Genomic DNA, 45707 nt, shown 5'->3' on the forward strand with positions numbered 1-45707 from the left:
ATCGACCGCGCTCACCGCGTCGGTACGCACGGCAACACCGCGTTCGCGCTCGCCGGCGTGCTCGACTACGCGCGGGTCGTCGGCGACGCCGACCTCGAACGCGAGGCCGCGGCTGCGGCGCGCCGCCCCTACGCGGACGACCCCGCCGCGGTCGTCGGCGCGCGGGTCGTCCCACAGGTCGAGTTCGGCGGCGAGCCGGAGCAGCCACGCCCAGCCGTACGGCTCCTCGAAGCCGGGGTTCTCGTCGAGGTACGCGACCTCGCTCGCGACGCTCTCGGGAGCCAGTCGCTCGTCGATCCCGGCAGCGATATCGGCCTCGTCCGGGTGGTGCGGAACGAGCCGCAGCGCGCGGACGAGCGCCCAGTGGCTGTGGACCGCCGAGTGCCAGTCGAAGCAGCCGTAGAAGACGGGGTGGTCCTCCGACGGGGGCGGCGGCGCCTCCGGCCCCTCGACGGCGCCCCGATAGTGGGGGTACTCGGTCTCGACACCGTCGAGCGGGTGGGCGGCGAGCGCGGTCGCGACCGCGTCGTCGAGCGCGTCCGCCCGCCCGGATCGGAGCGCGTCCGGCGACAACTCCTCGAAGGCGTTCATGCCGGTCGGTCGGCGGGGCGCCTGTTCAATCGGTCGGTCGGGTGCGGACCGGTCGCACGCGGCTCGGGAGCGGGAGGGAACGACTCGCGCCGCGGCGCTCCGGCGGCCCGGTCACGCGGGGTTCTTCCGCGTCAGGTCGCTGCCGCAGATCGGACACCGCTCCTTGTTCTCGTCGAAGGTGCGGTTGCAGCCGACGCACTGGAAGCGCCACTCGCGCTCCTCGGTGATCCCATCGCGCTCGATGGGCTCGACCGGGAGGTCGAGCCGCTCGGCGACGTTCTGCATCGCGTAGTCGTCGGTGACGAGCGTCCCGTGAAGCTCCAGCGCGGTCGCGATGAGCCGGATGTCGGTGTCGGACAGCTCAGCGGCGTCGCCCGACCCCTTCGCGGCCCGGCGGACTCGGTCGACCGCCTCGGGCGCCGGGACGTGAACGGTCATCCCGGAGCCCTCCATCGCGTCGAACCGGAGCGCGACCTCGCCTGTCAGTTCGTCGTGGACCGCCGGGATGGAGACCACGTCCTCGTCGGTCGTGTACTCGTGGATGAACGCGGACGAGTCGAGGACCTGCATCAGCGGGCGACGACGATGTAGTCTTTCACCGCCTGTACGTTCGCGACCGGGACCCGGAGCCGCCCCATCTCGTCGACGTCGAAGTCGACGCGCTCGCTCCTGAGCTGCTCGTGCGGGCTGACGAGCAGGTGGTTCAGCTCGCCGGACTCAAGGTTCATCGTGATGTTGTACAGGTCCCCGAGCTCCGTGCCGTCGGCGCTCATCACCGCCTTCCCGGAGAGGTTCTCCGCGAGGATGTCGACCATACCCGCACGGTCCCGGGCGACGGTCTTAAACGCCACGGGCCGTCCGACGGGCGACCGACGCGGACGGGCTCGGCGCCGGGCGCTCGGTGACTGGGCACCGGTTTCGCCGCCGCGGATCACCGCGGCGTTTTGAAAGGCTTAACTGACGGCCGGAACGAATGGTGGCTATAACCTTCTCGGGGCGATCACATATGACCGACCACACACACGCGGACACCCTGCGAACCCCCATCGTCGCCGTGCTGGGTCACGTCGACCACGGCAAGACGAGCCTGCTCGACACGATCCGCGGCTCCGCCGTCAGCGAGGGCGAGGCCGGCGCGATCACCCAACACATCGGGGCGACGGACATCCCGCTCGACACCATCTCCGGCATGGCGGGCGAGCTGATCGACCCGTCCGACTTCGACCTCCCCGGCCTGCTGTTCATCGACACGCCGGGCCACCACTCCTTCTCGACGCTGCGCGCCCGCGGCGGCGCGCTCGCCGACATCGCGGTGCTCGTCGTCGACGTCAACGACGGCTTCCAGCCGCAGACGGAGGAGGCGATAGACATCCTCCGGCGGACGGGGACGCCGTTCGTCGTCGCGGCCAACAAGGCCGACACGACGCCGGGGTGGAACCCGCAGGACGGCGAACCGATCCAGAAGAGCATGGAGGAGCAGTCGGAGCGCGCGAAGTCCATGCTCGACGAGAACCTCTACGAGATTATCGGCCAGCTGTCCGACGCCGGCTTCTCCGCCGACCTCTACTGGCGCGTCCAGGACTTCCAGAAGAACATCGGCGTCGTCCCGCTCTCGGCGCTCACCGGCGAGGGCGTCCCGGACCTCCTGACGGTCCTCATGGGTCTCTCCCAGCGGTTCATGAAAGAGGAGATGGCGATCGACGTCACGGGGCCCGGCGAGGGGACGGTCCTCGAAGTGAAAGACGAGCGGGGGTTCGGCGCGACCGTCGACACCGTCGTCTACGACGGCGTGATCCGGAACGGCGACACCATCGTGGTCGGCGGACAGAACGAGCCGATCGTCACCGAGATCCGCGCGCTGCTCCGTCCGCGGCCGCTCGCGGAGATCCGCACCGAGAAGGAGTTCGAGAAGGTCGGCGAGATCGGCGCCGCGGCCGGCGTGAAGATCGCCGCGCCCGACCTCGACCAGGCGATGGCGGGCGCGCCGGTCCGGGTCGTCCGCGACCGCACCGCCGATCAGGTCATCGAGGAAGTGAAGGCCGAACTCGCCGAGATAGAGGTCGAGACCGCCGACAACGGCGTCGTCGTCAAGGCGGACACGCTCGGCTCGCTGGAGGCGATGGCGAACGCCCTCCGCGAGGCGGAGGTCCCGATCCTGCGCGCCGAGGTCGGCGACATCGCGCCGCGCGACATCGCGGTCGCCGAGACGGCGAACCAAGACGAACACAAGGCGATCCTCGGGTTCAACGTCGACCTCCTCAAGAACGCGGAGTCGGACTTAGAGAACGCGGACGTGAAGCTGTTCAAAAACGAGGTCATCTACCAGCTGGTCGAAGACTACGAGCGCTACGTCGAGGAAAAGCAGCGCGCGCAACAGGAGACGGTGCTGGACAAAGTGGTCCGTCCGGCCCGCTTCCGCATCCTCCCCGACCACACGTTCCGGCAGAACGACCCCGCGGTCGTCGGCGTCGAGATCATCTCCGGCACGCTCCAGAACAACCGCAACGTCGGCTACTTCGAGGGCAACGAGTTCGAGCGCGTCGGCGACCTCTCCGGGATCCAGAAACAGGGCGACGACGTCGACGAGGCTCGCGCCGGCGAGCGCGTCAGCATCGCTATCGACGGCCCGACCGTCGGCCGCGGCATCGAGGAGGGCGACACCCTCTGGACCGAGGTGCCAGAGAAGCACGCGAAGATCCTCGAACAGGAATTAAAAGAGGAGATCACCGCAGACGAGCGCGAGGCCCTCCAAGGCTACTTGGAGACGCGCCGGAAGCGCGACCCCTTCTGGGGGAAGTGACTCCGACAAGACTCTTGTAATCGGCGTCGCCACGTCTGCCTATGGTCTCCCGAGAGAACGCGGTCATCCTCCTGTTCATGGCGGCCGGCTTGGCGCTGGCGTACGGCGGTCGCGTCGCGACGGGCCTGAGCGACACCGTCCTGATCGGCGTGCTGATACTGGTCGGCGTCGTGGCGCCGCAGGCGGTGATTGGCTACCTCGACGCCGAGAACTCGGGGTGACGCGGCCCCGTCCCCTCCGAGCGCACCCGTCGATCGCGTGTCGCCGTTATGTGCGTCGAGCCCGTAACGGGGGTATGGAGACGACCGTGATCGAACACGACGGCGCGATGCTCGCGCGGCTGGAGGGCGACGACCGGGTGTTCGAGGTGCGCTTCGACGCGCTCGAACCGACCGACGTGACGCTGCGGTTCCGCCGCGGCGGCGAGCGCGTCGGGAGCGTCTACAACGACGACGGCACGAAGCGAACGATGGCGCGCCTCACGACCGCTCGCGAGGGGACCGACTTCATCGGCGTCGAGGTGCCGAAGGAGTTCGTCGCCGAGGTCCTGGACACGGCGCTTGAAACGGGCCGCGTCACCGACGAGACCGCAGCCGAGGGGTATCGACTCCGGGTGCTCTGAGCCGACGCGCCGCGCCCCCGGAGTCAGGCGTACAACAGGATGATCACCGCGACGAACGCCAACTCGCCGCCGACGAGCAGCGCGGCCAACAGCCAGGCCTTGTAGGTCCACAGCCACTCGCGGGCGTCCGCGAACCGGCTCCCGCCGTCCGCCTCCGAAGCGGCGCGGTACGCGGCGTCGACCCGCCAGCCCGTCTCCGAGTCGTACGTCGCTGGCACGCGGGTGCCGACGAGCTCGTCGACGTCGAGCGGCGAAACGCCCGCGGCGTCCAGAAATCCGAGGAATTCCTCGGACTCCTGAAGCGATCCGTCGCGGGGCGCGTCGAACCGCTCGGTGTGCGTGGCGTCGCCGTGCGGCGGACGCATCTCGACGACCACTCGGTCGCCGACCGAGCGTACCCGAGTGACGATCAGCGCGTTCTCCTCGTCGTTGAGGTACGCCTCGCGGAGCCGGCGCTTCACCTCCTCGTTGACGCCGGCGTCGTCGAGGTCGTCGGGGAGGGTCTCGGAGTCGGGGAACGCGTCGGCGTCCGCGTTGTCAGCGCCTTCGCGGTCGGCGGTCGTCGAGACGCTCTCGTCACCGCCGGATCGGTCCGCCATCGACCCGTGATTGGCGACGCGCTCTGATAAGGTCACGGCCGCTCCCCGAACGCGATACGTGACTGTCGTCGCTACGAGCGACCCCCTGACCGAGCATAGCGAAGCCCCGGCCGCTCGGCGATGCGCGGTCACCGACCCGAGCACGACCGCCGAAGCCCCGGCCGCGCGCCTCACGCCTCCCCAGCCTCGTCGCTGGCGCCGGCGGCGCCAGCGACTCCCTCGCGCGTGCGGCTCGGCCGCGAGGCGGCCTCGCAGGCACGCGCCACCGCACCTCGACTGTCAGCCGCTCACTGGAGCCGGTAGCGTAAGATCGCGGCGATACCGCCGAGGTTGGCGAGCTGCTCGCCCGGCGCGAACTCCGAAGAGAAGACGACCACGTCGCCGCCCTGCTGCTCGACCGACTCGATCACCGCGTTCACGTCGATCTCCCAGTCGCCGTCCCCCTGCCGCTCCGTGCGGAGGCGCTCGTCGACGACGAGCAGCGTCTCGACCGCGCCGAACTCGGCGGCCTCGGCGGTGTCGTCCGGGCCGTACGTCGCCTTCTCGCCCGTCGCGATGTTCTCGGTCAGCTCGTCGATGAGGCTCGCCTCCTTCGAGATGCGGGTCTCCTTCTGGACCTCGTCGACCGCGCCGCGCTTGAGCACCTCGTGGACGCCGCGGTCGCCGGCCGCGGAGGTGTCGACGGTGGTGATCCGGTCGGAGAGGTCGCGGAACTCCTCGTCGACGTAGTCGCGGGCGTCGTTCTTCGTGAAGCCGGGCCCGGCCAAGATTACGGCGTCGGCGTCGAGGTGCGCGAGCGCCTCGCCGAGTTCCGCGAACAGCTCCTCGCGGGGGCGAGAGAACTCGCCTTTGCCGGTCGGCTTCGTGAACGAGGCGTACTCCTCCGTGCCGTACTGCTGGACCGTGTGGACGTACGCCGCGCCCTCTTCCACGGTCGCGATGGCCACGTCGGGGTTCTCCGCGGCCTCGGTGGCCTCCTCCAACCGCTCCGTCTGGTCGGGCTTGAAGTGCTTCTCGACGGTTATCTCGTCGTGCTCCTCGACGTTGAGCGTGTGGTGGGCGTTGAGCTGGTCCTCCCGCGAGCAGCCGACGATGACGCCCGAGACGCGGAGGCGGTTGGCGAACCGCGCGAACTCCACGTCCTCCACCTGAAGGGTGACGAAGATGTGTTCGCGTTGCCCGCCGGTGTCCCGCATCTGGTCGTCGTTCCGCTGGATACGTCTGGTGGTGTCGCCCTCGACGAGGTCCCCGGGTTCGAGGACGTGCGCGAGGTGCCAGAGGTCGTCCACGTTCTCGGGGACCAGCGTGAGCCGTTCCCGGCCCTCTTCGCCGTACCCCCGCTCGGAGATGCGCATGTCCGAGCGTTCGCTCGGGACCGTATCAACTCTTGTCTTCCGCGTCGGAGAGCCGCGGCCCCCACACGAAGCCGCCGTCCGGGCCGGCGGCGTCTGGCTCGTCGGCGTCCGTCCCGTCCGGTTCGGCGGCGTCCGCGTTGACCTCCGCGGTCGCGTCGGCCGGGTCATCTCCGCCCTCGATCGGCACGGTTCGACCGGTCTGGACCGCGGCCGGCGGCTCGCTCCGCATCGGCCGCCCGCCGTCGCCGGACACGGCGGGAACCGACGGGGCGTCGCGTCCGCGGCCGACCTCGGCAGCCGCTGTGCCGCCCCGAGCCGCCACCTTGCCGCGAGTCTCCGTGCCGCCCCGAGCCGTCGCGTTGCCGCGAGTTATCGCGTCGCCGCGGGTCGCCGCGTCACCACGAGCCGTCACATCACCGTGCGTCGCACCCGTTTCGCGGAGCGCTCGGCCACCGGCGTCCGTGGCGATGTGAGCCTCCGTAACGCCCGGCTCCGTCCGGCTGTCGGGGCCACCCGCCATGGCGGCGGCCGCGCCCCGCCCGTAGAGTCCGTGTGCGACGACGCGGACGAGGAAGGCGAGCGCGACGCCGACGACCAGCGGCGCCGTCGGCGCCGCGACGGCGTACCCGACGGCGAGCGCCCCGGCGGCGAGCGTCCACCCGGTGGCGTACGGGCCCGTCGCGGCGATGTCGGCCACCGTCTGCGGACTCAACCCGTCCCTGAGCCGGCCGGAGGCGGCGAACGCGGCGAGCGCCGCCGGGCGGACGTACGCGAACGCGAGGAGGTACGCCCCGACGAGGGCGGCGACGACGCCGACGGCCGCGACCGCGACGACCGCCGGCCCGCCCGGCCCGAGCGCCGACTCGACCGCCGTCGCCGTCGCCGCCGGGTCGACCGGCCCCTCGATGAGGGCCGCGACGACGCCTCCGGCGACCGCGAGCCCCCCCGCGAGCGGCGCGAGCAGCGCCGCGGACAGCAGCACCGACTTGACGCCGTCTCTGACCAACTCCCCCCACGCGACCAGCGAGGGCGTGCCCGTCGCCTCACCGGTCTGGATCGCGCTTCGAGTCACCCGGACGAAGTACCCCCGCGCGACGAGCCACGGCGCGAGCGCGACCGGCGCCGCCGCGGCGACCGCCGGGCTGACGAAGAGGACGCCGACGAGCCACGCCGGCGTCAGCACCCACGCCAGCAGGGTCACGGCGCCGCCGACGAGGACGACGCCCGCGGTGTCGTCGGTTCGGGTCAGCGCCGTCGCGGCCGCGGTGAGCATGTGACTACACACAGGAGCGGGAGCAGCATAAATGGTCTCCGGCCCGAGCGTTTATACCACTCCACGGGTTACACCAAGTTGGCCGCGCGGGACAATCGTGTGCCTCTGACAACCTATCTGCGGCCGCCACTCGGCGGTCGTCCCCCGCCCGCGGCTTTCGTCTGACCGTACCATCCCAGCGGCGGCGCCGCCGGCGTGTGCCGGTACCGATTTATCCCGTCCCGCCGACGGATCGGGTATGACCGGCGACGAGCGGACGGCCGACGTGGAGCCGGCGCTCCGCAGCTACGGCGTCAGCGTCGAATCGATCGACGGGGGCGACCCGCTGGAGCTGACGTACATGACCGCCTTCCCCGGCCGCGAGGTCCACCGCGGCGAGATCGGGCGCGCGCTCAACGCGCTCATCGACCGCGCGGAGGCCGACGAGTGGGACCCCGTCCGCGTCGAGGGCACGGTCGTGCGGTCCCCCGGCGATGTCCTCGGGACGTGGCACGCCGAGGCGGAGTGGTTCGAGGCGCTCGCGCGCTACGAGATCTCCGAGACGGAGTTCTCGGCCCGTGTGCTCGACACGCTGAACGAGACCGAGGCGGAGGGCGAACCCCCGGGCGCGTCCGGCGGACCGGACGCGTCCGAGGCGGATCCGGAGGGCGACCGGTGACCCGCCGACACCCTGTCAACCGAGCGCAGCGCCGCCTCGCGCGCCCGGCCCGAGAGCGGTTCGCCACCCGGGCGGTCGCGTTCGACGCCGACGGCGCGACCTGTCGCGGGACGCTGTACCTGCCCGGCGGCGACGCCGACGACCCGCCGATCGTCGTGATGGCGCCCGGGCTCGGCGCGGAGCGCACCTTCGGTTACCCGGCCGTCGCGGAGCGGTTCGCCGACGCGGGCTACGCCGCCCTCCTCTTCGATCACCCGGAGTTCGGCGAGTCGGACGGCGACTCGCAGACGGTCGACCTCGCCCGCCAGCGCGCGGCGTACGAGGCCGCGATCGACCGCGCGGGCCGCCTCGACGACGCGGGCGACGACCTCGTGTTGTGGGGCGCGTCGCTGTCGGCCGCGCACGTCCTGACGCTCGCCGCGGAGCGCCGGGACGTCGACGCGGTCGTGGGCCTCGTCCCGATGCTCGACGGGCGCGCGATCGCCCGCCGACGCGGCGGGCGGTACCTGCTCCGCTCCGGCATCGCAGGGCTCCGCGACCTCGTCGGGCACCGGGTCGGTCGCGGTCGCACCGTCCCCATCGTCGGCGGGACGGACGAGCGCGCGGCGATCACGGAGCCGGGGACGAAGCGGAAGTACCTCGACCTCGTCGACCGCGAGTCGGCGTGGCGCAACGAGACCCCCGCCCGGTCGCTGCTCGGGCTCGTCGGCTACCGCCCCGTGACGCGACTCGACGAGGTCGACGCGCCGACGCTGCTGCTCGCGGGGACCGACGACAACATCGTTGACGCCGAGTCGGTCGCGGACGCCGGCGAGCGGCTCTCGCGCGGGACCGTCGTCACCATGCCCGCCGACCACTTCTCGGTGCTCGGCGACGACTTCGAGGGCGCGATCGGACACCAGCTCTCCTTCCTGCGCGACGCGCTGGAGTAGGTCGCCGCGGGAGAGGCGAACTCGGGCGTCGTCGCCCGCGCGACCGCTTAAGTGAGTCCGCGGCGCATCCCCGCCCATGACAGCCATCGCGATGCTGAGCGTCGCCCCGGTGGTCGAGGAGAGCATGGCCGAGGAGGTGGCGGCCGCCGTCGCCGCGCTCGACGACTTCGACGTGAGCTACGAGACGAACCCGATGGGGACCGTGATCGAGGCCGACGACGCCGAGACGCTGTTCGCGGCCGCGGCGGCGGCCCACGACGCGGTCGACGGCGACCGCGTCTCGACGGTCCTGAAGATCGACGACAAACGGGCGAGCGACGGGACCGCGGACGAGAAGGTCGAGGCCGTCGAGGAACAGCTCGGTCGGGAGGCGAAGCGGGAGCGCTGATTCTGCGCTGGGGGCGGGCGGGCGACCGGGCCCGTCGTCACCCCTTGATGTTACAGACCGGGAACGTGCGGGCGACCTTGTCGCCGATGCCGAGCTCGTCGCTCACGCGGATCACCTCGTCGATGTCCTTGTAGACGCCGGGGGCCTCCTCGGCGATGGTGGCACCGGACTGCGCCTTCACGTAGATCTGTTGGCCGTCTTCGAGGTCGTCCTGTACGTCGCCGCCCCAGAACTCCTGTTTCGCCTGCGTGCGGCTCATCAGCCGCCCCGCGCCGTGGGCGGTCGAGCCGAACGAGACGCCCATCGACTCCTCGCCGCCGCGGAGGACGTACGAGCCCGCGCCCATGCTGCCGGGGATGATGACGGGCTGGCCGACCCCGCGGTACGCCTCGGGCACGTCCCCGTTGCCGGCGGGGAATGCCCGCGTCGCGCCCTTGCGGTGGACGTACAGCTCGCGCTCCGCGCGGTCGACGGCCGCGTCGCCGACGGCCGGGCGCCCCTCGGCGTCGACGCCGACCTCGTGGGTCTCCTTCTTGGCGATGTTGTGCGCCACGTCGTACAGCAGCTCCATCCCGAGGTCCTCGATCGGGCCGGCGCCGAACACCTGGCCGAACGTCTCGCGCGCCTGATGCGTGATCAGCTGGCGGTTCACCCACGCGAAGTTGATACACGCGCCCATCGCGCCGTAGTACTCGTCGGCCAGGTCGGAGCCGGCCGGCGCGGCCGCGAGCTCCTTGTCGGGGAGCTCGGCGAGCAGGTCGTCGTGCTCCTGCTCGATCCGCCGGAGGTAGTCGTTACAGGTCTGGTGGCCCAGCCCGCGGCTCCCGCAGTGGATTAAGACGACGATGCCGTCCGCTTCGAGGCCGTACGCCTCGGCCACGTCCCCGCGGAACACGTCGGTGACGCGCTGGACCTCCAGGAAGTGGTTGCCCGAACCGAGCGACCCCATCTGGTTCCGGCCGCGGTCCATCGCCTTCTGGGAGACGTACTCCGGCCGGGCGTCGGGGCGACGCCCCTCGTCCTCGCAGCGCGCGAGGTCGCTCTCGATCCCGTACCCCTCCTCGACCGCCCACTCGACGCCCCGTTCGAGCGCGCCCTCGATCGCGTCGGCGTCGCCGTCTATCACGCCGCCGCCGCCCAGTCCCGACGGGACGGCCTCGAACAGCGCGTCGACCAGCTCCTCCTCCCGGCCGCGCACGTCGTCGTAGGTGAGATTCGTTCGCACCATTCTGACGCCGCAGTTGATGTCATAGCCGACCGCTCCCGGCGAAATACAGCCGGTTCGGGCGTCGATAGCGCCCACGCCGCCGACCGGGAAGCCGTACCCCTGGTGCCCGTCGGGCATACAGAGCGCGGGCTCGACGATGCCGGGAAGGTGAGTGGCGTTTTTCAACTGCTGGAGCGAGTCGTCATCGCCAATCTCCTCGAGCAGCGACTCGCTGGCGAGGACCCGGGCGGGGACGTTCATGTCGCCCTCGCGGGGGATCTCCCAGACGTGCTCGCGCACTTTCTCCAGTCGGATCCCATCGAACTCGCGCGTTGTCATACCCGGCGTTCGACGCGGGGAGGCAAGGGCGTTGCGTCAGCGGGCGGCGACGCGAGCGAGTCCGTCGAGATCGACGCCCGTCGCCCGACCGCGACCGCCTACTGGTCGAGCGGGTCGATCGGGAGCCAGCCGATCGCGCCCTCGGCGAGCGTGAACGCGGCGAAGACTCGGCCGAGGACGAGCCCGTACAGCAGGTGCGCGACCGCGATGACCGCGCCGAACTCGAAGCTGGCCGTCAGTCCCGGCACCGGGAGCGTCGGCACCGGCAGCGCGGTCGCGCCCTCGATCGCGATCGCGGCCGGCAACAGCAGGCCGCCGGTGAGCACGCCCAGCAGCGCGGAGTGGACGACGCCGAGCGAGAGGCACCCGCCGACATCTCCCCGGAGCTCCGCGAAGAAGGGGCGGTCGAAGACGGCGACGAACAGCGCACCGAACAGCGCGCTGTTGAACAGGTGGACGGCCCACCCGACGAGGACCGTCTCTACCCCGACCAGCGCGCCGATCGTCGGCATGAGCCCGAGACCGAAGTGTAACACGGCGCCCATCGCGGCGCCGGCCACGAGCCCGCCGCTCGCCCCCGCGCGCCACCGCCGCTCCGCCACCGTCGATCCGATCCCGTCGCTCCGCTCTGAGTGTGACATACGTTACCAATGTACTCGATAACTATAATGGTTCCTCACGGCCGGCTCCGAGGCGGGGGGCACGGCCTCACACGTCGAACACGACGTACGCGTACCACTCGTCGCCGCGGCGTTCGAGAGCCATCTCGGAGTAGGTGACGGCCTTGATCTCTCGGGCGGCCACCGCGCCGAGCGGGACGCCGCGCGCGCTGGCCGCGAGCCGCCACTCGCCCGGCTCCGCGGGGTCGTCCTCGCCGTTCCCGTCGTCCGGTTCGGCGACCGTACAGCGGTGATCGGCCGGGAGCACGAGCCGCACGTCGCGCTCGTATATCAGCCGGTCGAGGTAGTCGAACAGCAGCGCCTCGCGGCTCTCGGCGGTGACCGTTAGCTCGAACCGCTCGCCGCCCGTCGCCGGAACGGACTCCGCGCTCGCGGCCGTAAGTCCGTCGGCGACCGCGGCGAACAGCGCCGAAGGGGTCTCGGCGGTCGCCTCGACGGCGACGTCGGCGGTGTGGTCGCGGAGCTCGTAGGTCATCGCTCGTCCACGCTTCGGCCGCCCTCGCGGCTCTCTCCACCGCCCTTTCGACCCTCTCCGCGGCTCTCGTCGCGGGGCTCCTCCGCGTTCTCCGGTCGCCCGTCCGCCGGGAACCGGGCGTCGATGGTCCGCTCCGGCGCGCCGGGGCGGAGGTCATCCGGGTCGACGTCGTCGAGGTCGGCCGCGACCTCCTCAAGCGCGACCCCGCTCGTGACCAGCGCGCGGATCCCCTCGTCGACGGTCAGTTCGACGTCGACGACCCGGCGGTCGGGGACGAAGACGACGTGGCCGCCCATCACCGGGTTCGGGGCCATCGGCATGAACAGCGTTCGCATCCCGTCGCCATCGCCGTCCGCGTGGTCCGCGATGACGTCGGGGGTCTCGCTCGTGACGAACGCGAGCGTGTACGTCCCCTCGGTCGGGAACTCGACGAGGACGACCTCGCGGAAGTTCCCGCCCTCCGAGTCGAGCATCGCGTCGCTCATCTGTCGGAACCCCTGGTAGACGGAGCCGACGCCCGGGACCCGCTCGACCGCGTCGTCGACGTAGTCGACCGCGCGCTCGCCGTACCGCGAGGACTCGACGCCGGCGCCCACGAGGAGGATCGCGGCCACGAACACGACCGGCGTCGCGACCTCGATCGCGGTCTCGCGGGAGACCGCGCCGATCACCGGGAGTCCGGCTCCCGGCGTCACGGCCACGACCGCCGAGGAGAACGCGTCGAGGTAGTCGTACACCGCGTTGAACGCGAACGCGAGCACGGCCAGCGTGATGACGGCGGGGACGATGACGGCGACGCCGGTGAGGAAGGCCCGTCGGAGCAGCTCGACCCCCGACGACTCGTCGGTCATTGATCGCGACCACGCGCGACCGCGACAAAACGTTTCCGTCGAGCGCTCGGCCCGCGCCGGCGTCCGCAGGCGGTCCGGGTACCGACCCGCCTCGGACCCGGCCTTCGATACGGTCCCGACCCGTTGAGAGCGGAGCTACCGCCCGCAACGGTCCCCGCTGGCGGTGGAGTTATATTCCGCCCGCGTGTTAGGTCATCGCAGTGAGCGTCAACGTCGAGAAACGGACCGACCCGCCCGGCGAGTCCGACTACGCGACCGCCGCGTGGGAGCTCAAAGAGCAGATTCGGTCCGCTGAGGGCGTCCTCCGACAGCGACGCGGTTTCTTCGTCGACGCGTACCGCCGGTCGACCGCCCACCTCCTCGTCGAGAACGACCGGCTCGTCGCGTTCGCCTCCGTCCGGCGCGACGGCTACATCCTCTTTCTCGCCGTTCACCCCGATCACCGCGGCCGCGGCCACGCCGAGCGCCTGATCGCCGACGTCGCGGAGAACCACCGGTCCGTCACCTGTCACGCCCGCACGACCAACCGGCAGGCGCTCGGCTTCTACGAGCACCTCGGCTTCGAGGTGATCCGCCGCATCGACGACTACTACGAGGACGGGGGCGACGCCTACTACCTCAAGCTCGGCGGCGAGTCGCTCCGCGAGCGGCTCTCGGGGTTCGTCGGCCGGTAGCTCGCCCCGTCGGTCCGCTCCGCTCGCCCCGGGAGGCCCGCCGAACCGACAGTAATTAGCGCCCGCCGCGAGGAGAGGGCGGCATGTCGCAACCGACTCCCGCGGACCTCGCGGCCCGGGTCCGCGACGGCGACCTCCGCTTCCACGAGCTGGAAGACCACGCCGACGCCGACGCCGCGGCCGCCGCGCGCCGGCTGCTCGTCGCGGAGGCGACCGACGCCGACCTCGACCCGCTCGGCGAGTACGCGTTCGACGCCGCGGCGGTCCACGGCTCGAACATCGAGAACACCCTCGGCGGGGTCCAGGTCCCCGTCGGCGTCGCCGGTCCGGTGACCGTCGACGGCGGCGCGGGGACGGCCGAGCGCTACCTGCCGCTGGCGACCACCGAGGGCGCGCTGGTCGCGTCGATCAACCGCGGCTGCTCCGTCGTCGAGGACGCCGGCGGCGCGACCGCGCGCGTGACGAAGAGCGGGATGACGCGCGCGCCCGTCTTCCAGGTCGCTGGCGTCGCCGAGGCCGAGGCGCTCGTCGCGTGGCTGCGCGACAACGTCCCCGCGCTGCGCGAGGCCGCGGAGTCGACGACGAGCCACGGCGAACTGCTCGACGTGACGCCGTACGTCGTCGGCAACAACGTGTTCTGCCGGTTCCGCTACGACACGAAAGACGCGATGGGGATGAACATGGCAACCATCGCGACCCGAGAGGCCTGCGACGTTATCGAGGCGGAGACGGACGCCTCGCTGGTCGCGCTGTCGGGGAACCTCTGTTCGGACAAGAAGCCGGCCGCGATCAACGCCGTCGAGGGGCGCGGGCGCTCGGTCGTCGCCGACGCGACGGTCCCACGCGAGACCGTCGAGGAGCGCCTCCACACGACCCCGGAGGCGATCGCTGAGATCAACACCCGGAAGAACCTCGTCGGCTCCGCGAAGGCGGGCGCGCTCGGCTTCAACGCCCACGTCGCCAACGCGGTCGCGGCGATGTTCCTCGCCACCGGGCAGGACGAGGCGCAGGTCGTCGAGGGGGCGAACGCGATCACGACCGCCGAGACGACCGCCGACGGCGACCTCTACGTCTCCGTCTCGCTGGCAAGTCTCGAAGTGGGGACGGTCGGCGGCGGGACGAAGCTCCCGACCCAGCAGGCGAGCCTGGAAATCCTCGGCGTCGCCGGCGGCGGCGACCCCGCCGGCAGCAACGCCGACGCGCTCGCGGAGTCGATCGCGGTCTGCGCGCTCGCCGGCGAACTGTCGCTGCTCGCGGCGCTCGGCTCCCGCCACCTCTCGTCGGCGCACGCGGAACTCGGGCGGTAGTCGGGCGCCGCGGCCCGCAGAGCGCCCTCCGCCTCAGTCCGACCAGCGCGGGCAGTCGTCGCGGAGCGCCGCCCGCCCCGCGTCGGTGAGACGGTAGACGGTCTCTCCGGTCACGCGCTCGACGAGCCCTGCGGCCGCGAGCGCCTCCAGCCGCGACTCGACGTGGTCGGCGTACAGTCCCGTGTTGCTCGCGACGAAGGCCGGGTAGTCCGTCCCCACGTCGTCGAGGTACGCCAACAGCCGCTCGTCGGAGCGCGTCAGCGAGGGCGCGTCGAGGCTCTCTCCGCGGCCGTCGCCGTTGCTCTCTCCCGAGCGGCCGACCGGCTGTGCGTCGGGTGCGGTCATCTCACACGTGGTGACGTGTGACATAACAAAGGGCGTACCGGGGGTTCCCACTCGATGAGAGTCGTCAGGGGTCCGGCGGAACGTGTTCGGCCGCTAACCGATCCGTCGGAGCCGGTTCAGTCGTCGGCGTCGGCCGGCGGCGTTCCGACCGCGCCGCCGCCGCGTCCGCCGTCGGACGAGCGGTTCGCGAGCAGTGGAGTCCCGTCGGCGCGGGGGCCGAGACGCGGGCCGTGCGGCCCGTCGTCGGGGTCGATCCGGCGCCGGGTCCGGTAGTCGGTCGAGCGCTCGACCGGGGTCCGGCCGATCGCCGTGATCATCTCGACGTAGTCGTCGAACGAGCGGTACTCGCCGTACTCGCCGCCCGCGCGGCTGGTGATCTCCTCCGAGAGGATGGTGCCCATGAAGTCGTCCGCGCCGCAGTTGAGGAGTTTGAGCCCGTGGGCGTCGCCCGACTTCACCCACGACGCCTGGACGTGATCGACGTTGTCTAAGAAGAGCCGCGCGACCGCGACCACGAGCTCGTCCTCGGCGTGCGAGGGGCCGGAGTCGACGACGCCGCGCCGGTAGAGCGGGGTGTTCTGGTGGATGAAGGAGAGCGGAACGAACTCCGTGATCGCGCCCGTCCGGTCTTGGAGGTCCCGGATCACCTTCAGGTGTTGCGCGCGGTGCGCGACCGTCTCGACGTGGCCGTACATCATCGTCGAGGTGACGTCGAGGCCGGCGGCGGCCGCGCCCTCCATCGCCGCCACCCAGTCGTCGGTGCGGATCTTCCCCGGACAGATCACGTCGCGGACCTCGTCGACGAGGATCTCGGCGGCGGTGCCCGGTGCGGAGTCGAGCCCGGCGGCCGCCAGCTCGCGGTACACAGACTCGTACTCCCAATCGGTGCCCCGAGAGGCGTGATACGCTTCCTCTGGGGTCATCGAGTGGAGGTGGACGCCGCCGACCGACATCGCGTCCAACTGCTCGACGTAGGTGCCCGGGTCGGTCGCGTACCGCTCGGGCGGCTTGTAGTTCACCTCGCTCGCGGGGTCGTCGTGCGCGGCGAGGATCTCGTGATGTTCCTCGTTCAGCGCGAACGCGGGGTGGAGCCCCGAGACGGAGCATACCTCGTAGATCCCCATGTCGAGGGCGTCTTCGACGACCGCGCGCGACTCGGCGGGCGGCTTGGTGAACCCCGCGTGCTCGACGTCGCTGTCTGCCTCGAACGCGTGCGCGGAGTCCTTGAAGTTACAGAACAGGCAGCCGGTGTTACACGCGGTGGTGACGTTGTTGTTCAGGTTGGCGACGAAGGTGACCTCGTCGCCCACCTCCTCGCGCCGGCGCCGGTCGGCGGCCTCTAACACCGCCTCCTTGCGGACGGGGTCGATCCCGGCCGCCCCCGTGCCGGTGGCGAGCAGTTCGGTGGCGTCGTCGACCGTCAGCCGAGCGCCGTCGCGGGCCTTCGCGAGCGCGTTCTCGAACGACTGGTCGGTCGCGGGCGCGGCGAAGTCGAACTCCTCCGCGCCGCTCACGGTCCCGCCCTCTCCGCCTCCGCTCGATCCGCTCGCGCCGGAACTGCCCCCCGAACTCATCCCCTAACGTTCCCGGTTCCACCGTGATAAACGGGAGGGTCGCGACAGCCGATGCGTCCCCGGCGGGTCGTTCGGACGCGTCGGCTACCGCCGAGCGAAGGGGTGACACGAGCGGCACAGACTGTCCGCGTTCGCACCGAATCGCCGTACCCTGACGCTCCGAGCGGAACGCGACCGGTCACGGAAGCCAACCTTTTATCCGCTGGACGCTAACCACACGTTAATGGACTCCGCGGTACTGCTCGATCTCCTCGGCAACGAGAACCGGCGGCGCATCCTCCGGCTTCTCGCCACCAAGCCGTGTTACGTCACGGAGATCTCGGAGTACCTGGACGTGAGCCCGAAGGCGGTGATCGACCACCTGCGGAAGCTGGAGGAGGCCGGGCTCGTCGAGTCGACGACGGACGACCAGCGGCGGAAGTACTTCCGGATCGCGCGCAGCCTCCGGCTGGAGGTGAGCGTCTCGCCGTACGGCTTCGGTGCGAAGAGCGCGTACCCGGCGAAGAACAGCCTCGACATGTCCGGTCGCTGTCCGCACCTCTCGATCGAGGGCCCCGACGGGTCGGGCACGACCGGCGACCTCGCGGAGCTCGCGGAGGAGTTCACCCGCCTCCAAGACCTCGACCGGGAGCTCTCGCTCGCCCAGCGGTGGGTCCAGGGCCGCGTCGAGGACACGCTCGCCGAGATCGACGAGCGGCTCGGCGGGCAGGCCGACAGCCGCTTCTTCGCGACCGTCATCGCCGCGGTGGTCGAGACCGACGGCACGCCCGCGGCGGTCGCCGACGAGGTCGGCGCGCGCGAGTCGACGGTCGCGGACGCCCTGCGGCGGCTCTCCGACGTGGGCGTGGTCGCCCGCGACGCAGACGGGTACCGGGTCCGCTGACGGCCCCCTCCCGTCGACCGGATCCGGCGACCGCGACCGTTTCCGGAACCTTTTGGCTCGCCGCCCGGAGACGACGACCGTGAGCCGTCTCAGAAACCTCTCGCTGTTCCTCGTCCTCGCCGCCGCGTGGGGCTCCGCGTTCGTCGCGATCAACGCGGGATTGGCGTACTTCCCGCCCGTGCTGTTCGCGGCGTTCCGGTTCGACGTCGCCGGCGTCGTCATGCTCGCGTACGCGGCGTACGCGGTCGACGACCCGGTCCCGCGCGGCCGGGACCAGTGGCTCGAGGTCGTCTCCGGCGCCGTGTTCATCATCGCCGCCTACCACGCCTTCCTGTTCGTCGGGGAGAGCGACCCGGCGGTGACGAGCGCCGTCGCGGCCGTTATCGTCAGCCTCTCGCCGGTGTTGACCACGGTGTTCGCCCGCGCCCTCCTGCCGGCGGAGCGGCTGACCGCGGTCGGCGCGCTCGGCCTCGGGATCGGCCTCGCCGGGGCGGTCGTCCTCGCGAACCCCGACCCCGCCAACCTGACCGGCGGCGGCACCGTCGCGAAGCTGCTCGTGCTGCTCGCGGCGACCTCGTTCGCGCTCGGCTCCGTCCTCTCGCGGGCCTCGGAGGCCGACATCGCCATCGAGACGATGGAGGCGTGGTCGATGCTCCTCGGCGCGGGGCTCACCCATCTGCTCGCGCTCGCGCTCGGCGAGTCGGTCGCCGACGCGACCTGGACGACGGAGTCGCTGCTCGCCTTGGGTTACCTCTCGGTCGTCGCCAGCGGGATCGGCTTCCTCATCTACTTCGACCTGCTCGACCGGCTCGGCCCGATCGAGATCAACCTCGTCTCCTACGTCGCGCCGGTGTTCGCGGCCGCCGTCGGCTGGCTCGTCCTCGACGAGGGGATCACCCCGACGACGGTCGCGGGCTTCCTCACCATCTGTGTCGGCTTCGCGCTGGTGAAACGCGACGCGATCCGCGAGGAGCTGCGGGCGGTCGGCGTCGCGGGCTGAGTCGGGACCCCGACGGCCCCACCGACCGCCCGACAGCCGACCCCGCCGCAACCGTCTTGTCGGCGGGGCGACGACTTCCGGACCGTGAGCGCCGAACAGATCGACCCCCAGGCGGAGCGCGTCGCCGCCCGACAGTCGCGGGTCCCGCTCCCGCACGGTCGCTACCGGCTGAAGCTCCTCCGTCGCCTGACCGACCCGCTGATGCGGATCCGGAACCGCGACCCGCCGAGCGTGGGCGCAACCGAGTCGCTGACCCTTCCCGGACCCGAAGACGACGACGCGCGGCGCGCCCTCGGCGACCGGGCGACGGTCGGCGACCTCGACGCGCGGCTCTACCTCCCCGCCGCCGAGCCCCCCTACCCGACGGTCGTCTTCTTCCACGGCGGGGGGTTCGTCCTCGGCAGCGTCGAGACCCACGACTGGCTCTGTCGGCACCTGACCCGGGAGAGCGGGTGCGCCGTCCTCTCGGTCGAGTACCGGCTCGCGCCTGAACACCCCTTCCCGGCCGCGGTCGCGGACGCGTACGCCGCCGTCGAGCGGGCCGCGGACGCGACCGAGCGGCTCCGCGGGACCGGCGACCTCGCGGTCGCGGGCGACTCCGCCGGCGGCACCCTCGCCGCGGTGACCGCCCTCATGGCCGCCGAGCGGGACGGCCCCGACATCGCCCGACAGGCGCTCCTGTACCCGGGGATCGGCGTCGACCCCGACCAGGAGTCGATGCGGGAACACGCCGGGACCGTCCTCTCCCGGGCGGACATCGAGTGGTTCTCGGCGGCCTACTACCGGAGCGACATCCACCGTCGGAACCCGTACGCCGACCCGATCAACGCCGGCGACCTCTCCGGCGTCGCGCCCGCGACGGTCGTCACAGCGGGCTTCGACCCGCTCCGGGACGGCGGGAGGGCGTACGCGGAGCAGCTCGTCGCCGACGGCGTGGCGACCCGATACGAGAACTACCCCGCGATGGTCCACGGGTTCATGACGATGCCGGAGGTCGACCGGGCGCGCGACGCGATCGCGAGCGTCGGCGGCGACCTCGCCGACGCCTTCGGCGACTGACGGCGTTCGACGACCGACGGCGGTCGGTGCCCGTGACAACCCGTCGCAGGGCGCCGGTGGAATTTATTCGGCGGGCGACGACGCTCACGACGTGTTCCCCGAGACCATCGAGACGGACCGGCTTCGGCTGGAGGTGCGGAGTCCCGAACACGTCGACCTCGACGAGTGCTATCGGATCTGCTCGTCCGATCCCGGCATCGACGAGGTGACCGAGTTCGTCACGTGGGACCCCCACGAGACGAAGAAGGAGACGCTAGAGTTCCTCGAACGCGGGCGCGAGCGCTTCGAGGACGCCGAGGCGGCGACGTACGTGATCTACCCCCGCGAGGGGGAGGACGGTGCGGGCGAGATAGCCGGCTTCGGCGGCTTCGGGGTCGACTGGGAAAAGCGGACTGCGACGCTCGGCACGTGGCTCCGCAAGCGGTTCTGGGGCCGCGGCTACTCCGGCGAGCGCGCCGCCGCGCTCGCCGAGGTCGCGTTCGCGGACCTCGACCTGGATGTCGTCGCCGTGGGCCACCACCCCGACAACGAGAAGTCGCGGCGCGCGATCGAACGGTACGTCGACCGCCTCGGCGGGCGACGCGAGGGGCGGCTCCGCAACGAGCTGGTCTACGCGGACGGCACCGTCCACGACGAGGTCCGGTACACGATCTCGCAGTCGGAGTGGCGCAAGGCGACGACCTGATCCGACGGTGTCCGCCGATAGACGCACTCCTGCGGCCGTCGACGCGATCGTTTCGCGTCCCGATCCGACCCAACAAACACTTACGCCCGCCGAAACGATACCGGGCGCATGTCTTCGACAACCAGCGGCGGATCGAGCGCGACAGGGGCGGAAAGGAGCCTCGGCCGCGGCGCGGTCGTCGGGGCGGTCGCGGGCGCGGTGTCGTACGTCCTCGGCTACCTGGTCGTCTACGTCACGCAGAGCGGCCGGGTCGAGGAGGGGCTCTCCGGGATCAACTTCTTCGCCGACCTGTTCGGCGGCGACACCATCTCGGTGTGGCGCGGCGTCGGCTGGGTGTTCTACAACGCGCACTTCGTGGACGTGAACGTGCCCTCGCTGATCGGCGCCGCCCGCTCGGTGAACTTCGTCGCGCAGAGCGACGCCGGGCTGACGTTCCTGTACGCCGTGCCGCCGCTGCTGCTCGTCGTCGCCGGGGTCGGGATAGCGCGCGCGGCCGGCGCGGCGACGCCGGTCGACGGCGCGCAGTCCGGCGCGCTCGCCGTCGTCGGCTACCTCCCGCTCGCGGTGATCGGCGCCTTCCTGTTCCGGTACGCCGTCGGTGACGGCGGCAGCGTCGCCCCGACGCTCGTCACGGCGGCGCTGCTCGCGGGGCTCGTCTATCCGGTCGTCTTCGGCGCGGTCGGCGGGGCCGCGGCCGGCGCCACGGCCGAGTGACTGGTGGATCAGTGAGCGACGGGCCGAGTGACCGGGAGAGCGGCGACGGGCGCGCCGGGTCGGCGCCTCAGTACGCCTCGTCCTCGGGGTCGAACCGGTCGCCGTACTCGCGGACGGGGTCGACCGGCTGCCCCCCGTCGGTCTCGGGCGCGACGTAGTCGATGAACGACTCGACGTCCGGCTCGCGGACGCGCACCTCGACGTCGATCTCACCGAGTTCGTCCGGATCGCCGACCGCGAAGTTGACGACGCCTTCGAGCGCCGCCTGCTTCTTCAACGAGAAGGCGAACCCGTCGTCGGTGCGGTTCTGTCGGAAGACGCGGCGGGCGGTGTCGAGGATCTCCTGCTCGTGGAGCACGTCGGAGAACGCGTCGAGGCTGTGCGTCTCGGAGACGAGCCGCCCGTCCTCGTGGACCGGCTCCGCGTCCGGGAAGACGTTCTCGACCGCGTCGGCGACCCGGTCGGTCACCTCCGTGTCGTGGACCGGCACCTCGATCCGAACGTCGACGCTGTAGATCACGCGCCGTCACCCCCGGCCTCGGCCGCCTCGGCGGCGTCGCCGTCCGAGCGGTCCGCGCCCTCACCGTCGACGCCCAGCACTTCGCGGACGCGCTCGCGGAACGCCGCGAGGCTGTCGGTGTTGTCGATCTCGACGTCGGCGCGCTCCAACGTCTCGGCGAGTCCGAGGTCGATCTCGCGGGCGTCGCGCCTGCGGAGCGACGCCAGGTCCGAGTCGGAGTCGTCGCGGCCGCGCTCGCCCAGCCGCTCGGCGCGGAGCTCGAAGGGCGCGCGGATCGCGACGAGCGTGAAGTCGTCGCCGAACGCCTCGCGGAAGCGTTCGAGCTCGACGGTCGAGCGGAGACCGTCGACGACGACGGTCTCGCCGCGCTCGCTCTTGGCCGCCGCCTCCCGGATGCGCGGGAGCGTCCGAGCGGCGATGGCGTCGTCGCCCTCCTCCTCGCGGAGCGTGCCGGCCATCCGGCCGTGGTGTTGCGCCGGGTCGAGCCCGCGGCGGCGACACTCGGCGCGGACCACGTCGCCCATGACGACGACGGGGATGCCAGCCGCCTCGGCCACGTTTGCCGCCTCCCCCTTCCCGCTGCCGGGGAGGCCGACGGTTCCGATGACGTTCATTACCGGTCGCTACTCCGCTCGCGGACTTAGGTCTGCTGTTGGCCGGTGCTGAGCGACCCGCCGCGAACCGCGGGCGTTTTTTAGACGCGGCGGATCAGAGTCGAGTGAGGGCACGTAGCTCAGCCAGGATAGAGCGTCGGACTTCTAATCCGATGGCCGTGGGTTCGAATCCCACCGTGCTCGCTTCGAACCCGTCGGTTCTCGGGTCGTCTGTCAAACACCCGAATTTGGGGTCGATCGCGTCTCTGCGATCGGATCGTTAAATCGTCCGAGACGCTGCGGTTCGGGTCCCGTTCCGCAGATTAACGGGTCCCTCGCACGCATCCGACTTTCACTGGACGCGGCGCCGAGATCGCCTACCCGTGTTGCGGTTCTCCGTGGACCGTCGACCGGAACCGGCTCGGCGGGACCCTCGTTCGGCAGGATCCGAAATCGACCGTCGACCGCGACGGAAACGATACCGAGCCCGGCGGTGTCGACACGACGTCTCTCGAACCACCGATACGGAGCAGTATCGAGCACGCTCGCCCCCGCCACGACCCGGACGGCATCGCCCGCAACCTCGCCAAAGCGGAATCACGGACCTCGGCGTCCTCGATCGATCCCTCGTCGTCGAAGACTGTTGGTGGAACAGGTAGCTGCGGCCTCAGAATGACCTGCGCCTGTACACCACCCCCGGTCAGCGGTGGCCGGCACACCTTGCGCGTGAACCCCGGTCTCATTCCGTCTGGACACAGAGAATCTATCTGGCACCGGATTCTAGCCCGCCGTGAACTCAAAGAAGGCGAATGGATGCGGTCGAGGGGTCGATTTCGACCTCACCGCCGATCGGAATGGGACACGTCGGGTACGTGTGTCCGAACTCGCAATTGAAGACAACGGGAGCGTTCGGATTGTACGTCTCGAACGCGTCACTAATCGCCTCGCGCTGGCGCTCCCGATACTCCGCCCGCCACTCTCGCGGATTCTCTTCGATGTGTGAGCGAGCGGCGGGGCGTCCGACAAGCACACCGTCGAATCGTTCGAGAAGGCCGCGCTCGCCGAGTGCGCGAAGGTTCGCACCGACGACGGCCGGGTCAGGGACCAATTCGCTCGTCTCTAGCGCGAGGACAGTACCGGTCAGCGCGTCGGGGTCGGGCAGGTACCGATCGGCGAGGAACTGTTCGACGAGGACTGCGTAGCAACCGCCCCAGATCCGACCCGAGACCGCCTCTTCACCGCCGCGCCAGATCCGGCCGTCGGATTGTTCGATCTCGCGAGTAGTCTCGACCGACTCCGGATCTTCCCAGTCCCCGGCCTCGTCAGTGAACACCTCTGCTTCGGTCCAGTCGCCGATCGAGTCCTCGAAGAGCGCACGCCGCAGGTACTCCTCCGTGTAATCGAACATCTCTCCGTCCATCGCGTATTCGAGCAGCGTCGATCCGCCGTAGTACGAGACGATCCCCTGGTTCCAGAGGAACAGGGCCAGGTTCGTGTTGTCTGAGTACCCGTAGAACCGGGTCGGGTGTTCACGGAGTACGTCTCCGTCGAGATACGGGAGGATCGTGATCTGGTCGTGGCCTCCGATGTTTGCGATCACGGCTGAGACGTCCGGGTCGCGGAATGCGTTCATAACCTCCTCGGCGCGTGCCTCCGGATTGTCCGCAAGCCACTCCGGGTCGGCGGTCGCGGTCGGATACTCCACCGGATCGAGGTCGAAAACGTCGCGCATTCGCTCGAGACCGAGTTCGTAGACGAACCGCGCAGATTCGGGTGCGTTCGACGCCGGCGCGACGACCGCGACCCGATCGCCGGGTTCGACAGGGGGCGGAGTGAGGAACTCAGACACGACTGGGATCTACGAAGGACGTCATATATCTTTTATTCACCCGTGTGCCGCAGTATCAGGAATAATCGGGAGACTGGCACGAGACGCACGAGTGGACGCCCGATACCCGCTTCTCACTGCGCGAATTAAGCGTCGAGACGGTCTCCGTCCAGATTCACACGGCAGATCGCCCCGCAGAACACGGGAGAGTACAACGCTTGCGTTCTGCGTTCGGCACGCGCTCAGCGGACTCTCAGCGGGAGAGGGTTCAATTGCGCCGTGATAACGAGTCCAACGTCTCGTGAGCTACCCCTTCCGAGAGCCATACGCCCAAGTGCTCGCTCACCGCAGTGACACACGTGTACCGACGAGACCTCAGAGACACCGACTACGACGGGCTACTCGCCGACATGGCCGTCGCAGACCGCGTTGTCCAAGCCGCGGTCGGACCCGACGGGCGGATCGCGTACGCGAAGAACCGCGAGCTGACCACCGACGTCTGGCTGGCGACCGACGGCGAGGACCGCCGGCTCACGAGCCGGGGGGCGTCGGCCATGCGCTACGGGCGCACCGACGCGCGGTGGCTCGACTGGAGCCCCGACGGCGACCGGATCGCCTTCGTCACCGGCGACGCCGAGCTGGCGACCGTCGACGCCGACACCGGCGCGGTCGAGGTGCTGACCGACTTGGAGGGCGGCATCTCCGGCCTCGCGTGGGGCGAGCCCGGGATCGCGATCGTCACCGACGCCTTCTCGCGGGCGAGCCTCGCGGTCGTCTCCCCCGACGGCGACCGGATCGAGGCGATCGCGACCGGCGAGTACCTCTACGCCGACCCGCACTGGCAGGGCGACAGTGTCGTCGCGACGCGGTCGGCACACGCCGACCTGTTCGACTACGAGGCCGCGCTCGTCCGCGTCCCGTTCGGTGGCGACGGCAGTGGGGCCGTCACCGAACTGTTCGCCGAACCGGGCGTCCGGCCGGCCTGTCCGCGCCCGCGACCCGGCGACGACGAGGCGGTCGCGTTCGTCCACGACGGCAGCGGATACGACGCGGTGTACGGCGTCGGCGGCGACGAACCCGCGGCCGACGGGAGCGACTCGCCGACGCCGATCTACGGCGTCCCGGAGACCGAGATCGCGGCGCCCGAGTGGAACGACGCGGGCGACAGGCTCGCCGTGACCGCCACCGCGGGCGGCCGGACGCACGTCCACGCGGTCGACGTCGACGGCGCGCTCGCGGACGCCGGTCCCGGGACGGGCGCCGACCCCGACGCGGCCGCCGACGCGACCGCCCTCGCGACCGGCGACGCGATCCACGGCGCACCGCGGTGGGACGGCGACCGCGTGCTGTCGGTCCGGGAGACGCCGACCGAGCCGCCGACCGCGGTCGACGCGGCGACCGGCGAGCGACGCACGCCGACGGCGACGGCGGGGCTGTCGGACCGGCTTCCGGCCCCGGAGGCGTTCACCTACGACTCCGACGGGACCGGGGTCAACGCGGTGGTCCACCCGCCCGCGTCGGCCGCCGAGCCGGACTCCGTCCCGCTCCTCGTGAAGCCGCACGGCGGTCCGACCGCCTTCGACGGCTTCGGTTTCGACCACCGGGCGGCGTACTTCGCGGCGCTCGGCTACGCGGTCGTCCGCCCCAACTACCGCGGCTCCGACGGGTTCGGTCGGGCGTTCCGCATGGCGAACGACGGCGACTGGGGCGGCGGCGACCTCGACGACGTGATCCGCGCCGCGGACGCGACGGCGGCGCGCTACGACGCCGTCGACGGCGACCGCGTCGGGATATTCGGCGGCTCCGGCGGCGGGCTGATGACCGTGAACGCGCTCGGCAACAGCGACCGGTTCCGCGCCGGCGCCGCCTTCTACGGCGTGTACGACTACGAGTCGTTCGTCGACGACACCGACGACGTGGGGTGGCAACTACTCAAGCGCGAGCTGGGCGACTTCGTCGCCGACCTCGACGCCTACCGCGACGCGAGCCCGATCCGGACTGTCCCCGACATCGACGACCCGCTCATGGTGCTCCACGGCGAGGAGGACGCCCGCGTCCCGATCAGCCAGTCGGAGCAGCTCGTCGCCGAGCTGGAGAAACACGACGCCCGCCACGAGCTCCGCCGGTACGAGGGCGAGCCGCACGGGTTCGGCGAACTGGACCACGTCCTCGACGCGTACACCCGTGTGGCGGACCTGTTCGCGAAGTACCTGCGTCGGCTCCCGGACGACGGGAGCAGTCGGCCGTACGAGCCGCCGGAGTAGGCCCCGACCGGCGCGCCGACCGTCGGCGATCGCGGCGCGCTCCGAACGTCGGCGATCGCGGCGCGCTCCGCGCCCATCGGCCCAGGCCTCAGTCCGCCGCTGGCGGCGTCCCGAGGTACTTCTCGTTGAGTTCGTACTCGCCGTCGTCGCCCTCGACGAGGTACTCGCCGTAGTAAGGAACCCGATTGGCCACCACCTCCTCGAACGTCTCCGCGATCTCCTCGCGGGTCATCTCGCCCATCGAGCGGAGGTCGTCGTTGCGGTTGAGACACCCCTTCAGGTACCCCTCGTGGGTGACGCGGACGCGGCCGCAGTTGGCGCAAAAGTCCTCGTTCTCGACGGGGTCGACGATCTCGACCATGCCGCCCGTCTCGTCGTCGCTCGCCTCGCCGACGAAGTAGCGCTTCCGGTCGTGCATCTCGCGGTGTTCGACGCGGTCCGCCTTCTCGGCGAGCCAGTCGTGGACGCGCCCGATGTCGACGTTCCACTCCGGCTTGCCGGTCAGCTCCGGCATGTACTGGATGAGCTGGAGCTGGAGCCCCTCGTTGTCGGCGACGTGCTCGACCATCTCCTCGACGTAGCCCGCGGTGTGCGTGAACACGACCATGTTGAGCTTCACGGGGTCGAGTCCGGCCTCGACCGCCGCCTTCACGCCTTCGAGGACCTGCTCGTAGGCGCCGGACTTCGTCACCTCGGCGAAGTCGTCCGGGTCGAGCGCGTCCTGCGAGACGTTGACGCGGTCGAGGCCGGCGGCCTTCAGGTCCGCGGCGCGCCCGGGGAGGAACGTGCCGTTCGTCGTCATCGACACCTCCATCGAATCTGGCGTGCGCTCGATGATCTCCTCCAGGTCCTGCCGGAGCATCGGCTCGCCGCCGGTGAACTTCACGGCGTCGACGCCGTATCCCTCGACGACCTCGAGGAACCGGACCACGTCGTCGGCGCTCATCTCCGCGTCGCTCGGCTCCATCGGCCCGCGCGTATCGCCTAACCCCTCGTTGTGACAGTAGACGCAGTCGAAGTTACACCGGTCGGTAAGCGAGATCCGCACCCCCGTCACCTCCCGTCCGAAGTCGTCCGCGAGTGGGCCGGCCATGGAAGACAGGAACGACCACGCGCGCTTAAATATCCGGGTCGTTCGTGCGGATAGGTAACGTTTGCCGGTTACGTCCAAGCCGACGTGCGGCCGACCGACGGTTACGTCGAGACCGGTGAGCGGCCGACCGACGGTTGCGGTCCGAGTCCGCGCGGCGGTCACAGCGACACGCGCAGTCCGTCGGCCGCGGCCCGTACCTCGCCGTCGAACCCCGCCTCGCGGACGCTTTCCGTCATCTCGCGCTCGCGGCCGCCGGTGTGCGGGTAGAGGTGCGAGAGCAGGAGCGTCCCGACCTCGACGTCCGCCAGCGACTCGCCGAGGCTCGTTGGCGTCGGGTGATTCGACACGTCGACGTCATCTGGGAACGAGCAGTCGTGGACGAGGCAGTCGGCGCCGTCCGCGAACCGCGCCATGCCCGCGAACGCCTCGGTGTCTCCGGAGAGCGCGAGCGGGCCGTCAGCGGGCGTGGCGTCCGAACTCGGCGGCGAGAAGCGGTAGGCGAACCCGTCCATCGAGTGGCGCGTCTCCCGGGCCGTCACGTCGAACCCGCCGGCGGCGAACGGGCGCGCGCTCGACACCTCGCGGACGGCGAGGTCGATCCGGCCGTCGAGGTAGTCGTGAACGCCGAGCAGGCCGTCGACGAGCGACTTCGTGCCCGCGGGCCCGACGACTTCGAGGTGTTCCTCGCCGGCGAGCCAGCGGGCCTTCAGGAGCGGCAACAGCGCCGCGACGTGGTCGAGGTGGTGGTGGGTTAGGAGGACCGTCGAGACGCCTTCGTAGCCCGTGTCGGTCCCCGCGAGCCGCTGGAGGACGCCGCTGCCGCAGTCGACGAGCAGCGATCGGTCGCCGTCGTCGAGGAGGTAGCCGGCCTGCGCGCGGTCCGGGACCGGCATCGCGCTGCCGGACCCGAGCACGGTGAGTTCCATGCCGACGGGTCGCGGCCCCACCCACCTAATTGGCTCGGCCGCGCGGCGGTCGACCGTGGTCGGCTCCGGTCCGATCGGACTCGCTCCGAGGGGCGGGTCACTTGATGAGGAACACCGGAACCGACGCGTCGTCGGCGACGCGGTCTGAGACGCTCCCGAGCGACCGAATCCGCTCGCGCGGCGACTTCCCCTCCGGGCTCATCACGATCACGTCGATGCCGGCCTCGTCGGCGTACCCGACGATCTCCGTGTCGGGCGTCCCGTGCGCGACGTGCGTCTCGGCGTCCAGCCCGGCCTCGGCGGCCGCGTCGGCGACCGCCGCGACGGCGGCCTCGCCCTGCGATTCGAGGTCCTCGACGACCTCGTCGTGGAGGTCGCCCGAGTTGGCGGCCGCGATCCGCCGGTCGACGACGTACAGCGCGTGGAGCGTCGCGTCGTGGTCCGTCGCGAGCCGGACCGCGTGTTCGAGCGCGCGGTCGACCGCCTCGCTCCCGTCGGTCGGAACCAGTATCTCGTCGTACATGCGTCGTCGTTCGCCCGGCCGAGGCTTAACCGTGGGGCCTCGGGGCCGGACCCTGGGAGCGCCGCGCCCGTGCTAACCGCCGGGCGCGAAGCGCGCTACTCGCCGCGCCAGCGGCCGCCGATCTCCTCGCGCCGCATGCTGTTCGCCTCGCCGTCGCGGAAGACGCTGACGCGGCCGGTCTCCTCGCTCAGCGTCACCGTCGCCACGACCTCCGGGCGGACCGAGGTCTCGATGGCGCTCATGTGCCGCGACCCCATCCACGGCTCGTAGCTCACGTCGTCGACGAGATCGGTCTCCTCGTCGCGGGTGCCCAGGTCGCGGAAGCGGACCATCTGGGCCTCGATCTCGCCGTCGACCGCGACGACGACGCCGCCGTCCTGCGCGACGCTCACCGACTCCGCCGCCGTCGCGAGCGCGCCCCCGTCGAAGACGGATGGGGCGGTGTCGCGGGGCCAGCGGTTGTCCCCCATCGGGTCGGCGTACGCCCCGTAGTCGCTGTCGCCGATGACGGCGAAGTACAGTCCCGGCCCCTTCACGTGCGGTTCCTCCCACCCGTCGAAGGAGACGCTGACGTGTTCGGCGCAGTACATCAGCCGGTCGACGACTTCGCACACGCGCTCGTGGTCGCCGTAGTCGATGGCGAGGTCGCTCATCGCCGTCGGTCCTCCCGGTTCGGTCGCCCGCCGCGATTGCCGCCGTCGGTCACGGTCGAGCAAACGAGTCCCCGGTATATAAGAGCCACCGAGTGGGGCGGCGTCGCACGGCCGCCGCGCTCGCCCCGGGCGCTCGCTATCGCCGCCACTCCGTGAACAGTCGCGTGTCGAACCGGTCGGCGCGGACGAGGCCGACGCCGAACGCGGCCGCGACCGCCGCGGGCAGGAGGTTCCCGAACCAGACGTTGATCCCGCCCCAGAGGATCACGAAGCTCACCATGTCGTCGAGCATGAACTCGCAGTCGCGCAGCCGGTCGCGGATCCCGACCGCCGCGAAGGCGCGGTCGAGCGTGACGACGGCGACAATCGCCGACAGCACCCACCCGGCGTAGTTCGAGAGGGGCACGCCGTAGAACGGTCCGCCGCCGAAGTTCCAGAAGCCGAGCGACACTGCGCCGGGGTCCAACACGACGTCCATCGCGACGACGACCGGGATCACCGTTGCCAGTCGAACCCACACGCTGTCGGCACGCGGGCCGAGCAGCAGCAGACACAGCAGGTAGGCGTTCATTACGAGCGGGATGAAGAAGACGGGAAGCGCGACCGGGACCCCGCCGAGCATCGGTCCGAGGTCGACCGTGTACGCGAACTCCCCGTACGGCCACCCGGTGGCGACGCCGACCGACTCGATGAGGTACGTGTACGCCATTAGGACGCCGATCCAGCCGAGCGCGCGGCGGTCGATCGTCGGCAGCACGCCGACGACCAGCGGCGAGCGCATCACGATCACGCCGAACAGCACGAACCACGGGTGGAACGCGAACGGCTCGGGCACCCACCCCTCGGCGCTGCCGACGAGCGCGATCGCCCCGACGAGCGGGAAGACGACCGCGATGGTGAAGCGGTTCTCACGGACGAGCCGGTCCAGCAGCGCCTCGGCCTCGTTGCGCGTGTCCGGCGCGCGCTCGCGGAGCGCGTCGAGCCGAGAGCCGGTCGTCGCGGCGGCGGTCGTCCCGGCCGATCCCGCCCGGTCGCCGTCGCTCACGGTAGCGCCTCCCAGAGCGGGTACACCCGCCAGAGGCCGCCCATCGACAGCAGCGTGCCGACGACGGTGTTCAGCGCCGGGAACCACCAGTACGCGCGGTCGACCGAGACCGACGAGCGCGCGACCCACGCGACGAACAGCGGGTACACGCCGAGCAGGGCGCCCAGCCGCGGGTCGACGAGCCAGAACGCGGCGGCCGCGGCGGTCCACACCCCGAAGCAGTAGGCGTACGTGCGCGCCTCGCCGAGGACGGTCGCGGTCGTGTCGATCCCCGCCGCGCGGTCCGGCTCGATGTCCGGGATCGCGGAGAACGTGTGCATCCCCATCGTCCAGAGCCACGCGCCCGCGAGCGCCGCGAGCGGCGGGTGCGCGCCCGCAACCGTCGCGTACGCCGCCGCGCCGGGGAGGACGTACAACCCGTTCGACAGCGAGTCGAGGAACGGCGTCGTCTTGAACCGGGCCGGCGGCGCGCTGTAGCCGACCGCCAGGGCGAGGAAGCCGAGCAGGTACGGCCACGCGACCCGCGGGGTGATCGCGAGCGTCGCGAGCCCCAGCGCGCCGGACGCGACGACGGCGACCGAGACGAACCGGCTCCCTCGCCAGCGCGCCTCGCGGCCCTCCTTCTTCGGATTCAGCTCGTCGATGTCGGCGTCGAACACGTCGTTGACGCCGTAGAGGAAGACGTTGGCCGGCACGAGGAAGTACGCCGCGAGCGCGACCGTGACGGGCGTGAACAGCCCGCTCACGTCGCCGATCCCGTAGGTGACGCCGACGGCGACCGGCCCGGCGAGGTAGAGCCAGAACCGCGGCCGCGACAGCACCAGCAGGTACCGGAGCCCCTCGCCGCCGCTTCTCGCGGGCCGGTCCCCGCCCTCGGCGGTGGCTCGCTCGCCGTCGGTCGCCGGTCGATTCTGGTCGCTCACGGCGGAGATCACACGTCGTCGCCGGCCATCGCTTCCGCGGTCAGCCCCCCGCTGATGAGACACATCGGGACGCCGATACCGGGCGTCGTCGTCGATCCGGTGAAGTACAGCCCGTCGACCGCGTCCGAGGTATGCCCGGGCCGGAGCAGCGAGGTCTGCGTGAGCGTGTGCGCCAGCCCCAGCGCGCTGCCCGCGTAGCTGTTGTACCGGTCCGCGAAGTCGTCGACCGAGAACGTCTCCTCGACGACGACCCGGCCGCGGAGGTCGGTCCCGGTGTTCTCCGCGATGTCGTCGATCACGAGGTCGCGGTACCGGTTGCGGATCTCGGGGGTGTCACGGATCCCGGGCGCGATCGGGACGAGCGCGAAGAGGTTGCTGTGGCCCTCCGGCGCCACCGTGTCGTCGGTCTTCGAGGGGACGCAGAGGTAGTAGGCGGGGTCGTCGGGCCACTCGGGATCGTCGAATATCTGTTCGAAGTGTTCGTCCCAGTCAGTCGGGAGGACGAGCGTGTGGTGTTCGAGGTTCGGCACGTCGCCCTCGACGCCGAGGTACAGTAGGAACGCGGAGGGCGCGTACGTCCGCGACTCCCAGTACTCCTCGGTGTACTGCCGCTTGCGCTCGGGCAGCAGTTCCTGTTCGGTGTGCGCGTAGTCGGCGTCGGAGACGACGCGGTCGGCGAGGTAGCGCTCGCCGTTCTCGGTGTCGACCGCGAACGCGCCGTACCGCCCCTCGATCCCCGTCACCTCGGCGTCGGTGACGAAGTCGACGCCGAGGTCTTCGGCGAGTTCGACGATGCCGTCGACGACCGCGCCGATCCCGCCGTCGGGGTAGTAGACGCCCATGTTGTAGTCGACGTGGCTCATCAGGTTGTACAGCGCCGGCGTGTTCGTCGGCGAGCCGCCGAGGAACACGAGCGTGTACTGCATCAGCTGCTGGAGCTTCGGGTGGTCGAAGTAGTCCTCGACGTGCCCCTGCATCTTACCGAGCAGCGAGAGCCCCCACGAGTAGCGCATCACGTCGGTGTCCACGTAATCGCGCAGCCGCGGGCGGTCCTCGTACACGAAGTGTTCCATCCCGATCTCGTAGGTCCGCTTGGACTCCTCGAGGTACGCGTCGAACGCCTCGCCCGCGCCCGGCTCGTACGACTCGAAGATCTCCCGGTTCGCATCGCGGTCCGGCAGCACGTCGACCTGATCTCCGTCCTTCCAGAACACGCGGTAGTGTGGGTCGAGCCGCTCCAGCTCGTAGAACTCGTCCGGCGACCGCCCGAAGTGCCCGAAGAAGCGCTCGAAGACGTCGGGCATCAGGTACCACGACGGCCCCATGTCGAACTGGAAGCCGTCGACTTCGAGCCGGCTGGCGCGGCCGCCGAGCTGTTCGTTCTTTTCCAACAGCGTGACGTCCGCGCCGGCGTCCGCGAGGTAACAGGCCGTCGAGAGTCCGCCGAATCCGCCGCCGATAACGACGACGGACTCGCCGGCAACGCCGTCGATGTCCGGGACCACGTCCATACGCGATCCTAGGGACGGCTCCGGTATAAATCCGGTCAGACGCGTCGCGGGAAGGTCCCTGACACGTTCGGTCGGCGGGGCTCGCGACGGCATCGCAGCGGTCCGCCACGGCGACGGGAGCGCGCGAGCGGAGCGGCGGGGGCGGCCGGAGTGGATACCACTAAGTCGCCGACGCGCGTACTCCCGTTCACATGGATCTGACGGTCGCGATCACTGGAGCAACGAGTGGGATCGGGCGGGCCGTCGCCGAGACGTTCGTCGACGAGGGGGCGTTCGTCGCCGTCTCCGGACGCGACGGCGCGGCCGTCGATCGGACCGTCGCGGCACTGAACGGCGCGGGCGACGACCCGGACGGCGACGCCGAGGGCGACGCGGACGCCGGGGACGGCTCGCCGGCGGACGACGGCGGGACCGCGTGGGGCGACCGCGTCGACGTGCGCGACGAGTTCGACCTCGAACGCTTCTTCGAGCGCGTCGCCCGCGAGGCCGGCCCGGTCGACGTCGTGTTCGCGAACGCCGGCGTGTTCCACGGCGCGCCGGGCGAGCGGCCGACGACCGAGGTCACGTACGCCGACTACGACGACACGATGCGCACGAACGCGCGCGGCGTGTTCGCGACGATCCGCGAGGCCGTCCCGCACCTGGCCGACGACGCGCGCGTCCTCGTCCCGTCGGGCGCGGTCGCCGCCGAGTCGAAGCCCGGGATGGGCGCGTACGCGGTGTCGAAGGCGGCCGCCGAGGGGGTCGCGCGCGGGTTCGCCGCCGACCTCGACGCGACGGTCGGCGTCGTCGACCCCGGGCTCGTCGCGACCGACCTCACGGGGAAAGAGCGCGCCCGCGACCCCGAGAGCGTCGCGCCGCTGTTCGTCTGGGCCGCCACCGAGGCGCCGGCCGGGGACCTGAACGGCGGTCGCCTCGGGTTACGGGAGTGGAAGTCCGCGACGCGGTAGGCAGTTTGGCGCGCGTTACTCGCCCGTCTCGATCGGCGCGCCGACGAGGTTCCCCCACTCGGTCCACGAGCCGTCGTAGTTCCGCACGTCGTCGTAGCCGAGCAGCTCGTGGAGGAGGAACCACTCGATCGACGAGCGCTCGCCGACGCGGCAGTAGGTGATCGTCGACTCGTCGCCGTCGACGCCGGCGTCGCTGTACAGCTCGCGGAGCTCGTCCGCGCTCTTGAACGTCCCGTCCTCGTTCAGCGTCGTGCCGATCGGGACGCTGCTCGCACCGGGGATGTGACCGCCGCGCTGGGCGGTCTCGTTGAGCCCCTCGGGGGCGATGACCTCGCCGGAGAACTCCTCGGGCGAGCGGACGTCGACCATCGGGATCCCCTCCTCGATCGCCTTGTCGATGTCGTCCTTGTACGCGCGGACGCTCTCGAAGGGACCGCGGGCCTCGTAATCGCGGGGCGTGAAGTCGGGCTCCTCCGTGGAGAGCGGGTAGTCGTTCTCGACCCAGTACCCCTTCCCGCCGTCGACCACGCGGATGTCGTCGTGACCGTAGTACTTGTAGATCCAGTAGCCGAACAGCGCGAACCAGTTCGGCACGCGGCCGCCGCCGTACACGACGACGGTGGTGTCGGCGTCGATGCCGCCCTCACCGTTTCGCGCCGCGAAATCCGCCTTCGAGACGATATCGCGCTCCGTCTCGTCGGTGAAGACCGCGTCCCACTCGAAGTTCAACGCGCCGGGTATGTGGCCCTCCTCGTAGGGCGTGTACTCCGACTCGTCGGTGACGGTCGGGTTGTTGATCTCGACGAGCCGGTGGTCGGCGTCGTCGTCCTGAAAGGTGTCGAGGCGCTCTTCGACCCAGTCCGCCGTGACGAGTACGTCTTCGGACATCACCCGTAGTAGGGCCTAAGCCCGCTTTGAACGTCCGATAATGGCGGTTCTTTCCGGCGCCTGTGACGACCGGCAGCCGGCCGAAACGCCGGATTTCGACCGCCTCGAGCGCGCTCGCTCGTTTATTCCGGCTGACACCTACCGGATCACCGTCACTGGCACGTCCGCCTTGTCGACGACGCTCTTGGCGACGCTGCCCACGACCTGCTCGCGCTCCTCGGAGAGCCCGCGGTGACCGACGTAGATCGCGTCGACCGTCTCTTCGGCCGCGTACTCGGTGATCGCGTCGGCCGGCCGGCCCGTGAGCAGTTGGGTCTCCACGGTGATCGGCTCGTCGACCGCCTCCTCGGCGATGGCGCGGGCGCTGTCCAAGACCCCCTGCCCGGCCTCGACCGCCGCGTCCTCGCCCGGGAGGATGATCGTGCCGTCGACCAGTTCCGAGTCCGGCGTTAACACGTGGGCGATCTCCAGCGTCTCGTAGAACGCGACCGCCTGTCGCGCCGCGTACCGGACCGCCTCGTCCCCCTCCGTCGATCCGTCGGTCGCAACGAGGTAGCTCATACGCGGAGATGCGTCCGACGGACACATAATTCCTGTCGGGCGTTCCCGGTCTGCGGCTCTGCCGGCGGCGACTCCGCGTCGCGCCGCGGGCGGCGACGGCGGATTCCATCGTCCGCCGGCACCCGCCACCGGTCGGAGCCGACCTTACCGTCCGCCGGCGTTCGCTCCCGGCCGGACCGAGTCGCCCTCGGAGGCGTGGATCGCGTCGAGAACCTCCTGAACGCGGGTCGCCTCCGCGAACGAGACGAGGTCGCCGTCGTCGCCGTCGAGCGCGCTCGCGAACTCAGTCAGGAGCGCGCGCACGCTGTCGCCGCGCTCGTCGACGAGCGTCGCCTCGGTCTCGCGGCCGCGGTCGCGAACGAGCCGGTACCACTCCGTCAGCGACAGCGACGCCTCGTCGCCGACGACGGTGACGCTGTTCTCTTCCTCGCCCTCGTGGTCGCACAGCAGGTCGAGCGTCCCGCGGACCCCGCCGGCCCGGAACGTCGCGACCGCGTCGTCCTCATAGGTGTCGGGTCCGGAGTACCCCACGTCCGCCGAGACGGTCTCGACCGGGCCGAACAGCTCACGGACGCCGAACAGGAAGTGCGTCCCCACCTCCCGGAGCGGGCCGCCCTGCTCGCGCGACTCCAGCCACGCCACGTCCTGCCACTCGCGGGGCCACTCGGGGAACCGGAACCGGAGTTCGACCCGACGCGGGTCGCCGACCTCGCCCGCTTCGACCGCCTCCCGGAGCCGGACGAAGCCGGGGGTGTAGCGGAACGGGAGGTTCACGGCCGTGACGCGGTCGGTCTCCTCGGCGAGCGCGACGAGTTCGCGGCCCGTCTCCGCGTCCGCCGCGATGGGCTTCTCGCAGATCACGTGTTTGTCGGCCGCGAGCGCGTCGGCGACAACCTCCCGGTGCGCGAGCGGCGGGACGCCGACGTAGACGGCGTCGAGGCCGTCCGTCTCGACGAGCGCCTCGTGGTCCGTTGTCGTCGCGGTGCGGTCGGTCCCGTGGTCGGCCGCGAGCGACGCGGCGCGGTCGGCGTCGAGGTCGCAGGCGGCCGCAAGCTCGAACCGGTCGTGGTCCGCTATGACGCCCGCGAGGCGGTTCCCGATGACGCCGCAGCCGACGATGCCGATCTGTATCACGCCCGACGAGAGCGGGCGGACGCGCTTGTAGCTTCGGGAGCCGGACTCGACCCGGGCCGCCTTCGGCCGGTCCCGACCGCCTCAGGTGTCGTCCAGCGGCCGCGCGACCATCTCGCCCCACGGCTCGAAGCCGTGGCGGTCGTAGAACCCCCTCGCGCGGTCGTTCGCCGGGTCAACGTCGAGGACCAGTCGGTCGAGCGGGAGCTCCTGGTCGGCCGCGAGGTCGAGCGCGGCGCCCAGCAGGTTGTCGGCGACGCCGGTCCCGCGGTGCTCGGGCGCGACGTAGAGCTCGTTCAGCACCGCCGCGTCCCATATCATCGCCAGCCGTTCTGGGAGGACGAAGACGTAGCCGACGACGGCGCCGTCGGCCGCCGCTTCGTCACCGGGCCCGTCGGCGCTCCCGTCGACCGCGACGGTCACGCACCGGAGGTCGTCGGCGACGCAGCGGTCGACCCAGTCGAGCCACCGCTCGCGGTACGTGTCGGTGAGCTTCTCCGCGTAGGCGGCCGCCTTCCCGTCGCCGCCGGTGCTCTCGCCGAGGCCGCGCTCGAAGGCCACCTTCGCCGCGTAGAGCCCGTCGGCGTCGCGCTCGCGGTCGTAGGGCCGGATTTCGGGTGTCACGCGTCGCCCTCCGCGGAACCTCCGCTCCCGTCGCCCGCCGACTCGTCGCCCCCGGTCTCCGCGCCTCCACCCTCCTCGCCCTCCAGCACGTACTCCGCGAGCGTCGGGACGAACGTGCCGATGTCGGTGACCATGCCGACCGCCTGCGCCGAGCCGCGGTCGAGCAGCTGGGTGACCGTGGCGGGGTTGATGTCGACGCAGACGGTCTTCGTCGTCGACGGGAGGCAGTTGCCGACCGCGACGGAGTGGAGCAGCGTGGCGAGCATGAGCACGATGTCGGCGTCGCGGGCCTGCTCGCGGATCGCGTCCTGCGCCTCGACCGCGTCCGTGATCGTGTCCGGCAGGGGGCCGTCGTCGCGGACCGACCCCGCGAGGACGGTGTCGACGCCGTTCTCGACGCACTCGTACATCACCCCCTCCGTGACGACCCCGTCCTCGACGGCTGCCTCGATCCCGCCGGCGCGGATGATCTCCGAGATGGTCCAGATGTGGTGTTTGTGTCCCTTCCGCGGGTGTTCGAGCGTCTCAACGTCCATCCCGAGCGAGGTGCCGTAGATCGAGCGCTCCAGGTCGTGGGTGGCGAAGCCGTTGCCCGCGGAGAGCGCGTCGACGTAGCCCGCGGCGACGAGGTCGGCGAGCGCGTCGCCCGCGCCGGAGTGGATCACCGCGGGGCCGGCGACCACCATCACGGTCCCGCCGTCCGCCTCGACGGCGCGGAGCTCCGCGGCGACCTCACGGATCGTCGACTCGGAGGGGCGCTCCGCGGAGACGCCGCCCTGCATGAAGCCGAACGCGCCGCCGCCGCTCCGGGGGCGCTCCGGCGGGTTCACCCGGATCCCGGACTGGTCGGTCGCGACGAGGTCGCCCGCCTCGACCGCGCTGAGCGTCTTGGTGCGGGCGCGCGCCGCCCCGTCGTTGCCCGCGTCCGATGCGTCCGCTCGGTCTCCCTCGCCGGCGTCCGCTGCCGGCTCGGGTTCCACCACCAGCGCGCAGTCCATCTCGATCCCCTCCACGTCGATCCACTCGCCGTCGTACAGCACCTCGGTCGGGTGGTTCGTCGTCGAGTAGAAGTTCGGCGGCACCACCTTGTCCGCGGGCGCGGGGACGAGCTCCACGTCGGACGGGTCCTCCAAGACCGCGCCGTTCTGGTGGAGCTCGTGGAGGATCGCGCGCAGCGTCTCGGGGTCGTCGGCCGAGACGGCCAGCCGGCAGTACGACTCCTCGGTCTCGTGTTTCCCGACGTCGAACCGCTCGACGTCGAACGAGCCGCCAAGGTCCATCACCGCGCCGAAGCAGCGCTGCATCGTCCCGCTGTCGATGAGGTGCCCCTCCAGCTCGACGGTCCGCGACTGGGTCATACGGAGGCGTCGCGCCCCCCGGTGAAACCCGTTTCCCTGCCGCCGTCGCTACCGCCCGATCGTCCCCTGCCGCGTCACCGGCGCGTCGGGGTCGACGAGGAACGCCACGACGGTCGCGCCCTCGTCGCCCGCGGTCACGGTCGGCGGGGCGCCCTCGCCGGTCCACAGGGCGCTCTCCGTCTCCGAGAGCGCGGCGTCGCCGACCTCGGCCGACCCCTCGAAGACGTACACGTAGGCGTCCCGCCCCTCGACGTCGGGGAGCGTCGCGCCCGCGCCGGCGTCGAGTCGAACGTCGTAGCAGTCGACCGCGTTGCGCACGGTGAACGGGTGGTCCGACCCCGCGGGCGCGAACACGCGACGCCACTCGTCCGGTTCGGGGTCCGGGAGCGGGCCGTGCTGGATCCCGGGCTCCAGACCGAGGTCGTGCGGGCGAACGAATATCTGGAGCATCCGGAGCGGCGGGTCGTCCGCGAGTGTCTCCTCGGCGTGCCAGAAGCCCGATCCGGCGTTCATCACGAGGAGGTGCTCCGCGTCGGTGACGAGTTCGTTCCCCTCGCGGTCGTCGTGGCGCATCACCCCCGCGGGCACCCACGAGACGATCTCCTCGTCGCGGTGCTGGTGCATCCGGATCAGCGTGCCGGGGTCCATGAACGACTCGACGACCGTCGAGAGCGGGCCGTACCCGTGGTCGTCGTGGTCCGGGAGGTTCCGCCCGGGGAAGTTGAATCGCGTGCGGAACTTGCCCTGATCTCGAAAGACCTCGGAGCGAGGCGCGGGGAAGAGGTCGCGGTCGGCCGCGGCGGCGGAATCCATTACCAGCCGGTAAAGTCCCGTCGAGCAAAAGCCGTCCGGTGGGGGCGACGCCCTCTTACTCCCCGCGCCCCTCGATCCGATATCGTGACGACCGTCCTCTCGGACCGCGACCGGCGCAAGCGGGACGACCGCCCCGACGGGACGTTCTACGCCGACCCGCGGTTCGTCACCCACGCCGACGACGCGTTCCTCGACCGGCTGACCGCGCTGTACGCGTCCGTGACCGATCCCGACGACCGCGTCCTCGACGCGATGAGCAGTTGGGTCTCGCACCTGCCCGACACCGACTACCAGCGCGTGGTCGGTCACGGGCTCAACGAGGCCGAGCTGGCCGAGAACGACCGGCTCGACGAGTTCGTCGTGCGCAACTTCAACCAAGATCAGTCGCTCCCGTTCGCCGACGACGCGTTCGACGCCGTCTGCTGTGCGCTGTCGGTCCAGTACCTCCAGTACCCCGGCCCCGTGTTCGAGGAGTTCGCCCGGGTCCTCGCGCCCGGCGGAACGATAGTCGTCAGCTTCTCGAACCGGATGTTCCCGACGAAGGCCGTCCGCGCGTGGCGGGCCGCCTCGATGGACGAGCGCGCCGACCTCGTCGAGCGGTACCTCGACGCCGGCGGCTTCGACGTGACGGACCGGATCGCGGAGCGCCCGGGTCAGGACCCCTTCTACGCCGTGGTCGGAACGCTCCCGTGACCCCCCGCCGCGCCGCGGCCGCCGTCGTCGACATCGGACTCGCGCTGGCGCTCGGCGCGGCCGCACGCCTCGCGCACGTCTACTGGTACCGCGCCTTCGCGACGAGCGTCCCCGTCGACCTCGCCGGCTCGGTCGCCCTCGGGGTCGTGTTCGCCGTCGGCCACCTCGTCGTCGCCTCCGGCGACCGCGTCTCCGCCGCGACGGAGCGACGGCCCGACTCGCGGGCGTGGGGGCCGCGTCGAACCGCCGCCGCGTTCGGCGTCGGGTTCCTGCTCCACGCCGCCGTGGCGCCCGCGTTCACGCCCTTCGGCCTCGAACCGGCCGGCGTCAACGCGGCGCTCGCGGCCGGGGGTGTCGCGGTCGGGCTCTGGTCGCTCGGGGTCCGTCGCGCGGCGCGGACGGGAGCGTAGCCGGCCCGGAACAGGAGCCGGGACCGACGGCGGCCCCGGTCAGTCCGCCGCCGCCGACTCGGCCGCTTCCAGCCCCGAGCCGCTCGGCGGCCGGAGGACGAACACCGCCAGTCCCGCGGCGACCGCGAGCGCACCGCCGAGGGCGAACGTCGGCGTCCAGCCGAGCGTCGCGACGAGGTAGCCGGCGACGGTGCCGGAGAAGACGCCGCCGCCGACCTTCGCGGTGTACAGGACCGCGTAGTTGCCGGAGGAGTTGGCCGAGCCGTAGTAGTCGGCCAGCAGGGACGGGAAGTAGACGTACAGTGGCGAGGAGAAGAACATCGCGCCGAGGACGAACGCGACGAAGACCGCGCCGTTACCGGCCTCGCCGGCGGCCACCAGCCCGACCCGGAACAGCCCGGCGAGGAGGAACGAGCCCGCCATCACGCGCTTGCGGCTGAACCGGTCGGTCGCCTCGCCGAGGATCAGCCGCGACACCCCGGCGGCGATGGGGAGGAGCGTCGCGGAGAGCGTCGCGATCAGCGCCGCGAGCCCGAAGTTCTCCGCGAACCGGACCACGTTGGCGATCACGAGGAGGTCCGCGCTCGCCATCGCGATGAACATCGCGTACAGCAGCCAGAACTGCCACGTCGAGAGCATCTCGCGCGTCGAGTAGTCGCGGCCGCGGATCGACGCCGCGAGCCCCTCGTCGCCGTCCCCGCCGTCGGCGTCGTCCGTCCGGTCCAGCCAGTCTTTCGGCGGGTCACGGAGGAGGAACGACCCGACGAGCGTCACGAGTAAGATTCCGATCCCGATGTTGCGGAGCACGTCGCCGTACCCCGCCACGGTCGCGTTCGCCCGGACGTACGGGACGACGAGGGCGCTTCCGGCCGCGAACGCCATCGTCCCGACGCCGGTCGTCAGCCCCGTGCGGTCGGGGAACCACTTGACCGCGGTGTTGACCGCGACGGTGTACACGATGCCGACGCCGACCGCGCCGAGCGAGTACAGGAGGTACAGCTGCCAGAGGCTCGTCGCGTACGCCAGTCCGATGTACCCGCCGCCAGCGAGGATCGCCGCGAGGAACGTGAGCGTCCCCGGGCCGCGGCTGTCTCGCCACTTGCCCGCGGGGAACTGCGAGAGCGACTGGAACACCACGTAAAACGAGAACACCGCGCCCAGCGCCGGCAGCGCGATGTCGAGGCTGTTCGCGAGCGGCTGCTCGATCGACGACCAGACGTACTGGTACGGGCTCACCGCCGCCATCATCCCGGCCGCAGCGGCGATCTGCCACCATCGCGAGAACCCGAGAATGTCGGCCGCGCGCGCGGCGTAGTCGACGCCGCCCGCCGCCCCCTCCTCGGCGGCCGCCTCCGCCGACTCGTCCTCAGCCATCGTCGTCCGTCGTCCGCGTGCTGTCGGTCTGTGTCATGTGGTCTCCGTCCCTCGTCGGACCGCGGCGCGCTGCCGACTCCCCGTCGACTCCCCGCCGACCCGCTGCGGCCGTCTCGTTTCCACCCACCGCGCTCGCCGACTAAAACGCGTCGTTGGGGTCGGTCCGCGGCCCCCGACAAATAAATTATGATAATCGTTTATCCTGTCGAAAAATGTTAAGAACAGCCAGATCTTATCGAAATCCGAACAACAGGTCGGTAGCTATCCGACCTTTTTCGCAATTCATGTCCACCGATATCGACGCCACCGACGCGACGGGCGAGACCGCGGCCGTGTCTCCGGACGCCGACGCCGCAGCGACGGGACGCTTCGAGCGCGTGCTGGTCGTCGCGACCGACGATCCGGCCGGACGGGCGGCGGTGTCGACGGCCGTCGACCTCGCGGCGACGCACGGAGCGGTCGTCGACGCGCTGTACGTCGTCGACACGGCAGAGGCGTGGGACGTGGTCGTCGAGCGCCGCGAGCGGACCGGCGAGGAGCTCGTCGAGGCCGCCGAGGACGCGGGCGCCGCGGTCGGCGTCGACGTCGAGAAGTGGTTCCGCTACGGGACCACCCACCGGGAGGCGGTCGACTTCGCCGCCGCGCACGACGCCGACCTCGTGGTTGTCGGCTCCGCGCGCCGGACCGGGCTCGACCGGCTCCTCCGTCCCGACCCGGTCCCGGCCCGCGTCCGGCGCGGCGCCGACGTCCCGGTCATGGTCGTCGGACCGGACGACGGCTGAGCCCGTCTCGCGCCATCGGAGGCGCCGCACGCGACCGGTTAAGTGGGCCCGGCCCCAACGATCGGTGTGACAGACGTAGGCATCGTCGGCGCGGGCGCGGGGGCGGCCGCGGCGGCGTTCGTCATCGACCGGACCGTGCCGGAGGCGGACGTGACCGTGCTGGAGAAGTCGGGCGGCCTCTGTGGGCGCGCGGCGACCCGCCGCCACGACGACCTCACGTACGACTACGGGGCGAACTACCTGAAGAGCGACGACGACCGCGTCGTCGAGCTGATCACCGAGACGCTCGACGACGAGGGGCTCGTCGAGGTGACGGAGCCGGTGTACACCTTCGACGTCGACGGGGCGGTGTCCCCGGGCCGCGACGCCGACGAGCACAAGTGGAGCTACCGGCGGGGGCTCACACAGATCGCGAAGCGGCTGTTCGGCCGCACGGACGCCACGGTCCACCGGCGCACCCGGGTCGAGACGGTTCGACGGACGAGCGCCGAGGACGCGTGGGAACTCGACGACGCGGACGGCGAGACGCACGGGCCGTTCGACCGCCTCCTCATGAACCCGCCGGCCCCCCAGACCGCGGAGCTGCTCCGGACGGCTGAGTGGGACGACCCGCTCCGCGAGACGCTGGTCGACGCTGTCGGCGGGGTCGAGTACGGCAGCGTCTGGACCGCGGTGTTGCGCTACCCGTTCGAACTCGACGTGCCCTACTACGCGCTCGTGAACACCGACAAGGAGCACGCGGTCGGGTGGATCTCGCGCGAGGAGTGTAAGGCCGGGCACGTCCCGGACGGCGAGACGCTGCTCGTCGTCCAGGCGAACGGCGCGTGGTCGACCGAGCACTACGAAGACGACCCCGCGGGGAACGTCGCCGCGCTCGCCGACCACGCCGCCGACATCATCGGCGACGACCGGCTGGCCGACCCCGCGTGGACGGACCACCAGGGGTGGCGCTATGCGCTCCCCGAGGTGGGCGTTGACGGCGGCCCCGTCGACTCGGCCCGCGACGCAGGGCTGTACCTGCTCGGCGACTGGGTCGCGGGCGAGGGACGGCTCCACGCCGCAATCGCGAACGGGCTCGACGTCGGCGAGCGCGTCGCGTATCGGATCTGAGAGGGCGGAGACGGCGTCGGCCGGTCCGAGGCGCTGTCACCGGAGAAGTGGTCGGTTTGTGAAGCGGTTCGACGGCGCGCCGAGCGGCGGCGTCAGTTCGTCGTGATGCGGTACTCGACGGTCCCCAGCCCGGGGAGCGTGAACGTCTGGACCCGACCGCTGCGCCGGCGCAGGGTCCGCAGGACGGACCGCGAGAGGACGGCGAGCGCGACGGTGCCGGTCAGGACCGCGACGGTCGCGACGGGGTAGGAAAACGCGACGAACGGTGCGACGACGAGCGCGAGGAACGCGAGCGTCCCCAGCGGCGAGCGGCTGCCCGGCGGCGAGCCCGAGCCGATCGGTCGGTGTTCCTCGGCCGGCGTGATGTAGCCTTGATACATATCTCACTGTACACGCTCGGGCGACTAAAAACTTTCACTTTCCAAATAGGTTTTGAGAAACGGTACCATGTCACATATCCGTAAATCAACTGAAACGGTCGTTAATGCGGTGTAAGTCGTACCATGCTACTCGTTGGTACACTTCTCATATTTCTGTGAGGAGTCCCGTCGTCCGCGTCGACGACTCCGATCGCCGGGGCCTCGACAGAGACGGACGGCGGTCGCGGTCTCGGCGGCGGGCGGCTCGTCTCCCCGGCGGCGATTCCGGTGGTGCGACGGGTCGGCGGTGCTTTTATTCCGCTCCACCGACTTCCGTAGATACGGACAGACACGATGACACTCGACACACCCACCACCGATCCGACGGTCGTCGTCGCGGCGCCGGAGCGCAGGCGCGTGGTCGCCGGTCTCGCAGACGAGGCCGTCGAGACCGTCGCGGACCTCCGCGTGCGCGGGCGGGCCGAAGAGATCGCCGCCGAACTCCGCGAGACGCACCTCCCGGCGCTGGAGGCGGCCGGCTACATCGAGTGGGACCGCGAGGCCGGGACCATCGAACCCGGCCCGAACTTCGAGGAGGCCGCGGCTCACGTCGACGACCTCCCGATGCCGGACGGCGAGCCCTCCGACGACTGACCGCTCCGCCGACCGATCGCTCCGACGGCTGACCGCTCTGTCGGCGGCTCCGGCGGGACGGTCGAGCGCGCGTGGCGGCCCGAGAGCGACTGCCGCGGACGCGGCCCGAGACGTTTATCCCCGGGCGCGGGCGACACCCGACAGCGATGGCCGAGCCGATCCTGAAGTGGGCCGGCGGGAAGCGCCAGCTGCTCGACCAGCTGTACGCCCGCTTCCCGGCCCAGTTCGGCCGGTACCACGAGCCGTTCGTCGGCGGCGGGGCCGTCTTCTTCGACTTAGAGCCCGCCCGCGCGACGGTCAACGACGCGAACCCGCGGCTGGTGAACTTCTACGAGCAGGTTCGCGACCGCCCCGAGGAGCTGATCGCCCGGCTCGCGTCGTTCGACGACCCCGAGAGCGACCCCGACCCGACCCTCCCGTACGCCGAGGAGACGGCGCGCGGCCGGGACGTGGACTCGTACTACTACCAGCAGCGCGCGCGGTTCAACCGCCGGCCGTACGAGGGCGAGTTCGACCCGCTGGCGGAGGCCGCCCTGCTCTTGTACCTTAATCGGACCTGTTACAACGGCCTCTACCGCGAGAACGCCGACGGCGGGTTCAACGTCCCGATCGGTCGGTACGCCGACCCCGACTGGGTCCAGCGCGACCGGATCCGGCGCGCGAGCGACCTGCTCGCCGACGTCGAGGTCCGGCAGGGCGACTTCGCGTACGTCCTCGACGCCGCCGAGCCGGGCGACCTCGTCTACTTCGATCCCCCCTACGAGCCGATGAGCGCGACCGCGAATTTCAACGAGTACAGCGCGTCCGGGTTCGACCGCGAGGACCAGCGGCGCCTGCTCGACGTGGCCGCCGACCTCGACGACGCCGGCGTGTGGGTCGTGCTCTCGAACAGCGGCGTGATGTACGACGCCTACGTCGACGCGGGGTTCCGCGTCGACCGCGAGGACGCAACCCGCGCGATTAACAGCGACGCCGAGAGCCGCGGCGCCGTCGACGAGATCGTCGCGACCAACGTCCCGCCGGCCGAGCGTTGCGAGGCCGGCCAGCGAGAGCTCTCAAGATACTGAGAACGGCGCGACCGATTCCCCTGACTCCGCCACGCGTCCGCTC

General features: G+C 71.1%; 50 protein-coding genes, 1 tRNA gene and 1 pseudogene. 22 read left to right on the forward strand and 30 right to left on the reverse strand.

The genetic code is table 11. The annotated features are described in order from the left end of the window. Positions 1-105: 105 nt before the first annotated feature. The 3 genes and pseudogenes from EXE52_RS15510 to EXE52_RS15520 all read right to left on the reverse strand — a co-directional run. A pseudogene (locus EXE52_RS15510) lies at positions 106-591 on the reverse strand (DUF2891 family protein); the annotation flags it as partial. 111 nt (positions 592-702) lie between these two features. Next, entirely contained in the window at positions 703-1161 is a 459-nt protein-coding gene (locus tag EXE52_RS15515) for an NOB1 family endonuclease (RefSeq protein ID WP_049930887.1), read from the reverse strand. Then, the gene (locus tag EXE52_RS15520) at positions 1161-1406 is read right to left on the reverse strand and encodes a PRC-barrel domain-containing protein (protein ID WP_049930889.1); all 246 of its coding nucleotides are present in this window, start codon (positions 1404-1406) and stop codon (positions 1161-1163) included. The genes EXE52_RS15515 and EXE52_RS15520 overlap by 1 nt, the downstream gene beginning before the upstream one ends. A gap of 191 nt (positions 1407-1597) precedes the next feature. On the opposite strand from EXE52_RS15520, the gene infB reads away from it, so the two are divergent. The 3 genes from infB to EXE52_RS15535 all read left to right on the forward strand — a co-directional run bounded on the left by infB (position 1598) and on the right by EXE52_RS15535 (position 4013). After that, on the forward strand, positions 1598-3391 hold the full coding sequence (gene infB / locus EXE52_RS15525; RefSeq protein ID WP_089308581.1) for a translation initiation factor IF-2: 1794 nt from the start codon (positions 1598-1600) through the stop codon (positions 3389-3391). 41 nt (positions 3392-3432) lie between these two features. Then, the gene (locus tag EXE52_RS15530) at positions 3433-3612 is read left to right on the forward strand and encodes a hypothetical protein (protein WP_049930893.1); all 180 of its coding nucleotides are present in this window, start codon (positions 3433-3435) and stop codon (positions 3610-3612) included. A gap of 74 nt (positions 3613-3686) precedes the next feature. Continuing rightward, entirely contained in the window at positions 3687-4013 is a 327-nt protein-coding gene (locus EXE52_RS15535) for a hypothetical protein (RefSeq protein ID WP_049930895.1), read from the forward strand. Positions 4014-4036: 23 nt separating this feature from the next. Here EXE52_RS15535 and EXE52_RS15540 read toward each other — a convergent pair whose 3' ends face one another. The 3 genes from EXE52_RS15540 to EXE52_RS15550 form a co-directional block, all read right to left on the reverse strand. Beyond that, the gene (locus tag EXE52_RS15540; RefSeq protein WP_089308580.1) at positions 4037-4612 is read right to left on the reverse strand and encodes a hypothetical protein; all 576 of its coding nucleotides are present in this window, start codon (positions 4610-4612) and stop codon (positions 4037-4039) included. A 287-nt stretch (positions 4613-4899) separates the two neighbouring features. Continuing rightward, positions 4900-5967, reverse strand: a complete 1068-nt coding sequence (locus tag EXE52_RS15545; protein ID WP_049930899.1) for an mRNA surveillance protein pelota — start codon at positions 5965-5967, stop codon at positions 4900-4902. Between the two features lie 25 nt (positions 5968-5992). Next, entirely contained in the window at positions 5993-7240 is a 1248-nt protein-coding gene (locus EXE52_RS15550) for a DUF4013 domain-containing protein (protein ID WP_089308578.1), read from the reverse strand. A gap of 238 nt (positions 7241-7478) precedes the next feature. Here EXE52_RS15550 and EXE52_RS15555 point away from each other — a divergent pair, with 238 nt between their 5' ends. From EXE52_RS15555 to EXE52_RS15565, 3 genes are all read left to right on the forward strand, one after another. Beyond that, positions 7479-7898, forward strand: a complete 420-nt coding sequence (locus EXE52_RS15555; RefSeq protein WP_086215362.1) for a hypothetical protein — start codon at positions 7479-7481, stop codon at positions 7896-7898. Then, positions 7895-8830, forward strand: coding sequence for an alpha/beta hydrolase (locus tag EXE52_RS15560; RefSeq protein WP_049930905.1), 936 nt, complete (start codon positions 7895-7897; stop codon positions 8828-8830). The genes EXE52_RS15555 and EXE52_RS15560 overlap by 4 nt, the downstream gene beginning before the upstream one ends. Before the next feature lie 76 nt (positions 8831-8906). Further along, the gene (locus EXE52_RS15565) at positions 8907-9218 is read left to right on the forward strand and encodes an MTH1187 family thiamine-binding protein (protein WP_049930907.1); all 312 of its coding nucleotides are present in this window, start codon (positions 8907-8909) and stop codon (positions 9216-9218) included. A gap of 37 nt (positions 9219-9255) precedes the next feature. Here the strand turns inward: EXE52_RS15565 and EXE52_RS15570 are convergent, their stop codons facing one another. The 4 genes from EXE52_RS15570 to EXE52_RS15585 form a co-directional block, all read right to left on the reverse strand. Continuing rightward, positions 9256-10764 (reverse strand): RtcB family protein, encoded by a 1509-nt coding sequence (locus EXE52_RS15570; protein ID WP_089308577.1) that lies wholly within the window; start codon positions 10762-10764, stop codon positions 9256-9258. A gap of 98 nt (positions 10765-10862) precedes the next feature. Next, on the reverse strand, positions 10863-11405 hold the full coding sequence (locus EXE52_RS15575; RefSeq protein WP_049930911.1) for a hypothetical protein: 543 nt from the start codon (positions 11403-11405) through the stop codon (positions 10863-10865). Positions 11406-11472: 67 nt separating this feature from the next. Continuing rightward, entirely contained in the window at positions 11473-11919 is a 447-nt protein-coding gene (locus tag EXE52_RS15580) for an archease (RefSeq protein WP_049930913.1), read from the reverse strand. Then, complete coding sequence (locus tag EXE52_RS15585) at positions 11916-12770, reverse strand: DUF502 domain-containing protein (protein ID WP_089308576.1); 855 nt, start codon at positions 12768-12770, stop codon at positions 11916-11918. The genes EXE52_RS15580 and EXE52_RS15585 overlap by 4 nt, the downstream gene beginning before the upstream one ends. 200 nt (positions 12771-12970) lie before the next feature. Here EXE52_RS15585 and EXE52_RS15590 point away from each other — a divergent pair, with 200 nt between their 5' ends. Beyond that, a complete protein-coding gene (locus EXE52_RS15590) occupies positions 12971-13444 on the forward strand; it encodes a GNAT family N-acetyltransferase (RefSeq protein WP_086216885.1) in 474 nt (157 codons plus the stop codon). A gap of 83 nt (positions 13445-13527) precedes the next feature. Beyond that, complete coding sequence (gene hmgA, locus EXE52_RS15595) at positions 13528-14751, forward strand: hydroxymethylglutaryl-CoA reductase (NADPH) (protein WP_049930916.1); 1224 nt, start codon at positions 13528-13530, stop codon at positions 14749-14751. 33 nt (positions 14752-14784) lie between these two features. Here hmgA and EXE52_RS15600 read toward each other — a convergent pair whose 3' ends face one another. Together EXE52_RS15600 and cofH are read right to left on the reverse strand one after the other, a co-directional pair. After that, complete coding sequence (locus EXE52_RS15600) at positions 14785-15096, reverse strand: DUF2250 domain-containing protein (RefSeq protein WP_089308575.1); 312 nt, start codon at positions 15094-15096, stop codon at positions 14785-14787. 116 nt (positions 15097-15212) lie between these two features. Continuing rightward, positions 15213-16670 (reverse strand): 7,8-didemethyl-8-hydroxy-5-deazariboflavin synthase subunit CofH, encoded by a 1458-nt coding sequence (gene cofH, locus EXE52_RS15605; protein ID WP_049930920.1) that lies wholly within the window; start codon positions 16668-16670, stop codon positions 15213-15215. 223 nt (positions 16671-16893) lie between these two features. Here cofH and EXE52_RS15610 point away from each other — a divergent pair, with 223 nt between their 5' ends. The 5 genes from EXE52_RS15610 to EXE52_RS15630 all read left to right on the forward strand — a co-directional run bounded on the left by EXE52_RS15610 (position 16894) and on the right by EXE52_RS15630 (position 21011). Next, the gene (locus EXE52_RS15610) at positions 16894-17553 is read left to right on the forward strand and encodes an ArsR family transcriptional regulator (protein WP_049930922.1); all 660 of its coding nucleotides are present in this window, start codon (positions 16894-16896) and stop codon (positions 17551-17553) included. 79 nt (positions 17554-17632) lie between these two features. Beyond that, positions 17633-18553, forward strand: a complete 921-nt coding sequence (locus tag EXE52_RS15615) for a DMT family transporter (protein WP_049930924.1) — start codon at positions 17633-17635, stop codon at positions 18551-18553. A gap of 84 nt (positions 18554-18637) precedes the next feature. Then, a complete protein-coding gene (locus EXE52_RS15620; RefSeq protein ID WP_089308574.1) occupies positions 18638-19612 on the forward strand; it encodes an alpha/beta hydrolase in 975 nt (324 codons plus the stop codon). Positions 19613-19703: 91 nt separating this feature from the next. Beyond that, positions 19704-20297 carry a GNAT family N-acetyltransferase gene (locus EXE52_RS15625; RefSeq protein ID WP_089308573.1) on the forward strand — a complete coding sequence of 198 codons (594 nt, stop codon included), beginning with the start codon at positions 19704-19706 and terminating at the stop codon, positions 20295-20297. A 108-nt stretch (positions 20298-20405) separates the two neighbouring features. Then, the gene (locus tag EXE52_RS15630; RefSeq protein WP_049930929.1) at positions 20406-21011 is read left to right on the forward strand and encodes a hypothetical protein; all 606 of its coding nucleotides are present in this window, start codon (positions 20406-20408) and stop codon (positions 21009-21011) included. Between the two features lie 67 nt (positions 21012-21078). Here the strand turns inward: EXE52_RS15630 and EXE52_RS15635 are convergent, their stop codons facing one another. Both EXE52_RS15635 and EXE52_RS15640 read right to left on the reverse strand, forming a co-directional pair. Beyond that, entirely contained in the window at positions 21079-21531 is a 453-nt protein-coding gene (locus EXE52_RS15635; protein ID WP_049930931.1) for an RNA-binding domain-containing protein, read from the reverse strand. Further along, positions 21528-22145 carry an AAA family ATPase gene (locus tag EXE52_RS15640; RefSeq protein WP_089308572.1) on the reverse strand — a complete coding sequence of 206 codons (618 nt, stop codon included), beginning with the start codon at positions 22143-22145 and terminating at the stop codon, positions 21528-21530. The genes EXE52_RS15635 and EXE52_RS15640 overlap by 4 nt, the downstream gene beginning before the upstream one ends. A gap of 108 nt (positions 22146-22253) precedes the next feature. On the opposite strand from EXE52_RS15640, the gene EXE52_RS15645 reads away from it, so the two are divergent. After that, a tRNA-Arg gene (locus EXE52_RS15645) sits at positions 22254-22328 on the forward strand. 592 nt (positions 22329-22920) lie between these two features. Here EXE52_RS15645 and EXE52_RS15650 read toward each other — a convergent pair. After that, positions 22921-23973 carry a S66 peptidase family protein gene (locus EXE52_RS15650; RefSeq protein WP_049930934.1) on the reverse strand — a complete coding sequence of 351 codons (1053 nt, stop codon included), beginning with the start codon at positions 23971-23973 and terminating at the stop codon, positions 22921-22923. 338 nt (positions 23974-24311) lie between these two features. Here EXE52_RS15650 and EXE52_RS15655 point away from each other — a divergent pair, with 338 nt between their 5' ends. Further along, positions 24312-26216 carry a prolyl oligopeptidase family serine peptidase gene (locus EXE52_RS15655; RefSeq protein ID WP_137703865.1) on the forward strand — a complete coding sequence of 635 codons (1905 nt, stop codon included), beginning with the start codon at positions 24312-24314 and terminating at the stop codon, positions 26214-26216. An 88-nt stretch (positions 26217-26304) separates the two neighbouring features. On the opposite strand, the gene moaA is transcribed toward EXE52_RS15655, so the two are convergent. The 7 genes from moaA to EXE52_RS15690 form a co-directional block, all read right to left on the reverse strand. Further along, complete coding sequence (gene moaA, locus EXE52_RS15660; RefSeq protein WP_089308570.1) at positions 26305-27309, reverse strand: GTP 3',8-cyclase MoaA; 1005 nt, start codon at positions 27307-27309, stop codon at positions 26305-26307. A 158-nt stretch (positions 27310-27467) separates the two neighbouring features. Then, positions 27468-28235 carry an MBL fold metallo-hydrolase gene (locus EXE52_RS15665; RefSeq protein WP_089308569.1) on the reverse strand — a complete coding sequence of 256 codons (768 nt, stop codon included), beginning with the start codon at positions 28233-28235 and terminating at the stop codon, positions 27468-27470. Between the two features lie 97 nt (positions 28236-28332). Next, positions 28333-28758, reverse strand: coding sequence for a universal stress protein (locus tag EXE52_RS15670; RefSeq protein WP_049930942.1), 426 nt, complete (start codon positions 28756-28758; stop codon positions 28333-28335). A 95-nt stretch (positions 28759-28853) separates the two neighbouring features. Continuing rightward, positions 28854-29411 (reverse strand): diadenylate cyclase, encoded by a 558-nt coding sequence (locus tag EXE52_RS15675; RefSeq protein ID WP_049931055.1) that lies wholly within the window; start codon positions 29409-29411, stop codon positions 28854-28856. Between the two features lie 136 nt (positions 29412-29547). Beyond that, positions 29548-30456 (reverse strand): bisanhydrobacterioruberin hydratase, encoded by a 909-nt coding sequence (gene cruF, locus EXE52_RS15680; protein ID WP_049930944.1) that lies wholly within the window; start codon positions 30454-30456, stop codon positions 29548-29550. Next, a complete protein-coding gene (locus tag EXE52_RS15685; RefSeq protein ID WP_049930946.1) occupies positions 30453-31391 on the reverse strand; it encodes a prenyltransferase in 939 nt (312 codons plus the stop codon). Before EXE52_RS15685 ends, cruF begins: the two co-directional genes overlap by 4 nt. Next, the gene (locus EXE52_RS15690) at positions 31388-32890 is read right to left on the reverse strand and encodes an NAD(P)/FAD-dependent oxidoreductase (RefSeq protein WP_086216931.1); all 1503 of its coding nucleotides are present in this window, start codon (positions 32888-32890) and stop codon (positions 31388-31390) included. The genes EXE52_RS15685 and EXE52_RS15690 overlap by 4 nt, the downstream gene beginning before the upstream one ends. 191 nt (positions 32891-33081) lie before the next feature. Between EXE52_RS15690 and EXE52_RS15695 the strand changes: the two genes are divergently transcribed. Further along, on the forward strand, positions 33082-33840 hold the full coding sequence (locus EXE52_RS15695; RefSeq protein ID WP_089308568.1) for an SDR family oxidoreductase: 759 nt from the start codon (positions 33082-33084) through the stop codon (positions 33838-33840). A gap of 15 nt (positions 33841-33855) precedes the next feature. On the opposite strand, the gene EXE52_RS15700 is transcribed toward EXE52_RS15695, so the two are convergent. From EXE52_RS15700 to EXE52_RS15725, 6 genes are all read right to left on the reverse strand, one after another. Then, positions 33856-34728 carry a sulfurtransferase gene (locus EXE52_RS15700; protein WP_049930951.1) on the reverse strand — a complete coding sequence of 291 codons (873 nt, stop codon included), beginning with the start codon at positions 34726-34728 and terminating at the stop codon, positions 33856-33858. A gap of 138 nt (positions 34729-34866) precedes the next feature. Next, entirely contained in the window at positions 34867-35289 is a 423-nt protein-coding gene (locus EXE52_RS15705) for a universal stress protein (RefSeq protein WP_049930953.1), read from the reverse strand. Between the two features lie 144 nt (positions 35290-35433). Next, complete coding sequence (locus EXE52_RS15710) at positions 35434-36423, reverse strand: Gfo/Idh/MocA family protein (RefSeq protein ID WP_089308567.1); 990 nt, start codon at positions 36421-36423, stop codon at positions 35434-35436. Between the two features lie 81 nt (positions 36424-36504). Then, positions 36505-37044 carry a GNAT family N-acetyltransferase gene (locus EXE52_RS15715; protein ID WP_089308566.1) on the reverse strand — a complete coding sequence of 180 codons (540 nt, stop codon included), beginning with the start codon at positions 37042-37044 and terminating at the stop codon, positions 36505-36507. Next, complete coding sequence (locus EXE52_RS15720) at positions 37041-38402, reverse strand: TIGR00300 family protein (RefSeq protein WP_089308565.1); 1362 nt, start codon at positions 38400-38402, stop codon at positions 37041-37043. Before EXE52_RS15720 ends, EXE52_RS15715 begins: the two co-directional genes overlap by 4 nt. A gap of 48 nt (positions 38403-38450) precedes the next feature. Next, a complete protein-coding gene (locus EXE52_RS15725; protein ID WP_089308564.1) occupies positions 38451-39215 on the reverse strand; it encodes a pirin family protein in 765 nt (254 codons plus the stop codon). Between the two features lie 84 nt (positions 39216-39299). On the opposite strand from EXE52_RS15725, the gene EXE52_RS15730 reads away from it, so the two are divergent. Together EXE52_RS15730 and EXE52_RS15735 are read left to right on the forward strand one after the other, a co-directional pair. After that, positions 39300-39908: a class I SAM-dependent methyltransferase gene (locus EXE52_RS15730; protein WP_089308563.1), complete on the forward strand. Its 609-nt coding sequence runs from the start codon at positions 39300-39302 to the stop codon at positions 39906-39908. Continuing rightward, positions 39905-40318: a hypothetical protein gene (locus EXE52_RS15735; RefSeq protein ID WP_049930965.1), complete on the forward strand. Its 414-nt coding sequence runs from the start codon at positions 39905-39907 to the stop codon at positions 40316-40318. Before EXE52_RS15730 ends, EXE52_RS15735 begins: the two co-directional genes overlap by 4 nt. A gap of 39 nt (positions 40319-40357) precedes the next feature. Here EXE52_RS15735 and EXE52_RS15740 read toward each other — a convergent pair whose 3' ends face one another. Then, complete coding sequence (locus tag EXE52_RS15740) at positions 40358-41692, reverse strand: OFA family MFS transporter (protein ID WP_089308562.1); 1335 nt, start codon at positions 41690-41692, stop codon at positions 40358-40360. Between the two features lie 284 nt (positions 41693-41976). Between EXE52_RS15740 and EXE52_RS15745 the strand changes: the two genes are divergently transcribed. After that, positions 41977-42474: a universal stress protein gene (locus EXE52_RS15745; RefSeq protein WP_086217012.1), complete on the forward strand. Its 498-nt coding sequence runs from the start codon at positions 41977-41979 to the stop codon at positions 42472-42474. A 66-nt stretch (positions 42475-42540) separates the two neighbouring features. Further along, positions 42541-43584, forward strand: coding sequence for an NAD(P)/FAD-dependent oxidoreductase (locus EXE52_RS15750; protein ID WP_089308561.1), 1044 nt, complete (start codon positions 42541-42543; stop codon positions 43582-43584). A 92-nt stretch (positions 43585-43676) separates the two neighbouring features. Here the strand turns inward: EXE52_RS15750 and EXE52_RS15755 are convergent, their stop codons facing one another. After that, positions 43677-43964 (reverse strand): hypothetical protein, encoded by a 288-nt coding sequence (locus EXE52_RS15755; protein WP_049930974.1) that lies wholly within the window; start codon positions 43962-43964, stop codon positions 43677-43679. 333 nt (positions 43965-44297) lie between these two features. On the opposite strand from EXE52_RS15755, the gene EXE52_RS15760 reads away from it, so the two are divergent. After that, entirely contained in the window at positions 44298-44597 is a 300-nt protein-coding gene (locus EXE52_RS15760; RefSeq protein WP_049930975.1) for a hypothetical protein, read from the forward strand. Between the two features lie 146 nt (positions 44598-44743). Then, complete coding sequence (locus tag EXE52_RS15765; RefSeq protein WP_049930977.1) at positions 44744-45664, forward strand: Dam family site-specific DNA-(adenine-N6)-methyltransferase; 921 nt, start codon at positions 44744-44746, stop codon at positions 45662-45664. Positions 45665-45707 lie beyond the last annotated feature (43 nt).

This window comes from Halorubrum sp. CGM4_25_10-8A (assembly GCF_005435025.1).
Taxonomy (GTDB): Archaea; Halobacteriota; Halobacteria; order Halobacteriales; family Haloferacaceae; genus Halorubrum; species Halorubrum ezzemoulense.

What these genes read in the sequence shown, in the direction of transcription:
- EXE52_RS15565 (WP_049930907.1), top strand. Translation starts at nt 8,907, where the DNA reads ATGACAGCCATCGCGATGCTGAGCGTCGCCCCGGTGGTCGAGGAGAGC.
- hmgA (WP_049930916.1), top strand. Translation starts at nt 13,528, where the DNA reads ATGTCGCAACCGACTCCCGCGGACCTCGCGGCCCGGGTCCGCGACGGC.
- EXE52_RS15740 (WP_089308562.1), bottom strand. Translation starts at nt 41,692, where the DNA reads ATGGCTGAGGACGAGTCGGCGGAGGCGGCCGCCGAGGAGGGGGCGGCG.
- EXE52_RS15720 (WP_089308565.1), bottom strand. Translation starts at nt 38,402, where the DNA reads ATGACCCAGTCGCGGACCGTCGAGCTGGAGGGGCACCTCATCGACAGC.
- EXE52_RS15600 (WP_089308575.1), bottom strand. Translation starts at nt 15,096, where the DNA reads ATGACCGCACCCGACGCACAGCCGGTCGGCCGCTCGGGAGAGAGCAAC.
- EXE52_RS15575 (WP_049930911.1), bottom strand. Translation starts at nt 11,405, where the DNA reads ATGTCACACTCAGAGCGGAGCGACGGGATCGGATCGACGGTGGCGGAG.
- EXE52_RS15555 (WP_086215362.1), top strand. Translation starts at nt 7,479, where the DNA reads ATGACCGGCGACGAGCGGACGGCCGACGTGGAGCCGGCGCTCCGCAGC.
- cofH (WP_049930920.1), bottom strand. Translation starts at nt 16,670, where the DNA reads ATGAGTTCGGGGGGCAGTTCCGGCGCGAGCGGATCGAGCGGAGGCGGA.
- EXE52_RS15545 (WP_049930899.1), bottom strand. Translation starts at nt 5,967, where the DNA reads ATGCGCATCTCCGAGCGGGGGTACGGCGAAGAGGGCCGGGAACGGCTC.
- EXE52_RS15705 (WP_049930953.1), bottom strand. Translation starts at nt 35,289, where the DNA reads ATGAGCTACCTCGTTGCGACCGACGGATCGACGGAGGGGGACGAGGCG.
- EXE52_RS15610 (WP_049930922.1), top strand. Translation starts at nt 16,894, where the DNA reads ATGGACTCCGCGGTACTGCTCGATCTCCTCGGCAACGAGAACCGGCGG.
- EXE52_RS15675 (WP_049931055.1), bottom strand. Translation starts at nt 29,411, where the DNA reads ATGAGCGACCTCGCCATCGACTACGGCGACCACGAGCGCGTGTGCGAA.
- EXE52_RS15580 (WP_049930913.1), bottom strand. Translation starts at nt 11,919, where the DNA reads ATGACCTACGAGCTCCGCGACCACACCGCCGACGTCGCCGTCGAGGCG.
- EXE52_RS15665 (WP_089308569.1), bottom strand. Translation starts at nt 28,235, where the DNA reads ATGGAACTCACCGTGCTCGGGTCCGGCAGCGCGATGCCGGTCCCGGAC.
- EXE52_RS15540 (WP_089308580.1), bottom strand. Translation starts at nt 4,612, where the DNA reads ATGGCGGACCGATCCGGCGGTGACGAGAGCGTCTCGACGACCGCCGAC.
- EXE52_RS15695 (WP_089308568.1), top strand. Translation starts at nt 33,082, where the DNA reads ATGGATCTGACGGTCGCGATCACTGGAGCAACGAGTGGGATCGGGCGG.
- EXE52_RS15520 (WP_049930889.1), bottom strand. Translation starts at nt 1,406, where the DNA reads ATGGTCGACATCCTCGCGGAGAACCTCTCCGGGAAGGCGGTGATGAGC.
- EXE52_RS15760 (WP_049930975.1), top strand. Translation starts at nt 44,298, where the DNA reads ATGACACTCGACACACCCACCACCGATCCGACGGTCGTCGTCGCGGCG.
- EXE52_RS15585 (WP_089308576.1), bottom strand. Translation starts at nt 12,770, where the DNA reads ATGACCGACGAGTCGTCGGGGGTCGAGCTGCTCCGACGGGCCTTCCTC.
- EXE52_RS15535 (WP_049930895.1), top strand. Translation starts at nt 3,687, where the DNA reads ATGGAGACGACCGTGATCGAACACGACGGCGCGATGCTCGCGCGGCTG.
- EXE52_RS15570 (WP_089308577.1), bottom strand. Translation starts at nt 10,764, where the DNA reads ATGACAACGCGCGAGTTCGATGGGATCCGACTGGAGAAAGTGCGCGAG.
- EXE52_RS15765 (WP_049930977.1), top strand. Translation starts at nt 44,744, where the DNA reads ATGGCCGAGCCGATCCTGAAGTGGGCCGGCGGGAAGCGCCAGCTGCTC.
- EXE52_RS15640 (WP_089308572.1), bottom strand. Translation starts at nt 22,145, where the DNA reads ATGAACGTCATCGGAACCGTCGGCCTCCCCGGCAGCGGGAAGGGGGAG.
- EXE52_RS15630 (WP_049930929.1), top strand. Translation starts at nt 20,406, where the DNA reads ATGTCTTCGACAACCAGCGGCGGATCGAGCGCGACAGGGGCGGAAAGG.
- EXE52_RS15725 (WP_089308564.1), bottom strand. Translation starts at nt 39,215, where the DNA reads ATGGATTCCGCCGCCGCGGCCGACCGCGACCTCTTCCCCGCGCCTCGC.
- EXE52_RS15530 (WP_049930893.1), top strand. Translation starts at nt 3,433, where the DNA reads ATGGTCTCCCGAGAGAACGCGGTCATCCTCCTGTTCATGGCGGCCGGC.
- EXE52_RS15515 (WP_049930887.1), bottom strand. Translation starts at nt 1,161, where the DNA reads ATGCAGGTCCTCGACTCGTCCGCGTTCATCCACGAGTACACGACCGAC.
- EXE52_RS15755 (WP_049930974.1), bottom strand. Translation starts at nt 43,964, where the DNA reads ATGTATCAAGGCTACATCACGCCGGCCGAGGAACACCGACCGATCGGC.
- EXE52_RS15690 (WP_086216931.1), bottom strand. Translation starts at nt 32,890, where the DNA reads ATGGACGTGGTCCCGGACATCGACGGCGTTGCCGGCGAGTCCGTCGTC.
- EXE52_RS15745 (WP_086217012.1), top strand. Translation starts at nt 41,977, where the DNA reads ATGTCCACCGATATCGACGCCACCGACGCGACGGGCGAGACCGCGGCC.
- EXE52_RS15550 (WP_089308578.1), bottom strand. Translation starts at nt 7,240, where the DNA reads ATGCTCACCGCGGCCGCGACGGCGCTGACCCGAACCGACGACACCGCG.
- moaA (WP_089308570.1), bottom strand. Translation starts at nt 27,309, where the DNA reads ATGGCCGGCCCACTCGCGGACGACTTCGGACGGGAGGTGACGGGGGTG.
- EXE52_RS15670 (WP_049930942.1), bottom strand. Translation starts at nt 28,758, where the DNA reads ATGTACGACGAGATACTGGTTCCGACCGACGGGAGCGAGGCGGTCGAC.
- EXE52_RS15700 (WP_049930951.1), bottom strand. Translation starts at nt 34,728, where the DNA reads ATGTCCGAAGACGTACTCGTCACGGCGGACTGGGTCGAAGAGCGCCTC.
- infB (WP_089308581.1), top strand. Translation starts at nt 1,598, where the DNA reads ATGACCGACCACACACACGCGGACACCCTGCGAACCCCCATCGTCGCC.